The 56,922-nt window shown below is 70.7% G+C and carries 49 protein-coding genes and 1 pseudogene (2 of these 50 only partly in view); 24 read left to right on the top strand and 26 right to left on the bottom strand.

The window, feature by feature from the left end; all coding sequences use genetic code 11:
- On the top strand, nt 1–1,044 hold the 3' portion of the coding sequence (locus RSP45_RS15505; RefSeq protein ID WP_415392622.1) for a glutamate--cysteine ligase. 318 nt of this gene lie to the left of the window's left edge; only the last 1,044 of its 1,362 coding nucleotides appear in the window; its start codon lies off the left edge, out of view; the stop codon is at nt 1,042–1,044.
- A 66-nt stretch (nt 1,045–1,110) separates the two neighbouring features.
- On the opposite strand, the gene RSP45_RS15500 is transcribed toward RSP45_RS15505, so the two are convergent.
- The 6 genes from RSP45_RS15500 to RSP45_RS15475 form a co-directional block, all read right to left on the bottom strand.
- The gene (locus tag RSP45_RS15500; protein ID WP_084732010.1) at nt 1,111–1,527 is read right to left on the bottom strand and encodes a DUF2852 domain-containing protein; all 417 of its coding nucleotides are present in this window, start codon (nt 1,525–1,527) and stop codon (nt 1,111–1,113) included.
- 86 nt (nt 1,528–1,613) lie between these two features.
- The gene (locus tag RSP45_RS15495; RefSeq protein ID WP_415392621.1) at nt 1,614–2,225 is read right to left on the bottom strand and encodes a TetR/AcrR family transcriptional regulator; all 612 of its coding nucleotides are present in this window, start codon (nt 2,223–2,225) and stop codon (nt 1,614–1,616) included.
- A 15-nt stretch (nt 2,226–2,240) separates the two neighbouring features.
- Nucleotides 2,241–2,516, bottom strand: a complete 276-nt coding sequence (locus RSP45_RS15490) for an HPr family phosphocarrier protein (RefSeq protein ID WP_415392620.1) — start codon at nt 2,514–2,516, stop codon at nt 2,241–2,243.
- Nucleotides 2,513–2,932, bottom strand: coding sequence for a PTS sugar transporter subunit IIA (locus tag RSP45_RS15485; RefSeq protein ID WP_073064203.1), 420 nt, complete (start codon nt 2,930–2,932; stop codon nt 2,513–2,515). Before RSP45_RS15485 ends, RSP45_RS15490 begins: the two co-directional genes overlap by 4 nt.
- 13 nt (nt 2,933–2,945) lie before the next feature.
- Entirely contained in the window at nt 2,946–3,983 is a 1,038-nt protein-coding gene (rapZ, locus tag RSP45_RS15480) for an RNase adapter RapZ (protein WP_415392619.1), read from the bottom strand.
- Nucleotides 3,984–4,014: 31 nt separating this feature from the next.
- A complete protein-coding gene (locus RSP45_RS15475) occupies nt 4,015–4,428 on the bottom strand; it encodes an HPr kinase/phosphorylase (protein WP_415392618.1) in 414 nt (137 codons plus the stop codon).
- Between the two features lie 156 nt (nt 4,429–4,584).
- Here RSP45_RS15475 and RSP45_RS15470 point away from each other — a divergent pair, with 156 nt between their 5' ends.
- Complete coding sequence (locus RSP45_RS15470; protein WP_415392617.1) at nt 4,585–6,180, top strand: phosphoenolpyruvate carboxykinase; 1,596 nt, start codon at nt 4,585–4,587, stop codon at nt 6,178–6,180.
- A 303-nt stretch (nt 6,181–6,483) separates the two neighbouring features.
- Here the strand turns inward: RSP45_RS15470 and rnr are convergent, their stop codons facing one another.
- Complete coding sequence (gene rnr / locus RSP45_RS15465; protein WP_415392616.1) at nt 6,484–8,742, bottom strand: ribonuclease R; 2,259 nt, start codon at nt 8,740–8,742, stop codon at nt 6,484–6,486.
- Nucleotides 8,743–8,823: 81 nt separating this feature from the next.
- Nucleotides 8,824–9,369, bottom strand: a complete 546-nt coding sequence (locus RSP45_RS15460) for a gamma-glutamylcyclotransferase (protein ID WP_415392615.1) — start codon at nt 9,367–9,369, stop codon at nt 8,824–8,826.
- A gap of 63 nt (nt 9,370–9,432) precedes the next feature.
- Between RSP45_RS15460 and RSP45_RS15455 the strand changes: the two genes are divergently transcribed.
- Nucleotides 9,433–10,434, top strand: a complete 1,002-nt coding sequence (locus RSP45_RS15455) for a DUF2125 domain-containing protein (RefSeq protein ID WP_415392614.1) — start codon at nt 9,433–9,435, stop codon at nt 10,432–10,434.
- A 130-nt stretch (nt 10,435–10,564) separates the two neighbouring features.
- On the opposite strand, the gene RSP45_RS15450 is transcribed toward RSP45_RS15455, so the two are convergent.
- Entirely contained in the window at nt 10,565–11,497 is a 933-nt protein-coding gene (locus RSP45_RS15450) for a prephenate/arogenate dehydrogenase family protein (protein WP_415392613.1), read from the bottom strand.
- Nucleotides 11,494–12,639, bottom strand: a complete 1,146-nt coding sequence (hisC, locus tag RSP45_RS15445) for a histidinol-phosphate transaminase (protein WP_415392612.1) — start codon at nt 12,637–12,639, stop codon at nt 11,494–11,496. The genes RSP45_RS15450 and hisC overlap by 4 nt, the downstream gene beginning before the upstream one ends.
- A 181-nt stretch (nt 12,640–12,820) precedes the next feature.
- Here hisC and queA point away from each other — a divergent pair, with 181 nt between their 5' ends.
- From queA to lpdA, 4 genes are read left to right on the top strand one after another with little or no spacing between them, the layout of a single operon-like run.
- Nucleotides 12,821–13,882, top strand: coding sequence for a tRNA preQ1(34) S-adenosylmethionine ribosyltransferase-isomerase QueA (gene queA, locus RSP45_RS15440; protein WP_415392611.1), 1,062 nt, complete (start codon nt 12,821–12,823; stop codon nt 13,880–13,882).
- Entirely contained in the window at nt 13,876–15,132 is a 1,257-nt protein-coding gene (locus RSP45_RS15435; protein WP_415392610.1) for an MFS transporter, read from the top strand. Before queA ends, RSP45_RS15435 begins: the two co-directional genes overlap by 7 nt.
- Nucleotides 15,129–15,728 (top strand): DUF924 family protein, encoded by a 600-nt coding sequence (locus tag RSP45_RS15430; RefSeq protein ID WP_415392609.1) that lies wholly within the window; start codon nt 15,129–15,131, stop codon nt 15,726–15,728. The genes RSP45_RS15435 and RSP45_RS15430 overlap by 4 nt, the downstream gene beginning before the upstream one ends.
- A 42-nt stretch (nt 15,729–15,770) precedes the next feature.
- Nucleotides 15,771–17,162: a dihydrolipoyl dehydrogenase gene (gene lpdA, locus RSP45_RS15425; RefSeq protein ID WP_415392608.1), complete on the top strand. Its 1,392-nt coding sequence runs from the start codon at nt 15,771–15,773 to the stop codon at nt 17,160–17,162.
- Between the two features lie 77 nt (nt 17,163–17,239).
- Here the strand turns inward: lpdA and phoU are convergent, their stop codons facing one another.
- From phoU to RSP45_RS15385, 8 genes are all read right to left on the bottom strand, one after another.
- Nucleotides 17,240–17,959, bottom strand: coding sequence for a phosphate signaling complex protein PhoU (gene phoU / locus RSP45_RS15420; RefSeq protein ID WP_415392607.1), 720 nt, complete (start codon nt 17,957–17,959; stop codon nt 17,240–17,242).
- Nucleotides 17,960–17,976: 17 nt separating this feature from the next.
- The gene (gene pstB, locus RSP45_RS15415; protein ID WP_073064166.1) at nt 17,977–18,780 is read right to left on the bottom strand and encodes a phosphate ABC transporter ATP-binding protein PstB; all 804 of its coding nucleotides are present in this window, start codon (nt 18,778–18,780) and stop codon (nt 17,977–17,979) included.
- Between the two features lie 23 nt (nt 18,781–18,803).
- Nucleotides 18,804–20,147, bottom strand: a complete 1,344-nt coding sequence (pstA, locus tag RSP45_RS15410) for a phosphate ABC transporter permease PstA (protein WP_415392606.1) — start codon at nt 20,145–20,147, stop codon at nt 18,804–18,806.
- Entirely contained in the window at nt 20,144–21,352 is a 1,209-nt protein-coding gene (gene pstC, locus RSP45_RS15405; protein WP_415392605.1) for a phosphate ABC transporter permease subunit PstC, read from the bottom strand. Before pstC ends, pstA begins: the two co-directional genes overlap by 4 nt.
- A gap of 63 nt (nt 21,353–21,415) precedes the next feature.
- Nucleotides 21,416–22,447 carry a substrate-binding domain-containing protein gene (locus RSP45_RS15400; protein ID WP_415392604.1) on the bottom strand — a complete coding sequence of 344 codons (1,032 nt, stop codon included), beginning with the start codon at nt 22,445–22,447 and terminating at the stop codon, nt 21,416–21,418.
- A gap of 341 nt (nt 22,448–22,788) precedes the next feature.
- Complete coding sequence (locus RSP45_RS15395; protein WP_073064131.1) at nt 22,789–22,953, bottom strand: YdcH family protein; 165 nt, start codon at nt 22,951–22,953, stop codon at nt 22,789–22,791.
- Nucleotides 22,954–22,965: 12 nt separating this feature from the next.
- Nucleotides 22,966–23,784, bottom strand: coding sequence for a tRNA1(Val) (adenine(37)-N6)-methyltransferase (locus RSP45_RS15390; RefSeq protein ID WP_415392603.1), 819 nt, complete (start codon nt 23,782–23,784; stop codon nt 22,966–22,968).
- Nucleotides 23,781–23,987 carry a DUF2007 domain-containing protein gene (locus tag RSP45_RS15385; protein WP_073064125.1) on the bottom strand — a complete coding sequence of 69 codons (207 nt, stop codon included), beginning with the start codon at nt 23,985–23,987 and terminating at the stop codon, nt 23,781–23,783. Before RSP45_RS15385 ends, RSP45_RS15390 begins: the two co-directional genes overlap by 4 nt.
- 121 nt (nt 23,988–24,108) lie before the next feature.
- Here RSP45_RS15385 and RSP45_RS15380 point away from each other — a divergent pair, with 121 nt between their 5' ends.
- Nucleotides 24,109–25,110 carry a polyprenyl synthetase family protein gene (locus RSP45_RS15380; RefSeq protein WP_415392602.1) on the top strand — a complete coding sequence of 334 codons (1,002 nt, stop codon included), beginning with the start codon at nt 24,109–24,111 and terminating at the stop codon, nt 25,108–25,110.
- A 214-nt stretch (nt 25,111–25,324) separates the two neighbouring features.
- Nucleotides 25,325–27,385 (top strand): annotated as a pseudogene (locus RSP45_RS15375) (transglycosylase domain-containing protein); the annotation flags it as partial.
- 777 nt (nt 27,386–28,162) lie between these two features.
- Here RSP45_RS15375 and RSP45_RS15370 read toward each other — a convergent pair.
- Nucleotides 28,163–28,771 (bottom strand): MlaC/ttg2D family ABC transporter substrate-binding protein, encoded by a 609-nt coding sequence (locus tag RSP45_RS15370; protein ID WP_415392601.1) that lies wholly within the window; start codon nt 28,769–28,771, stop codon nt 28,163–28,165.
- Nucleotides 28,749–29,468 (bottom strand): VacJ family lipoprotein, encoded by a 720-nt coding sequence (locus tag RSP45_RS15365; RefSeq protein WP_415392600.1) that lies wholly within the window; start codon nt 29,466–29,468, stop codon nt 28,749–28,751. The genes RSP45_RS15370 and RSP45_RS15365 overlap by 23 nt, the downstream gene beginning before the upstream one ends.
- A gap of 138 nt (nt 29,469–29,606) precedes the next feature.
- Between RSP45_RS15365 and RSP45_RS15360 the strand changes: the two genes are divergently transcribed.
- The 9 genes from RSP45_RS15360 to RSP45_RS15320 all read left to right on the top strand — a co-directional run bounded on the left by RSP45_RS15360 (nt 29,607) and on the right by RSP45_RS15320 (nt 44,240).
- The gene (locus RSP45_RS15360) at nt 29,607–31,313 is read left to right on the top strand and encodes a type I secretion system permease/ATPase (protein ID WP_415392599.1); all 1,707 of its coding nucleotides are present in this window, start codon (nt 29,607–29,609) and stop codon (nt 31,311–31,313) included.
- Nucleotides 31,310–32,698 (top strand): HlyD family type I secretion periplasmic adaptor subunit, encoded by a 1,389-nt coding sequence (locus RSP45_RS15355; RefSeq protein ID WP_415392598.1) that lies wholly within the window; start codon nt 31,310–31,312, stop codon nt 32,696–32,698. Before RSP45_RS15360 ends, RSP45_RS15355 begins: the two co-directional genes overlap by 4 nt.
- A gap of 1,221 nt (nt 32,699–33,919) precedes the next feature.
- The gene (trkA, locus tag RSP45_RS15350) at nt 33,920–35,293 is read left to right on the top strand and encodes a Trk system potassium transporter TrkA (protein ID WP_073064114.1); all 1,374 of its coding nucleotides are present in this window, start codon (nt 33,920–33,922) and stop codon (nt 35,291–35,293) included.
- Nucleotides 35,293–36,921, top strand: a complete 1,629-nt coding sequence (locus RSP45_RS15345) for a TrkH family potassium uptake protein (RefSeq protein WP_415392597.1) — start codon at nt 35,293–35,295, stop codon at nt 36,919–36,921. The genes trkA and RSP45_RS15345 overlap by 1 nt, the downstream gene beginning before the upstream one ends.
- Before the next feature lie 84 nt (nt 36,922–37,005).
- Nucleotides 37,006–38,022: a tRNA dihydrouridine synthase DusB gene (gene dusB / locus RSP45_RS15340; RefSeq protein ID WP_415392596.1), complete on the top strand. Its 1,017-nt coding sequence runs from the start codon at nt 37,006–37,008 to the stop codon at nt 38,020–38,022.
- Nucleotides 38,019–39,125: a two-component system sensor histidine kinase NtrB gene (locus RSP45_RS15335; RefSeq protein ID WP_415392595.1), complete on the top strand. Its 1,107-nt coding sequence runs from the start codon at nt 38,019–38,021 to the stop codon at nt 39,123–39,125. Before dusB ends, RSP45_RS15335 begins: the two co-directional genes overlap by 4 nt.
- Nucleotides 39,125–40,495 carry a response regulator gene (locus RSP45_RS15330; RefSeq protein ID WP_415392594.1) on the top strand — a complete coding sequence of 457 codons (1,371 nt, stop codon included), beginning with the start codon at nt 39,125–39,127 and terminating at the stop codon, nt 40,493–40,495. The genes RSP45_RS15335 and RSP45_RS15330 overlap by 1 nt, the downstream gene beginning before the upstream one ends.
- Nucleotides 40,496–40,587: 92 nt before the next feature.
- On the top strand, nt 40,588–42,855 hold the full coding sequence (locus RSP45_RS15325) for an ATP-binding protein (protein ID WP_415392593.1): 2,268 nt from the start codon (nt 40,588–40,590) through the stop codon (nt 42,853–42,855).
- The gene (locus RSP45_RS15320) at nt 42,852–44,240 is read left to right on the top strand and encodes a sigma-54-dependent transcriptional regulator (protein WP_415392592.1); all 1,389 of its coding nucleotides are present in this window, start codon (nt 42,852–42,854) and stop codon (nt 44,238–44,240) included. The genes RSP45_RS15325 and RSP45_RS15320 overlap by 4 nt, the downstream gene beginning before the upstream one ends.
- Before the next feature lie 417 nt (nt 44,241–44,657).
- Here the strand turns inward: RSP45_RS15320 and hflX are convergent, their stop codons facing one another.
- The gene (hflX, locus tag RSP45_RS15315) at nt 44,658–46,064 is read right to left on the bottom strand and encodes a GTPase HflX (protein ID WP_415392591.1); all 1,407 of its coding nucleotides are present in this window, start codon (nt 46,062–46,064) and stop codon (nt 44,658–44,660) included.
- A 2-nt stretch (nt 46,065–46,066) separates the two neighbouring features.
- Complete coding sequence (gene hfq / locus RSP45_RS15310; protein ID WP_020949330.1) at nt 46,067–46,300, bottom strand: RNA chaperone Hfq; 234 nt, start codon at nt 46,298–46,300, stop codon at nt 46,067–46,069.
- 248 nt (nt 46,301–46,548) lie between these two features.
- Between hfq and RSP45_RS15305 the strand changes: the two genes are divergently transcribed.
- From RSP45_RS15305 to RSP45_RS15290, 4 genes are all read left to right on the top strand, one after another.
- Entirely contained in the window at nt 46,549–47,931 is a 1,383-nt protein-coding gene (locus RSP45_RS15305) for an L-serine ammonia-lyase (RefSeq protein ID WP_415394088.1), read from the top strand.
- A 148-nt stretch (nt 47,932–48,079) separates the two neighbouring features.
- Complete coding sequence (locus tag RSP45_RS15300; RefSeq protein WP_415392590.1) at nt 48,080–48,637, top strand: hypothetical protein; 558 nt, start codon at nt 48,080–48,082, stop codon at nt 48,635–48,637.
- A 109-nt stretch (nt 48,638–48,746) separates the two neighbouring features.
- Nucleotides 48,747–50,957, top strand: a complete 2,211-nt coding sequence (locus RSP45_RS15295; protein WP_415392589.1) for a YjbH domain-containing protein — start codon at nt 48,747–48,749, stop codon at nt 50,955–50,957.
- Entirely contained in the window at nt 50,954–51,613 is a 660-nt protein-coding gene (locus RSP45_RS15290; protein ID WP_415392588.1) for a YjbF family lipoprotein, read from the top strand. The genes RSP45_RS15295 and RSP45_RS15290 overlap by 4 nt, the downstream gene beginning before the upstream one ends.
- A 90-nt stretch (nt 51,614–51,703) precedes the next feature.
- On the opposite strand, the gene RSP45_RS15285 is transcribed toward RSP45_RS15290, so the two are convergent.
- The 4 genes from RSP45_RS15285 to RSP45_RS15270 form a co-directional block, all read right to left on the bottom strand.
- Complete coding sequence (locus RSP45_RS15285; RefSeq protein ID WP_415392587.1) at nt 51,704–51,946, bottom strand: hypothetical protein; 243 nt, start codon at nt 51,944–51,946, stop codon at nt 51,704–51,706.
- A 131-nt stretch (nt 51,947–52,077) separates the two neighbouring features.
- Nucleotides 52,078–52,302, bottom strand: coding sequence for a hypothetical protein (locus tag RSP45_RS15280; protein ID WP_415392586.1), 225 nt, complete (start codon nt 52,300–52,302; stop codon nt 52,078–52,080).
- Between the two features lie 327 nt (nt 52,303–52,629).
- The gene (locus tag RSP45_RS15275; protein WP_073064084.1) at nt 52,630–52,827 is read right to left on the bottom strand and encodes a hypothetical protein; all 198 of its coding nucleotides are present in this window, start codon (nt 52,825–52,827) and stop codon (nt 52,630–52,632) included.
- A gap of 391 nt (nt 52,828–53,218) precedes the next feature.
- Nucleotides 53,219–55,030, bottom strand: a complete 1,812-nt coding sequence (locus RSP45_RS15270; protein WP_415392585.1) for a pseudouridine synthase — start codon at nt 55,028–55,030, stop codon at nt 53,219–53,221.
- Between the two features lie 124 nt (nt 55,031–55,154).
- Here RSP45_RS15270 and RSP45_RS15265 point away from each other — a divergent pair, with 124 nt between their 5' ends.
- Nucleotides 55,155–55,598: a nucleoside deaminase gene (locus RSP45_RS15265; RefSeq protein ID WP_415392584.1), complete on the top strand. Its 444-nt coding sequence runs from the start codon at nt 55,155–55,157 to the stop codon at nt 55,596–55,598.
- Nucleotides 55,599–55,663: 65 nt separating this feature from the next.
- Nucleotides 55,664–56,922 carry the start of a pyruvate carboxylase gene (gene pyc, locus RSP45_RS15260; RefSeq protein WP_415392583.1) on the top strand. 2,182 nt of this gene lie beyond the right edge of the window, so the window shows 1,259 of its 3,441 coding nt (coding positions 1–1,259); its start codon is at nt 55,664–55,666; its stop codon lies beyond the right edge, outside the window.

Genomic DNA, 56,922 nt, shown 5'->3' with positions numbered 1-56,922 from the left:
GACATCCACCAAACCGACGCCGAGACCCGCCAGCACCTGGCCGAGGTCAAGGCGGTGGCCGAGCCGCTGGGCATCGGCTTCATGGGGCTGGGGGCGGCGCCGATCTGGCGGCAGGACCAGATGCCGATGATGCCCAAGGGTCGCTATGCGCTGATGACCCCCTATATGCAGCGGGTCGGCACGCTGGGCACCCAGATGATGTATCGGACCTGCACGGTGCAGGTGAACCTCGACTTCGCGTCCGAATCCGACATGGTGCAGAAGCTGCGGGTGGCGCTGGCGCTGCAGCCGGTGGCGACGGCGCTGTTTGCCAGCTCTCCGTTCCTGGACGGGCAGGTGAACGGGATCAAATCTTGGCGTGCCCATATCTGGCAGAACCTGGACGCGGCGCGCACCGGACTGTTGCCTTTCGTGTTCGAGGACGGGTTCGGATACGAACGCTGGGTGGACTATGTGCTTGATGTGCCGATGTATTTCGTCTACCGCGACGGGCAGTACATCGACGCGCTGGGGCAGAGTTTCCGCGATTTCCTGAACGGGCGGCTGCCGGCGCTGCCGGGGGAAATCCCCACGCTGTCGGACTGGGCCGACCACATGACCACCGTCTTCCCCGAGGCGCGGGTCAAGAAATACATCGAGATGCGCGGCGCCGACGCCGGCCCGCTGAGCCATCTGAACGCGCTGCCAGCGCTGTGGGTGGGGCTGACCTATGATCAGGGCGCGCTGGACGCCGCCAGCGAGCTGATCCGCGGCTGGAGCGCCGAGCAGCGCGAGGGGCTGCGTCGCGCCGCCGCCCGTGACGGGCTGGCGGGCGCATACGACGGGCTGCGGCTGCGCGATCTGGCGGCCGAGGTGCTGGGCCTGGCCGAGGCCGGGCTGGCGGCGCGCGGCCAGCTGGCGGGGGGCGCGGACGAGACCGGCTTCCTTGCCGTGCTGCGCGAGCGGGTGGAGCGCGGCGCGACGCTGGCCGACGACCTGCTGGCGAAATACCACGGCGAATGGCAGGGCGACCTGACCCGCATTTACGCCGATACCGCCTACTGAAACGGGCTTACTGAAACGGGGCCCGCATCGAACGGACCCCGCGAAAGATCAGGGCGGGGCTGGCCCTCAGCCCTGGCGGCGTTCTTCCATGAACTGGTCGAACTCGGCCTTGTCGCGGGCTTCGCGCAGCTTTTGCAGGAAGTCGAGGAAGGCGCTGTGTTCGTCCTCCAGCCGCTTCAGCGTCTCGTCGCGATAGGCGTCGAAGGCGGCGTTGCCGGTGGTTTCGACGCGGTTGAAGCGGCCGGGGCCGGCGTGGCGGCGGGTGCAGTTTCCGAACATGCGTTTGCTCCAGATCATGTAGCCGAGGATGGCGAGGCCGACCGGCCAGGCAGCGACGAAGCCCAGGATCATGGCGATGATCCACGCGGGCTTGCCGCGGGCGTCAAGCCAGTCGCGGGCCTGCATCAGCACCCGCTTGACCGACTGCACGAAGCCGTCGGCCGGCGCGACCGGGGTTGCGATGGGGGGATAGGCATGGGGCATGGGGTGCTCCGGGGCATGTTAATGTTAATCACATTAACAATGTGGAACGCAGCCGGCCCGCGTCAATCCCCCGCCCGCAGTTTTTTTCATTCGGGGATCACGCCCAGCCCGCGCAGATAGATCAGCACCCCGCTTTCCAGCATCTCGGCGGCGCCGATGGGGCTGCGGGTGCCGGGACGGCCGCGGCCGAACAGCTCGACCACCCCATGCGACAGCGCCCAGACGTGGTTCGCCACCATCGTCGCGGGCGGGCGGCGGCCGGGGGGCAGGCGCGCAAACAGCGCCTCGGCGGCGCGGACCAGCGCCAGCTCGGCGCGCTCGGCGGCGGCGGCCAGATCGGCGTTGCCGGCGATCGACAGCCCCGATTCGAACATCGCCATGTAGAACCCGGGCCTTGCGGCGGCAAAGCCCAGATAGGCCTCGCCCATGCGCAGGAACGCCGACAGCGCCGAGGGCCGGCCGCCGTCGAACGCCGCCTCGAGCCTGGCGGCGAAATCGAGGAACCCCTGCCGCGCCACCTCTTCCAGCAGCTGGTCGCGGCCCGAGAAATGCCGATAGGGCGCGGCGGCGCTGACGCCGGCCTGACGCGCGGCCTCGGCGAGCGTAAAGGCCATCGGCCCCTTCTGCTCGATCAGCGCCACGGTCGCGTCGACCAGCGCCTGCCGCAGGTTGCCGTGGTGATAGCTGTCGCGGGCCATGGGCGCGGCGCCGCCCTAGCCGCCTTCGCCGAAATAGCCGTCGACCAGCTCGGTCAGCGCCTGCATCAGCGCCTCGGCATCCGGCCCCGAGGTGGTGACCTGGATGGCGCTGCCGCGGGGGGCGACCAGCATCAGCAGCCCCATGATCGAATCGCCCGACACCCGCTCGCCATCCTTTTCGACGATGGCGCGGGCGTCGAACTGCTCGACCGTTTCGACGAAGCGGGCCGAGGCGCGGGCGTGCAGTCCCTTTTCGTTGATGATCCGCAGCTCGCGGCGCAGTTCCGTCACGAAACCGCCCTTTGCGCCTGCGGGGCTGCCGGGCCGGGGGCGTAGCAGTCGATGTATTTGCGCCCGGCCTCGCAGGCCAGCATCGCCGCCTGTCCCACGTCCAGATGCCGCGACTTGGCCAGCTTGACCAGCAGCGGCAGGTTGGCGCCGTACAGGATGCGGCGCTGTTCCGGCAGGCAGGCCGGCATCGACAGGTTCGAGGGCGAGCCGCCGAACAGGTCGGTGACGATCACCACCCCCGCGCCGGTGTCGACCGCATTCGCGGCGGCGCAGATCTCGTCCTGCTTGGCGGCGCGGTCGTGATCTTCCTCGATGGTCACGGCCACGATGCCGGCCTGAGGGCCGACGACATGCTCAACCGCCGCGAGGTATTCACGGGCCAGCCCGCCATGTGCAACGATGACAATTCCGATCAATTGTGTTCCACCATCACGACGGATCGGCCTTGCCCGATCCCCCCAGATACGCCCCCGACAGAGTTGCCGCGCCGGCACCGGCTGCCGGAAGGGGCGCCCGGGAACGTCGCTCTATCTCTCGATGTCGTTTAGACACCTGCCAACATTTTTTAGCAAGGTCGTCAGCCATCAACTCGACCAAAGTGACCGAGCGGTGTTGCCCGCCCGTGCAGCCGAAGCCGATGGTCAGATGGGCCTTGCCCTCGTCCACCTGCGCCGGAAGAACATAAAGGATAAGATCTCGCAGCTTGTCAAAAAAGGGCTGGAACCGCGGGTCTGCCGTCACGTAATGCTGAACTGCCGGATCGCGCCCGTCCAGCGGACGCAGCGCGGGTTCCCAATGCGGGTTGGCCAGGAAGCGGCAGTCGAACATGAAATCCAGCCCCCGCGGCACCCCGCGCTTGTAGCTGAAGGATTCCAGCGACACCGACAGCCCCGGCCCGCCGCGGGCATCGAAGGACTGCGCCAGCTCGGCCCGCAGGTCGTGGGGGGACAGCTCGGTGGTGTCGATCAGCACGTCGGCGCGGTCGCGCACCGCGGCCAGCAGGTCGCGTTCGGCGGTGATCGCCTCGACCGGGGGGATGTCGCCGGCCAGCGGGTGGCGGCGGCGGGTTTCGGAATAGCGGCGCACCAGCACCTCGGTGGCGCAGTCGAGATACAGCACCTCGGGCAGGAAGGCCGGGTTGCGGGTCAGCGAATCGATCAGCTCGATCAGGTTGGCCGCCGAGAAATCGCGGTTGCGCACATCCAGCCCCAGCGCCAGCGGCACCGGCCGGGGCGGCCCGTCCAGCAGCCGCGGCACCAGCGACAGCGGCAGGTTGTCGATCGCCTCGAACCCCATGTCCTCGAGCGCGTGGATCGCGGTCGAGCGCCCGGCGCCGGAGGGCCCGGTGACCAGCACCAGCCGCTGGGCATCGACGATGCCGCCTGGGGGGGCCTGCGGCACGGTGCCTTCGGCCGCCGCGCCCTGCGCGGTCTCGCCGCTGCTCCCCCTGCCCTCCTCGCCGTTCATCTCGGTTCCCGTCCGGTTGCGCCGCGGCGCGTCAGTCGCTGCGCCCGCCCAGCAGCAGCTGGCGCAGCGCCGGGGCAAGGTGCGGCCCCATCGGCCCCAGCACAAGGGGCAGCGCGATCCCCAGCAGGGTGATGCTGCGCCGGGGCGGCAGGCGCATGGTCTCGGCCCGGCCCAAATCGACCACCTGCGCCACCGGCACCGGGTCCGCGGGCGGTGCCGAGAGGATCCCCACCCCCCGCGCCTCGATCCGCCCCGCCAGCGGCGGCGGGCAGGCGGCGATCAGCCGGCCGTCGCGGGCGTCCAGCAGCACCCGGTCGTCGGCGACCAGCAGCGCCCCCTGCGCCATCAGCGCCAGCGCGAGCGAGGATTTCCCCGCCCCTGACGGCCCCAGGATCAGCAGCCCCCGCCCCTCGACCGCCACCGCGCTGGCGTGGATCGTGGTCACCGCCGCCGCCCCGGCCGCGGGCGGATTGCAACATCTGCAAAGATGGTATCGCTAACTTCCGATGGTTGCGCTAACTGTGGCCTTTGCCGGTCTATCATCGTCAAATCCCCATGTTATTAGATGCGCCCAGCGACAGCGCCCTTATGGAGTACCGGCATGGCACAGACCCGCGTCAACCCGAACTGCAAACTCGAAGACCAGGGAATCGTCGGGCTGGGCCAGGTTCACTATAACCTGCTCGAACCCGCACTGGTCGAGGCCGCGATCCGGCGCGAGGAAGGCAAGCTGGGTCTGGGCGGCGCGTTCCTGGTGTCGACCGGCGCCAAGACCGGCCGCTCGCCCAAGGACAAGTTCGTGGTCCGCACCGCTTCGGTCGAGGATTCGATCTGGTGGGACAACAACCCGCCCATGGACCCCGAGGCGTTCGAGCGGCTGCACGCCGACATGCTGGACCACATGAAGGGCCGGGAATATTTCGTGCAGGACCTGTTCGGCGGCGCCGATCCCGAACAGCGGCTGGACGTGCGGGTGGTCAGCGAACTGGCCTGGCACAGCCTGTTCATCCGCCACCTGCTGCGCCGCCCCGAGGCCGAGGAGCTGGCCGGCTTCACCCCCGACTGGACCATCATCAACTGCCCCAGCTTCAAGGCCGACCCGGCACGCCACGGCTGCCGCACCGAGACGGTGATCGCGCTGAACTTCGACCGCAAGCTGATCCTGATCGCCAACACCGAGTACGCGGGCGAGAACAAGAAGGGCGTGTTCACCCTGCTGAACTACATCCTGCCCGGGCGCGGGGTGATGCCGATGCACTGCTCGGCCAACCATGCGCCGGGCGACACCAACGACGTGGCGATCTTTTTCGGCCTGTCGGGCACCGGCAAGACCACGCTGTCGGCCGAGCCCTCGCGCACGCTGATCGGCGATGACGAGCACGGCTGGTCGGACAAGGGCGTCTTCAACTTCGAGGGCGGCTGCTACGCCAAGACCATCAACCTGTCGCCCGTGGCGGAACCGGAAATCTACGCCACCACCTCGCGATTCGCGACCGTGGTGGAAAACATGGTGTTCGACCCCGACACGCTGGAACTGGATTTCGCCGACAGCTCGATCACCGAGAACATGCGCTGCGCCTATCCGCTGGAGGCGATCTCGAACGCCTCGGAAACCGGCATCGCCGGGCAGCCGAGGAACGTCATCATGCTGACCTCGGACGCGTACGGGGTGATGCCGCCGATCGCGCGGCTGACGCCCCAGCAGGCGATGTATCACTTCCTGTCCGGCTTCACCTCGAAGACCCCGGGGACCGAGGACGGCATCGTCGAGCCGGTGCCGACCTTCTCGACCTGCTTCGGCGCCCCGTTCATGCCGCGCCGCCCCGAGGACTACGGCCGCCTGCTGGCCGAGCGGATTCGCAAGTCCGGCGCCACCTGCTGGCTGGTCAACACCGGCTGGACCGGCGGCCCGTTCGGCACCGGCAGCCGGATGCCGATCAAAGCCACCCGCGCCCTGCTGGCCGCGGCGCTGGACGGCTCGCTGAACGGGGTCGAGTTCCGCTGCGACCCGAACTTTGGCTTCGAGGTGCCGGTCAGCGTGCCTGGCGTCGACGACAAGCTGCTGGACCCGCGCGCGACCTGGGCGGACGGAGCCGCCTATGACGCGCAGGCGGAAAAGCTGAAGGGGATGTTCCGCGACAACTTCACCAAATACGAAGACAAGGTAGACCAGGACGTGCGCGACGCAGCGATCTGACCCGACGCCCGGATGCGAGGAAAGGCCGTCCCTGCGGGGGCGGCTTTTTCTTTGGGCCGGACCGGGGCGCCGCCTCCCTCGGGCTTCGCCCCTTTCTCGCTGAAACAGTCCACTGGACTGTTTTCCAGGCGCTCGAAAGCCCGGGGGATTTGGACCAGAAAGAAGCGGGCTTTTCGGCGGCGGATACGAAACCCGCGGGAATGGAATAATTGCCAGCCGGCCACACGCCTGATGGCGCGTTATCTGCCGGACGCCTTCATCCTTCCGATGATTCTGGCGATGGCGGCGATGGCGGCGCCGCGCCTATTTGCGGCGCAGGCGCGAGCGTTTGCGTTCCGCCGCGTCCGCGCGCAGCTTGCCGCGGATGAAACCGCGGCGGGCGGCCTTGCCGCGGGGGCCGCGGGGGGCGGGCAGCGGCGCGCCCTCGACCTCGACCAGTTCCAGCGTCAGCCCGCCGGTGGTGGGCACCGCCTCGGCCAGCCGCACGGTGACGCGCTGGCCGATGCCGATGCGCAGCCCGCTGTCGGCGCCGATCAGCGTCTGGTTATCGGGGTCGTAGTGGAAATACTCGCGCCCGATCTCGCGGATCGGCAGCAGCCCGTCGGCGCCGGTCTCGTCCAGCCGCACGAAGGCGCCGAAGCGCTGCACCCCGTTGATGCGGCCGGAAAACTCGGTCCCCACCCGCTCGGACAGATAGGCGGCCAGATAGCGGTCGTTGGTGTCGCGCTCGGCCGCCATGCTGCGGCGCTCGGTGTCGCTGATGTGCTGGGCGGTCTGTTCCAGCGTCTCGATATCCTGCGCCGACAGCCCGTCCTTTCCCCAGCCATGCGCCGAGATCAGCGCCCGGTGCACGATCAGGTCCGAATAGCGCCGGATCGGCGAGGTGAAATGCGCGTAGTTTTTCAACGCCAGCCCGAAATGCCCAAGGTTTTCCGCGTTGTAATACGCCTGCGTCATGGATCGCAGGGTGCTGATGTTGATCAGCTCGTCGAAATCCGTGCCCTGCGCCTGCGCCAGCAGGCGGTTGAGCTGGCTGGTCTGCAGCACCTGCCCCTTGGCCAGGCTGAACCCCGAGGCCTGCGCCACCTCGCGCAGCGCATCCAGCTTTTCGGGGCTGGGTTCCTCGTGGACGCGGAACAGCAGCGGCCGGCGCAGGCGGGTCAGTTCCTCGGCGGCGGCGACATTGGCCAGCACCATGAACTCTTCGATCAGCCGGTGCGCGTCGTAGCGTTCGCGGAAGGCCACCGATTTCACCCGCCCGTCCGGGGTCAGCTCGATCTTGCGCTCGGGCAGTTCCAGGTCCAGCGGCTGCCGGCGCGCGCGGGCGGCCTTGAGCAGCTCATACCCCGCGAACAGCGGCCCGATCACCTCGTCCATCAGGGCCGCGGTCTGCTCGTCGGGCTGGCCATCGGCGGCGGCCTGCGCCTGTTCGTAGGACAGCGAGGCGAGGCTGCGCATCATCCCCCGGCAAAAGCGGTGCCCGATCTTGTTGCCCTGCGCGTCCAGCCGCATCCTGACCGCGATCACCGGCCGGTCCACACCCTGGTGCAGGGAACAGAGATCCCCCGACAGGATGTCGGGCAGCATCGGCACCACCCGGTCGGGGAAATAGGTCGAGTTGCCGCGGTTGCGCGCCTCGCGGTCCAGGGCCGATTGCGGGCGCACGTAATGCGCCACATCGGCGATGGCCACCCACAGCACCACCCCGCCCGGGTTGCCCGGGTCGTCGTCCAGCATCGCCGCCACCGCGTCGTCGTGGTCGCGGGCGTCCTCGGGGTCGATGGTGACCAGGGGCAGGTCGCGCAGATCCTCGCGCTCGCCCATGGGGGCGGGTTTCTGGGCGTCGGCCTCGGCCATCACCGCGTCGGGGAAATCGTCGGGGATGCCGTGCTGGTGGATGGCGATCAGGCTGACAGCGCGGGGGGCCGACGGATCGCCCAGCCGCTCGATGATGCGGGCCTGCGGCAGGCCCAGGCGGATGCGGGTGCCGATCTGCTCGGCCTCGACCAGCTCGCCGTCCTGCGCATCCAGCGTGGCGTCGCCGCGCACCCGCCAGGTCTTGTCCGCGCCCTTGTCGATGGGCAGGATGCGGCCGCCCTCGGTTTCCTTGCGGAAGATGCCGACGATGCGATGCGGGGCGGTGCCGATGCGGCGCATCAGCCGCGCCTCGTACTGGTGGTCCTCGCCCTCGGTCTCAGCCAGCCGGACCAGCACCCGCTCGCCCGCGCCCACCGCCGGGTCGGTGCGCCGCGGCAGGAACAGGATGCGCGGCATCGGCGCCGCGCCCTGCCATTCCAGCGGCCGCGCGAACAGGTCGCCGCTGTCGTCGGGGGGCAGGATCTCGACCACGCTGACCGGGGGCAGCCGCTCGTAGTCGCGATAGCTGCGGCGGCGGCGTTCCAGCAGCCCCTCGGCCTCCAGCTCGCGCAGCAGGCGCTTCAGCTCGATCCGGGCGCTGCCCTTGATGTTGAAGGCCTTGGCGATGTCGCGCTTGGCGGTCGCGTCGGGGTTGTCTGCGATCCAGTCGAGGATCTGCTGGCGGGAGGGGAGCATCTGGACCATGGCGACACGCTTATCACGCCGCCCGCACCGGCGGCAGAGGGGAAAGCACGGCCCCGCGCCACAAGTTCCGCCCGGCCCGGTTCAGGCGGCCGAGGTCTTCAGCGCCCGTACCCGTTCCGCCAGCCCGGCCATGTCGTTGTCGGGGATGCCCAGCTCGGCCAGATGGGCGACGGTGTTGAACAGGTAATCGGCATTCGGCCCGCGCCCGCCATGGGCGGCGGCGATGATCGCGGCCTGTTCGTCGGCCGACAGCCCCGCCGCATATTGCCGATGCTCGGGGCGCATCACATAGGTGACCGCGGCGACGCGGCGCCCGTCGGCCAGCGTCAGGTTGATGCTGGCTTCGCGATAGGCCTCGGTCACCAGCTCGCGGGTGCGGATGGCGGCGATGACTTCGGGCCACAGCGCATCCTCGATTCGCAGCGCCAGCCCGGTGCAGGAGGCGCCCGCGCAGCGTTCCAGCCCCAGCACCAGCCCCGGCTGCGCCAGCGTCCCGCGGTGGCAGACCGACAGCAGGCAGAAGCTGCGCCGCCAGCCGTCGCTGCGCGCGATCACCCGCTCGGCCACCGGGAAATCCGGCGCCCACATCAGCGAGCCATAGCCGAAGACCCAGAAACCCTTGTCCATCCGCTTGCCCTTTCCACCGGGCAAAGGTTAGGGCGGACGCGCGGTTTTGCAAGTGAGGTCCCGATGCGGTTCCTGTCGATCCTGCTGCTGGTGGGGGCGGCGCTGGCCGCGACATGGCTGGGCGGCGAGACATGGCTGGCCGCAAGGGCGCAGCGCCTGATCGCGCAGGATCCCCGGCTGGAGGCAGCGGCGGTGGCGCCGCTACGGCGGCTGGACCGGATCGGGCTGCATCTCTCCGAGCTCTCCGTCCAGACGCAGGGCGGCGCGGCGCTGCTGCCCTCGGTCGAGCTCTGGGCGGCGCCGAGTGCGCCCACCCATTTCCATGCCGAGCTGCCGGCGCAGATGCAGCTGCCGCTGCTGGGAAAGGCCCGGCAGGTCGCGGCGCAGGATGCGGGGCTGGGGCTGCGGGTGTCCCCGGGCAGCGGGATGGCGGTGGGGCTGATGGCGGCAAGCAGCGGCCCCGTCACCGTCGACGGCGCGCCGCTGCTGGCGCAGCTGGAGGCGCAGGCGCGGCTGGCGCCGATGGGGGCGCAGGCCCCGCAAGCCGCCCGCGCCGCCTATGCGGTCGAGGCCGAATGGTCCGGGCTGACCCCGGGTGCGCTGCTGGACCTGCCCCCGGCGCTGGCCGCGCAGGCGCTGTCGGGCAAGGGCAGCGCGCAGGTTTTTCTGACCGGCCCGCTGCGCCCCCGCGGGCCAGAGCCGCAGCTGGCCGGCATCGCCTCGCCCGGCTTCACCCTGACGCTGGGGCCGCAGACGCTGCGCATCGCCGGGCAGTTGGCGGCGGACGCGGACAACCGGGCCGAGGGCGCGCTGTTCCTTTACACCGCCGACGCCCGCGCCTGGATGCAGCTGGCGGGCGATCTGGGACTGATCCCGCCCCGGCTGGTCATGCTGGCCGGCACCGCCATGGAACAGGCCGCCGCAACTGAGATCGACCTGCCCGCGACCACCCAAGCCCCGGACGAGCCGGCCCCGGGCGAGCTGCGCATCCCGCTGATCTTCCGCGAGGGCCGCATGTTCCTCGGCCCGCTGCCGCTGGGCGAAGCGCCGCGCCTCAGCCGCTGACCCTCACGGGCGCCGCAATTCCAAAGGGCTTCCATCTTGCCCTAAATATCCCCGGGGTCCGGGGCAGAACCCCGGTCCACGGGCCGTTTTCAGCGCGAAAGGCCGCGGCCCGGGGCAGAGCCCCGATCCGTCAGTCCTTCCCCGCGCGGCCAAAGTCGGGGGCGGCAGTGTCCTGCCCGGCCTCGATGATGCCGCGGCGGATGGCGCGGGTGCGGGTGAAGTAATCATGCAGATGCTGGCCGTCGCCCATGCGGATGGCGCGTTGCAGCACGAACAGCTCTTCGGCGAAGCGGCCAAGGATATCCAGCGTCGCCTCGCGGTTGTGCAGGAACACGTCACGCCACATGGTCGGGTCCGAGGCGGCGATGCGGGTGAAATCGCGGAAGCCGGCGGCGGAGTACTTGATCACCTCGTCGTCGGTGACCCGGCGCAGGTGGTCGGCGACCCCGACCATCGTATAGGCGATCAGGTGCGGCGCGTGACTGGTCACCGCCAGCACCAGGTCGTGATGCGCGGGCTCCATCGTCTCGACATTGGCGCCCAGCGCGCGGACCAGTTCCGTCAGCCGCGCGACCGCCGCGGGGTCGCTGTCCGGCAGCGGCGTCAGCAGCCACCAGCGGTTGCGAAACAGCGAAGGAAAGCCCGAGCGCGGGCCGGAATGTTCGGTCCCCGCCAGCGGGTGGCCGGGAATGAAGTGCACGCCCGCAGGGACATGGGGCGCCACCGCCTCGATCACCGACTGCTTGACCGAGCCGACGTCGGTCAGGATCGCGCCCGGGGCCAGATGCGGGGCGATCTCGGCTGCGATCTCGCCCATGGCGCCGACCGGCACCGCCAGCACCACCAGATCGGCGCCGGCAACGGCATCGGCGGCGCTGTCGGTCACCTCGTCCACCAGCCCGATCTCGCGCGCGGTGGCGCGGGTCTCGTCCGAGCGGGCATAGCCCACGATTCGCCCCGCCAGCCCCGATTCGCGCATCGCCAGTGCCATCGAGCCGGCAATCAGCCCCAGCCCGATCAGCGCCACGCGCCGGAACATCGGCGCGGCTGCCGGCGCGCTCATGTCGCCACCGCGGCGCGGCCGGCCATGAACTGGCCGATGACATGGGCCACGCGGCGGCAGGAGGCCTCGTCCCCGATGGTGATGCGCAGGCATTGCGGCAGGCCGTAGCCGCCGACCCGGCGCACGATGATGCCTTCGCCGCGCAGCATGGCGTCGCAGGCCTCGGCCGTCGCCGCATCCTCGAACCGGGCGAGGATGAAATTGGCAAACGACGGGTCCGAAGGCACGCCGCGTTCCGCCAGCGCCGCCGCCAGCCAGTCGCGCAGCCGGGCGTTCTCGCTGCGGGAATGTTCCAGATGCGCATGGTCGCGCACCGCGGCCTCGGCCCCTTCCAGCGCCAGGCTGGACAGGTTGAATGGGCCGCGGATGCGGTTGAGCACGTCGATGATCTCGCGCGCGGCATAGGCCCAGCCGACCCGCAGCCCGCCCAGCCCGTAGATCTTGGAAAATGTCCGGGTCATCACCACGTTGGGCAGCCGTTCCGCCAGCCCCGCGCCGCCGTCGAAATCGGGGCTGACATATTCGGCATAGGCCCCGTCGATCACCAGCAGCGCCTGCGGCACGGCATTGGCCAGCCGCGCAAGCTCTTCCTCGCTCACCATGGTGCCGGTGGGGTTGTTGGGGTTGGCGACAAAGATCAGCCGCGTGTCCGGGGTCGCCGCCGCGATCAGCGCGTCGATGTCGGTGGTCCGCTCGCGCTCGGGCGCGGCGACCGGGGTCGCGCCTGCGGCCAGCGCGCTGATGCGATACATCAGGAACCCGTGTTCGGTGAACAGCACCTCGCACCCCGGCCCGGCATAGGCCTGGCACAGGAAATGGATGATCTCGTCCGAGCCGACGCCGCAGATGATCCGGTCGGGGTCCAGCCCGTGCACCTCGGCGATCGCCCCGCGCAGCCTTGCGTGGTCGGTCGAGGGGTAGCGGTGCATCGAATGCGCTGCCCGCGCCACCGCCTCGCGCGTCTTGTCGCTGGCGCCGAACGGGTTCTCGTTCGAGCTGAGCTTCAGCACGTCGCTGCGCCCCGACAGCGTGGCGGCCCCGGCCTCGTAAAGCGCGATCTCCATGATGCCGGGCTGCGGCTGGATCACGGGGCGGGGCTGGTCGGAACCGGGCTGGCTGGGGCTGGGCGGCTGCTGGCTCATGTCGTGCTCTCGAATGGGTCAGGTCGTCTTAGGCAAGCGGCCGGGCGATGGAAAGGGGCAGGCGCGGCGGCGGCTGCCCATGCCGGGCGGCGGCAGGGACAGCGGCGCCGTGCCGCCCGCTCGCGCCGGTTTGCGCGGACAGGCAGTTGACCCGGCGCGACGCCGGGCCGACAACGCCATCATGCGCCTGTCCGATTTCGATTTCGACCTGCCCGAGCGACTGATCGCCACCCGCCCCGCCCGCCCGCGCAGCGCCGCGCGCCTGCTGGTGGCGCAGGGCGATACGATCACCGATGCCCATATCCGCGACCTGCCGGCGTTCCTGCGCCCGGGGGACCTGTTGGTGCTGAACGACACCCGCGTGATCCCGGCGCGGCTGACCGGCACCCGCACCCGCGCGTCAGAGCAGGGCCCGGCCACCGCCCGGATCGAGGTCACGCTGCTGGAACCCGCCCCCGGCGGCAGGTGGCGGGCGCTGGCCAAGCCGCTGCGCAAGCTGCGCGAGGGCGAGGTGATCCGCTTTGGCGACGCGCTGTCCGCGCGGGTGGATCGCATCGACGAGGGCGCGCTGCTGCTGGATTTCGACGCGGCGGGCGCGGCGTTCGACGCGGCGCTGGCGCAGGTCGGCGCCATGCCCCTGCCCCCCTATATCGCCGCGCTGCGCCCGCCGGACGAACAGGACCGCACCGATTACCAGACCGTCTGGGCCGAGCGGCCCGGCGCCGTCGCCGCCCCCACCGCCAGCCTGCATTTCGACGACGAACTGCTGGAAACGCTGGCGGCGATGGGGGTGCAGACCACCCGCGTCACCCTGCATGTGGGGGCGGGCACGTTCCTGCCGGTCAAGACCGACGACATCAGCCAGCACCGGATGCACGCCGAGCGCGGCATCGTATCGGCCGCCGCCGCCGCCGCCATCAACGCCGCGCGGGCCGAGGGTCGCCGCGTGATCCCGGTCGGCACCACCGCGCTGCGGCTGATCGAATCGGCGGCCGCGCCGGACGGGCGGGTGAGCCCCTATGACGGGATGACCGACATCTTCATCCGCCCCGGCTACCGCTTCCGCGTCACCGACGGGCTGATGACCAATTTCCACCTGCCGAAATCGACGCTGATGATGCTGGTGTCGGCGCTGATGGGGGTGGATCGTGTCCGCGCGATCTACGCGCACGCCGTTGACGAAGACTACAGGTTCTTCAGCTACGGAGACGCATCCCTGCTGCTGCCCGAGGCGCCATGCTGACCGTTCTGCGCACCACCTGGCCGCTGCTGCTGGGCATCCTGCTGTTCATGGTCGGCAACGGCATGCAGGGCACGCTGCTGGGCGTGCGCGGCGGCATCGAGGGGATCCCGACCTCGCTGATGTCGGTGGTCATGGCCGGGTATTTCGGCGGCTTCGTGCTGGGCAGCCTGGCGGTGCCGCCGATGATCCAGCGGGTCGGGCATGTGCGGGTGTTCGCGGCGCTGGGGTCGCTGATCTCGGCGGTGCTGATCCTTTACGCCGCCGCGCCGCACTGGATCGCCTGGGCGGTTCTGCGGCTGCTGATCGGCTTCTGCTTCTGCGGGGTCTACATCACCGCCGAAAGCTGGGTGAACGCCAGCGCCACCAATGAAACCCGCGGTCAGGCCATGTCGGCCTATTTCATCATGCAGATGCTGGGGCTGGTCACCGGCCAGGCGCTGCTGAACGTCGGCGACCCGGCGGGGTGGATGCTGTTCGTCATCCCCTCGGTGCTGGTGTCGCTGGCCTTCACCCCGATCCTGCTGGCGCAGGTGCAGGCTCCGCGGTTCGAGCAGATCAAGCCGATGAGCCTGCCCCGGCTTTACCGCGCGTCGCCCCTGGGGTGCGTCGGCATCTTCCTGGTGGGCGGGGTGTTTTCGGCGCTGCTGGGCATGGGCGCGGTCTGGGGGGCGGTGATCGGGCTGGACGTCAAGCAGATCTCGGCCTTTGTCGCGGCGATCTCGCTCGGCGGGCTGCTGGCGCAATATCCGATCGGCTGGCTGTCGGACCGGCTGGACCGCCGCAAGCTGATCATCGCGCTGTCGGGGTTCGGCGCGGTGGTGGCGGCGGTGGTCGCGGTGGCCGAGCTGGGTATCTGGGGCTATCTGCTGGCCGCGGCGCTGGTCGGCGGGGTCGCCAACCCGGTCTATGCGCTGCTGATCGCCTATACCAACGACTTCCTGGACGCCTCGGACATGGCGGCAGCCTCGGCCGGGCTGCTGCTGGTCAACGGCGCGGGCTCGGTGTTCGGGCCGATCCTGACCGGCTGGCTGATGACCCTGATCGGCCCCGAGGGGTTCTGGATCTATATGGGGGTGCTGCTGGCGATGCTGACCGCCTATGGCGGCTGGCGGATGACGCAGCGCGCCACGCCCAGCCTGGACCAGAACTTTGCCGTGCTGATGCCCGCCGCCACCCCGGTTGCGGTCGAGGCCGCGCTGGCCGAGGCTGGGGACAGCCATTCCACCCACCCGCAGGATGACGAGACATGACCCACAGCGACGCCCAGGCCGACCCGACACCGGAAGACATCATCCGTTTCTGGATCGACGAGACCGGGCCCAAGGGCTGGTACCAGCAAAGCGACGATCTGGACCGGCTGGTGCGCGAACGCTTCATGGCCGCCTGGATCGACGCGCCGCGGCTGGCCGAGGCATGGGCCGGCAGCGCCACCGGCGCGCTGGCGGCGCTGATCCTGACCGACCAGTTCCCGCGCAACATGTTCAGAAATGACGCCCGCGCCTTTTCCACCGACCCGCTGGCGCTGCGCATCGCCCGCGCCGCGCTGGACGCCGGCCACGACCTGGCCACCCCGGAACCGGCGCGGCAGTTCTTTTACCTGCCGTTCGAGCACAGCGAAGAGCCGGCCGACCAGGAGCTGGCGGTCGAGCTGTTCGCCCAGCGGATGCCGGGCGAGAACCTGCTGCACGCGCAGATCCACCGCGACACCATCGCGAAATTCGGCCGCTTTCCGTGGCGCAATGCCGCACTTGCGCGGATTTCCACGGAATCCGAGCGCATAGTGATGGATGCGGGCGGCTATGGGGCGCTGGTCTCGGGCAGTCTGTCGCTTGCCGATCTGCCCTGAGCCTGCAAATGTGAACCGGCCGGCAGCGACGAGGGGAAAGCGATGGCGCAGAGTTTCGACGTGGTGGTGATCGGCGCCGGTCCCGGCGGCTATGTCTGCGCGATCCGCGCCGCGCAGCTGGGGCTGAAGACCGCGGTGATCGAACGCGAGAACCTGGGCGGCATCTGCCTCAACTGGGGTTGCATCCCGACCAAGGCGCTGCTGCGCTCGGCCGAGGTGTTCCACCTGATGGGGCGGGCCAAGGATTACGGGCTGAAGGCCGGCGACCTGGGCTTTGACCTGGGCGCGGTGGTGCAGCGGTCGCGCGGCGTGGCCAAGCAGCTGGCCGGCGGCGTCGGCCACCTGCTGAAAAAGAACAAGGTCGCGGTGGTGATGGGCGAGGCGACGCTGACCGCGCCCGGCAAGCTTTCGGTCAAGACCGACAAGGGGGTTGAGGAGGTCACGGCCAAGAATATCGTGCTGGCCACCGGCGCCCGCGCCCGCGAGCTGCCGGGGCTGGAGGCCGACGGCGAGCTGGTCTGGACCTACCGCCATGCGCTGGTGCCCAGGCGGATGCCGGAAAACCTGCTGGTCATCGGCTCGGGCGCGATCGGGATCGAGTTCGCCAGCTTCTTCAACACGCTGGGCGCCAGGACCACGGTGGTCGAGGTGATGGACCGCGTGCTGCCGGTCGAGGACGCCGAGATTTCCGCCTTTGCCAGGAAGCAGTTCGTCAAGCAGGGCATGACGATCATGGAAAAGGCCACGGTCAAGCAGCTGGACCGCAAGGGCAAGACCGTGACCGCCCATATCGAGACCGGCGGCAAGACCGTGACCCAGGACTTCGACACGGTAATCTCGGCGGTGGGCATCGTCGGCAACGTCGAGGGGCTGGGGCTCGAGGCGCTGGGGGTCAAGCTGGACCGCAGCCACGTGGTAACCGACGAATACTGCCGCACCGGCGTCGACGGGCTTTACGCCATCGGCGACGTGGCCGGCGCGCCCTGGCTTGCCCACAAGGCCAGCCACGAGGGCGTTATGGTGGCCGAACTGATCGCCGGGAAAAAGGTCCACCCGGTCAAGGCCGCGAACATCCCCGGCTGCACCTATTGCCAGCCGCAGGTGGCCTCGGTCGGGCTGACCGAGGCCAAGGCGAAAGAGGCCGGGCACGAGGTGAAAATCGGCCGCTTCCCCTTTGTCGGCAACGGCAAGGCCATCGCGCTGGGCGAGCCCGAGGGCATGGTGAAGACGGTGTTCGACGCCAAGACCGGCGAGCTCCTGGGCGCCCATATGGTCGGCGCCGAGGTCACCGAGCTGATCCAGGGCTATGTGATCGGCAAGACCGCTGAGCTGACCGAGGAAGACTTCATGCACACGGTCTTTGCCCACCCGACCCTGTCGGAAATGATGCATGAATCGGTGCTGGATGCCTATGGGCGGGCGATCCATTTCTGAGCGGCGGCCTCCGGGGGCCTTGCCCCCGGACCCCCAGGATATTTGAACACCAAAGACAGGCTGCGGGCCGGTTTATCCTAACTCGCCCCGCCGAGGTTGACAGCGGCCACGCTGTCGCTTTTCGGGCGCGGGTCTTCGGGCAGGGTGCCGTGGACCAGATACAGCACCTGCTCGGCGATGGATGTCGCGTGGTCGCCCATGCGCTCGACGTTCTTGGCGATGAAATGCAGGTGCATGCAGGCGGTGATGTTGCGCGGGTCCTCCATCATGTGGGTCAGGAACTCGCGAAACAGCGCATTGTACATCTGGTCGACCTCGATGTCGCGGGCGCGGACATCGGCCGCCAGCGTCGCATCGCGGCGCACATAGCTGTCCAGCGCGTCGCGCAGCAGGGTGCTGACGGCTTCCGTCATCCGCCGCAGCGCCAGGCCGGCGCCGGGAATCGTGGGCATCTGCGCCAGCAGATGGGTGCGCTTGGCCATGTTCTTGGCGTAATCCCCCACCCGCTCCAGCGCCGAGGCGACCTTGATCACCGTCAGCACCAGCCGCAGGTCGGTCGCACGCGGCGCGCGCAGCGCGATCAGCCTTGCGGCGGATTCGTTGATCTGCACCTCGAGATGGTCGATCTCGCGGTCGCGGCGGCGGACTTCCTCGGCCAGGGCCTCGTCGCTGGTTTCCAGCGCCCGGGCGGCATCGGCGATCGCGGTCTCGACCAGCCCGCCCATGCGCATCACCTCGGCCTGGATGCTTTCCAGGTCGCGGTCAAAGGCGGACATGATGTGCTTGTCGCGTTGCATGGCAAACGTCCTTTCCGTCAGCCGATCCGGCCGGTGATGTAGCTTTCCGTCCGCGGGTCCTTCGGACTGGTGAAGATGTCGTCGGTGCTGGCGTATTCGACCAGATGCCCCAGATGGAAGAACGCGGTCTTCTGGCTGACCCTTGCGGCCTGCTGCATCGAGTGGGTGACGATCACCACCGAATAGCGGTCGCGCAGCTCGTCGATCAGTTCCTCGATCTGGGCGGTGGCGATGGGGTCGAGCGCCGAGCAGGGTTCATCCATCAGCAGCACCTCGGGCGAGGTGGCGATGGCGCGGGCGATGCACAGCCGCTGCTGCTGGCCGCCGGACAGGCTGGTGCCGGTTTCCCCCAGCCGGTCCTTGACGTCATCCCACAGCGCCGCCCGGCGCAGGGATTTTTCCACCACCGCATCCAGATCGGCGCGGGTCGGGGCCAGCCCGTGGATGCGCGGGCCATAGGCCACGTTGTCATAGATCGACTTGGGGAACGGGTTCGGCTTCTGGAACACCATGCCGACGCGGGCGCGCAGCTGCACCGGATCGACGCGGGGGTCATAGATATCCTCGCCGTCCAGCAGCATCTGCCCGCCGACCCGCGCGGCGGCGATGGTGTCGTTCATCCGGTTCAGGCAGCGCAGAAAGGTGGACTTGCCGCAGCCCGACGGGCCGATGAACGCCGTCACAGTCTTGTCGAGGATGTCGACGCCCACGTCCTTGAGCGCGTGTTTTTCCCCATACCACACCTGCACGTCGCGGCATTCGAATTTGACGTCCCGGGTCTCGGTCTGCACGCTGCGCTCCGCCTGTGTCATCTGGTTCATGGATATGGTCTTTCCGGCCGCGGTTACCAGCGGCGCTCGAACTTGCGGCGCAGCCAGATGGCGATCAGGTTCATCGCCAGCAGGAAGGCCAGCAGCACGATGATCGCCCCCGAGGCGCGTTCGAAGAAGGCCGGGTCGGCGCGCTGGGTCCAGTTGTAGATCTGCACCGGCAGCGCCGAGGCCGGATCGAACAGCCCCTGCGGCGGGGCCGAAGGATAGGTAGTTACGAACGCAACCATCCCGATCAGCATCAAGGGCGCGGTTTCCCCCAGCGCCTGCGCCAGCCCCAGGATGGTGCCGGTCAGGATCCCCGGCATCGCCAGCGGCAGCACGTGATGGAACACCGTCTGCATCCGCGACGCCCCCACCCCCAGCGCTGCATCGCGGATCGAGGGCGGTACCGCCTTCAGCGCCGCACGGGTCGAGATGATGATGGTCGGCAGCGTCATCAGCGTCAGCACCAGCCCGCCGACAATAGGGGCCGAGCGCGGCAGCCCGACGAAATTGATGAAGGCGGCCAGCCCGAGGATCCCGAACACGATCGAGGGCACGGCAGCGAGGTTCGAGATATTCACCTCGATCACGTCGGTCAGCCGGTTCTTGGGTGCGAACTCCTCAAGCCAGATCGAGGCCGCCACTCCGATCGGCAGCGCCAGCACCAGCACGATCAGCATCATGTAGAACGAGCCGAGGATCGCGACGCCCAGTCCCGCGGCCTCGGGGCGGCTGTCGGAGCCGTCGGGCGCAGTGATGAAGCGCCAGTTGAAACCGGCGCGCACCACCCCGCGGTCGCGCAGCGCCATCGCCAGGTCATATTGCGCGACCGAGGTCCTGGCGTCCCGCGCCGCCATCTCGCGAGTGATGCGGCCCTTGAGCATCGCATCCACCCGCGACGAGGTCATCATCCGCCACTCGATTTCCTGCCCGACCAGCGAAGGGTCGGCCAGCACCGCCCGGCGCAGATCGGCGCGGGCCTGCGCCGACAGGAAGCCGGCGATGTCGCGCTGGGTCAGGCCCTCGACCTGAATGCCGCTGCGCGCGATCTCGCGGGTCAGGGCCTGGTCCAGCAGCCGGCCGTAGCTCATGGTCAGGATCTTCGCCATCTCGGCCGGGTCGCGGTTGCCCTGGGGGTCGACGACATCGGCCGCGATCACCACCGGGATCGTGGCGCGGGCCTGCACAAAGGCCGAGGCGCCGTCGCGGAACACGGTGAACATCAGCACCGCCAGCGCCGCCATGGCGGTCAGGATCGCCGCGGCGCCATAGGTGCGGAACCGCCGCTCGGCCGCATTGCGGCGGCGGGTGCCGGCGTCGGTCTGCAGCAGCGAGCGGCGGGGGCGCGGGGCGGTCTGGGCCGGATCGCTCATTCGTATTGCTCCCGGTATTTGCGCACGATGTAGAGGGCGAGCACGTTCAGCCCCAGCGTCATCACGAACAGCGTCAGCCCCAGCGCAAAGGCGACCAGCGTCTCGGGCGAGTTGAAGTCGTTGTCGCCGGTCAGCTGGCCCACGATCTTGACGGTGATGGTGGTCATCGCCTCGAACGGATTGCCGCTGATCCGGGCCATGGCGCCGGCGCCCAGCACCACGATCATGGTTTCACCGATGGCGCGGGATGCCGCCAGCAGCACCGCGCCGACGATGCCGGGCAGCGCCGCCGGGATCACCACATGGCGGATGGTTTCCGAAGGGGTCGAGCCCAGCCCCAGCGCCCCGTCGCGCAGCGACTGCGGCACCGCGTTGATGATATCGTCCGAAAGCGAGCTGACGAACGGGATCAGCATGATCCCCATCACCAGCCCGGCAGTGGCGACCGAGGCGCCGCTGTCCCCCAGCCCCAGCGGCTGCGCCAGCCAGGCGCGGATCAGCGGGCCGACCGTGACCAGCGCGAACAGCCCGTAGACGATGGTCGGGATCCCGGCCAGCACCTCGATCGCCGGCTTGGCGACCGCGCGCACCCGGCGCGAGGCGTATTCCGACATGTAGATCGCCGCGAACAGCCCGATCGGCACCGCCACCAGCAGCGCGATGAAGCTGATATACAGCGTCCCCCACAGCAGCGGCAGCATCCCCAGCTTGGATCCGCCGCCGAAGCGCGGGGTCCATTCGGTGCCGAACAGGAACTCGTGCCAGGGGTAAAGCCGGAAGAAGCTGGCCGATTCGAAGACCAGCGACAGCACGATGCCCAGCGTGGTGGCGATGGCGATCAGCGAACACAGGATCAGCAGCAGCCCGATCACCCGCTCGACCGCGTTGCGGGCACGGAAGCCGGGCGAGATGCGGGCAAGCCCCACCCCCAGCCCGGCCAGGGCCAGCAGTGCCGCCGCCGGGGCCAGCAGCGCCCCCGCGCCGTGAGTCGCGCCGGGGATCAGCGGCCGCGCCAGCCCGCCCAGCACCAGCAGCCCCAGCGGCGGCAGCGCCGCCAGCAGCGCCACCAGCCAGCCGTGATAGGCGGGGCGCGAATGCAGCTGCCGCGTATCCCCCGCGACCAGCGCCACCGCACGGCGCCGGCCCAGCAGATAGCCGAGCCCCGCAAGCCCCAGGATGATGATGAGTGTCGTAAGAGGTGACATGGATCCTCGAAAGCAGCGCCGGGCGCAGGACCGGACGGCGCCGGCCTGCGGGCGGTTGCGTGGTCAGTCTGCGCCCATGACGTGTTCCGCGGCCACCGCCGCCTGCACCGCGGCCAGCTCCGGGTCGGGCACCAGCCCGTAATCCGCCAGCGGTCCGCCGGGTCCGGCGATGGCATCGACGACGAAGAACTCGGCGAACTCCTTCAGCCCCGGCACCAGCCCGAAGTGGTCCGCCTTGACATAGAAGAACAGCGGCCGCGACACCGGATATTCCCCCGAAGCGACGCTGGCGACCGTGGGCACCACCCCGTCGATCGGCGCCACCTTCAGCCGGGTGGTGTTGTTTTCATAGAAGGACAACCCGAACACCCCCATGCCGTTGGGGTTGCTGTCGACGCGGGCCAGCGTCTCGGTATAGTCGCCGTCGATGTCGACCGCGCGCCCGTCGCTGCGCAGCGCGGTGCAGGCGGCACGGGCCGCCTTGTCGCCGTCCAGCGCCGCCAGTGCCGCCCGCGTGCCCGAGGCGTCGCAGCCCGCCGCCATTACCTTTTCCTCGAACACCTCGCGGGTGCCGTGCTTGGTGCCGGGAACGAACACTGCGATTTCCTGCGCGGGCAGCGCGGGGTTCACATCCGCCCAGCGGCGGGCGGGGTTGGCGGTGCGGCGCCCGTCCACCACCACCTCGGCGGCCAGCGCGGCGTGGATGTCCTGCGTGCTCAGCGCGAAATCGGGGCCGCCTATCCCCGAGGCGAAGACGATGCCGTCATAGCCGAACCGCACCTCGATCACCCGGGCGACGCCGTTGGCGTGGCAGTCGGCCAACTCGGCCGGGGTCATCGGGCGCGAGGAATTGGCGATGTCGATGGTGCGCGGGCCGACCCCGGCGCAGAACTGCTTGATCCCGGCGCCGCTGCCGCCGCCCTCGACCACCGGGGCGGCGAAATCGGTATTGTCGGCAAAGGCTTCGGCGGCGATGGTGGCATAGGGCAGCACGGTCGACGAGCCTGCCACCTGAATCTGGTTGCGGGCCGCGGCCGGCAGGGCCGAGGCCGCCAGCAGCGCCAGAGCCGCGGCGGACATTCTCATCATGCTCATCGGCAGCTCCTGCTGTTTGCCATGAGTTCGGTATCCGGGCCGTGCCGTCTCATAGCGTCCCCGGAACGGCAAGGAAAGAATCGGCCGCCATGGGAATCGGCCCGCCGGGGGAATTGCCGCGGCGGCATCCGGTTCCCGCCGGCCCGGCCCGCAGCGGAGGAATCGCCCGGCAGCGGGAATTGCCGCCGCGGCCCCGGTTCCCGCCACACCGGCCCGACCCGCAGCGGGGAATCGGACCGAAGGGAATCAAGAAGGGGACCGGCACGCGGCCGATCCCCCTCCGATACCCCCCGGCCCGGACGCCGGGCCCCCGATCAGTACGCGGGGGCGCGGCCCGGCGCTCAGTTCGACAGCCGCTCGATCTCTTCCTTGAGCCGCAGCTTTTCCTTTTTCATCGCCGCGATCGACAGGTCGTCCGAGCCCGGAGCGCGTTGCGCGCGCTCGACTTCCTCCGAAAGATGCTGGTGTTTTCTGCGCAGTTCCGCGACATGCGACTGAACCGACATTCGATCCTCCTGCTATGGGTCGATGGAATCAGTGCAGCATGTTTCGGCGCCGCTGTCACCCGAAACCTCGCGTTCCCTTTCGGCCCCGGCGACGATGGCGGCGCCGTCGCGCAGCACCGCCCGGGCGGCGGCGCTCAGGTCCTCGCAGTCGCGTTCATGGGCGGGGCGGGCGTGCAGGACAAAGGGCGCGTGCAGCCGCAGCCCGCCGCGGGCGCCCTTGCGCGCGGTGACGATCACCCGGCCCGCGTCATGGCCCTGCCGCGCGGCCAGCGGCAGCAGCGATACCGCCCCCGCCCGCCCGGCCAGCGCCACCAGAATGCGGTCCAGCGCCTCGGCCCGGTGGATCAGCGTCAGCCCGCCCCCCGGCCGCAGCCGCCGCAACCCGGCGTCGATCCAGGATTCCAGCGCGGTGTCCTCGTGCCGGGCGGCGGCGCGGGCCGCATCGGGCGCGCGGGTGCCGCTGGCAAAGAACGGCGGGTTCGCGATGACGTGATCGAAGCTTTCCGCCCGCAGCGCCGCCGGCATCTGCGCCAGATCGCCGGTCACGATCCGCGCCGCGATGCCGGTCGCGGCGACGTTATGCCGCGCCAGCGCCGCCAGTTCCTCCTGCCGCTCAAGCCCGGTCAGCGCCACGCCCGGCACCCGCGCGCCCAGGCAGAACAGCGCCACCCCTGCCCCGCAGCCCAGTTCCAGCACCCGCTCGCCCGGCCGCGCGGGACAGGCGGCGGCCAGCATCACCGCATCGGTGCCGGCGCGATAGCCGCGGGCGGGCTGGCGCAGCACCAGCCGCCCGCCCAGGAACCCGTCGTCCCGGGTGGTCGCGCCGTTCATCCGATACCGTGGTCGCGCAGGATGGAGGCCGCCATGAAGTGATCGCGGTCCGCCACCATCAGCCGCCGCGGCAGCACCCCGATCGAGCCCTCCAGCACGCTCATGTGCTGGTCGAACTGGAACGCGACGATTCCCTCGGCCTCCAGCAGGCCGCTGGCGCGAGTGATGGTCAGCGGATCGGTGGTGCGCAGGACTTCCTTCATCCCCGCAAGCTAGGGCGCAGTTGCGCAACTGTCCACGCCGTGGCAATGGGCAATCGCGCAAGACGCATGGCAGCACAGGCGTGGAACGGGTGCGGAAACGGGACGCGAAAGGGGTATCTTCATGGGTGTGAACGAAACCGTGGCCAAGCCGCTGGACCGGCTGTCGACCCTGCTCGCCCCCGAGATGGAGGCCGTGAACGCCCTGATCCGCAGCCGGATGGAAAGCCGCCACGCCCCCCGCATCCCCGAGGTGACCGCGCATCTGGTCGAGGCCGGCGGCAAGCGCCTGCGCCCCATGCTGACGCTGGCCGCGGCAAGGATGCTGGGCTACCGCGGCACGCATCACCACCTGCTGGCCGCCACGGTCGAGTTCATCCACACCGCCACCCTGCTGCACGACGACGTGGTGGACGAAAGCCGCCAGCGCCGCGGCCGCCCCACCGCCAACCTGCTGTGGGACAACAAGTCCAGCGTGCTGGTCGGCGACTATCTGTTCGCCCGCAGCTTCCAGCTGATGACCGAGACCGGCAACCTGCGGGTGATGGAGATCCTCTCCAACGCCTCGGCGGTGATCGCCGAGGGCGAGGTGCTGCAGCTGACCGCCGCGCAGGACCTCGGCACCGACGAGGCGGTCTATCTGCAGGTGGTCCGCGGCAAGACCGCGGCGCTGTTTTCCGCCGCGACCGAGGTGGGCGCGGTGATCGCCGGCGCCCCGCCCGCGCAGGTGCAGGCGCTTTACGACTATGGCGACGCGCTGGGGATCGCCTTCCAGATCGTTGACGACATCCTCGACTATAGCGGTGCGGCCGAGACCATCGGCAAGAACGTCGGCGACGATTTCCGCGAGCGCAAGCTGACCCTGCCGGTGATCAAGGCGGTGGCGCAGGCCGATGCCGGGGAACGCGAGTTCTGGCAGCGCACCATCGAAAAGGGCGACCAGCAGGACGGCGACCTCGACCAGGCGCTGGCGATCCTCGCCCGCCACGGCGCGATCGAGGCTGCGCGCGCCGATGCACTGTCCTGGGCTGCCGGCGCCCGGCAGTCGCTGGACGCGCTGCCCGAGGGCGAGATCCGCCAGCTGCTGGCCGAACTGGCCGATTTCGTCGTCGCCCGCGTCGCCTGAACCGCCCCTCGGCCCGGGAAAACCCCCGCCAGGACTTCTTTCTGGCCCAAATACCCCTGCGACCGCGCCACCTCGCGCGGCGCCTGCCCATCGGCAGCAGCTTGCCCACCGGGTCACGTCTCGGTCACCGGCGCGCGGTAATCGTTTCTAAATCATTTGTCGTGCTATATGTGGTTCCCGGAAAAAGGCCCAGAAACGGTCCCAGGATGCAGGCATGAAGACACCCGAACGGTCCCGGCGCATCGCCGCCGACAAGCGCTATGCCGCCCCCTCGTCCCCGCAGGGCCCTGCTGCGGCCGGCGGCGGGCTGCCGCCGCAACAGGCGGCGCGCCGCGCCAAGCCGGCGCCGAAGAAGCCCCGGCGCGGGAACTTCGTCACCCGCGGGGTGGCGGGGGCGGTGTCGCTGGTCTGGCGGGTGATCTGGGGCGCATTCTGGCGCACCGGGCTGGCGCTGGCGCTGATCCTGGGGCTGACCGTCGCCTATTACTATTCCACCCTGCCCGACCCGCAGGCGCTGTTCGACGCGCGCGCCCGCGGCTCGGTCACCATGCTCGACCGCGAGGGGCGGGTCTTCGCCTGGCGGGGCGAGACCTACAACACCGTCAGCGCCGACCAGATCTCGCCCCATCTGCGCAACGCCGTGGTCGCGACCGAGGACAAGCGCTTCTACAGCCATCTCGGCATCGACCCGCGCGGCATCGCCGGCGCCATCCGCATCAACCTGTCGCAGGGGCGCAGCGCGCTGTCGGGGCACGGCGGCTCGACCATCACCCAGCAGGTCTCCAAGCTCCTGTGCCTGGGTGAGGGGTTCGATCCGATCAAATGGAAGGACGAGGCCGAATACGAAGCATCCTGCCGGGTCGGCTCGTTGTGGCGCAAGGTCAAGGAAGTCCCCTACAGCCTTGCCCTGGAAGCGAAATATTCCAAGTCCGACATTCTCAACATCTACATGAACCGCAGCTATCTGGGCGCCGGCGCCCGTGGGTTCGAGGCTGCGGCACAGCGCTATTTCGGCAAGTCCGCGGCCGAGGTGACCCCGGCCGAGGCCGCGATGCTGGCCGGGCTGCTCAAGGCGCCCAGCTATTTCTCGCCCACCTCGAACCTGCAGCGCTCGCAGGACCGGGCCGGGGTCATCCTCGGGCTGATGCATGATCAGGGCTATCTGACCGACACAGAGTTCGCCCAGGCCAAGGCCAATCCGGCGGTGCTGTCCAAGGCCGCCGCCGCCCGCGCCGGCGGGTATTTCGCCGACTGGGTGATGGAATCGGGGCCGGGCTTCCTGACCTCGGAAACCACCGAGGACGTGACCATCACCACCACCTTCGACCAGACCATCCAGCGCCAGGCCGAACGGGCGCTGAAGCGGGTGTTCGAGGAAAAGGTCAAGGACGGATCGCAGGCGCAGGCGGCCGTGGTGGTGATGTCGGCCGACGGCGCGGTGCGCGCGATGATCGGCGGGCGCGACACCACCGCCGCGGGCACCTTCAACCGCGCGACCCAGGCCAAGCGGCAGACGGGTTCCGCCTTCAAGCCCTTTGTCTATGCGGCGGCGCTGGACCAGGGGTTCTCGCCCAACGACACCATCCTGGACGCGCCGATCACCATCCACATCAAGGGCTCCAAGCCCTGGACGCCCAAGAACTACACCCGCAACCACCTGGGCCAGATCACCCTGACCACGGCGCTGGCCAAGTCGATCAACACCTCGACCATCCGCCTGCAAGAGGCGGTGGGGCGTGAAAACGTCCGCCGGGTGGCCCGCGATTTCGGCTTTGCCCATGACCTGACCGCAGGGCCTTCGATGGGGCTGGGGGTGTCGGAAACCACGCTGCTGGAAATGACCGGCGCCTATGCCGGCATCCGCAACGGCGGCACCGCCGTGCGCCCCTATGGGCTGGTCGAGCTGCGCATCAAGGGCGACGACAAGCCCCTGATCGGGCAGGCCGGCGGCATGGGGCAGCGGGTGATCTCGACCAAGGCGGCGTCCGAGCTGATCTGGATGATGAAGCAGGTGGTGGAAAGCGGCACCGGCACCCGCGCAAGGCTGCCCGGGCGCGAGGTCGCTGGCAAGACCGGCACCACCTCGTCCTATCGCGACGCCTGGTTCATCGGCTTTACCGAGCAGTATGTGACCGGCGTCTGGATGGGCTACGACGACAACACGCCGCTGTCCGGGGTGACCGGCGGCGGGCTGCCGGCCGAGATCTGGCAGGCGGTGATGGAGGAGATCCACGAGGGGCTGCCGGCCAATCCGCTGGATGTGGTCGCACCCGACGGCGGCGGCAGCATGATCGTGGCCAGCGACATCGTGTCGGCCGATTCGGACGACCCGCTGGCGGCGGCGCTGGCCGCGGCGGTGGCGGCGGCGCAGCCGGTGGGCGGCGATTACGGCGGCGCGGTACCCGCCGATGCCCCGCCTCCGGTCGCGGTGACCATGCCCGACGGCTCGGACGATCCGCTGTCGGCCGCGCTGGCCGAGGCGATGGGCCCCGGCGCGGCGCCGCCGTCCGACCAGATGCAGCTGCTCGACCCCCAGGCCGCCAACCCGGCCCCCACCCCCACCCCGGCCGCGCCGGTCCCGGCGCCGGTGCCGGTGCAGGCGACGCCGCTGACGCCGTCGCCGGTCGGCGCCGCCCCGCCGCCCGCCCGCGCGCCGCGCAGCCCCGGCTCCACGGTCAGCTCTTCGCCCACGCCCCGCAGCGAGGCCGCGGCGGCGGGGGCCGCCCTGGCCGAGGCGCTGGTCGGCGGCCCGCAGGCCAGCGGCGCCCCACAGGCCGCCGCCGTCGGCGCCGCCCTTGCCGAGGCCCTTGCCGGAGAGGCGTCGGCGAACCTGACCACCGAGCGCGCGGTCAACGACGCCCTGACCGAAGCCCTGCGCGGGATCACCGGCACCAACTGACGCCCCCGGGCACGGAGGCCCCTGCGCCGGGTCGCCACAGCTGCCGACCCCAAATGAAAAAGCCCCGCCACGGCGGGGCTTTTTCATGTAATCACGGCAGCGGGTCCCGCATCTGGACCTCCGGCCATGCCCGGCCGAAGCAGCGCGACCGCTTCACCCCGCCCGTTGCAGATCCGCGATCAGCCCGCGCACGTCGCCGCGGCGGCGGGCCAGCATCGCCCCGATCTCTTCGCGCTCCGAGGCCAGCATGTTCACCCCCTCGATGATCAGGTTGAAGAACCGCGCCTGCCCGCTGCGGTCCGAGACATGCCACTCGACCTTGGTCGGGGTCTGGCCGCGCAGATAGGCGGTGGAATCCACCGTCCAGAAGGACTTGAGCTGCCGCGCCGCGCCGATCTCGATCCGCGCGCCCAGGAACTCCTGGAAACGTTTTCCGTATTTGCGCGAGACATAGCCCGACATTGCCTGCCGGAAGGCGGCGAACTCCTGCGCGCCCAGCTGGCGCGCCGCCGGTCCCAGCGCCGCCCGCGCCATCGCGTCGATGTCGGCGCGGCGGGTGAAGATCCGCTCGAAGGCCGGGTACAGCTGCGCCGCCGGCCGGCCCGAGTTGACGGTGGCCAGCACCTCCTGGACCGTGGCGCTGACCAGCGCCACCGCCTGGTTGCCGTTCAGCGCATGGGCCGGCATCGCGGCCCAGACCGCGCCGCCCCCGATCAGCCCCAGGATCCCGCGGCGGGTGCTATTCGTCGGAATACGGGTCAATGACCTCTCCTTCCTCGTTCAGCTCATATTGGCGGTGCTGCGTGTACAGCAGCCGCGTCTGCGCGTAACTGTCGGCACTTTCGTGCAGAACCGAGTCCAGGGTCGAGCCGAATTGCGCCCGCTCACCCGCTTTTGACAGCACCCGCGCCGCCAGCCCGGCGCGCCGCACGTCCCGGTGCACCACGCCATCCAGCGGGTCGATCAGCAGCACGTCCACGATGTCGCCGACCAGATCGCGCTGGGTCGAGGGGCCCAGCACCGGCAGTTCCAGATAGGCGCCGGCCGGAACCCCCCAGACATGCAGGGTCTCGCCGAAATCGGTATCGACCTCGGGCAGGTCGAAATCCTCGGTCGCCAGGTCGAACAGCCCGCCGATGCCCAGCGTCGAATTGACCATGAAGCGGAACATGTTGCGGGCCGCGGGCTCGGGGCGGCCCTGCAGCAGGCTGTTGACCACCTTGCCCGGCAGCGCCAGGTTCGCGCCGAAATTGCCGATCATCTCCACGGCGCCGGGACCCTCGGCGGGCTGGCCGCTGGCCAGCGCCTGCGACACCGGCCGCAGCACCGCCGCATCCAGCGACTTGTTGAAGCCGTGGACCCGGCGGTTCATCGGCTCGAACGGGTCCGCGATCTCGCCCGGAGGCGCCGAGGCGCAGCCGGCAAGGGCCAGACTCAGCAAAAGCGGGGCAGCGCGCATCAACTTCTCCTCAATCTTTTCGTGCGAGAACACGAATCAGCGGTGCCGGCGGCCGTCTGCGGCCAGCCCGGCGCTGCTTTCCCGGGGATAGACAGGGGCGGCTGCCACGGCAACCGCGCTGAACAAGGGGGCGTGCGCGTGGGCGGGGAATGGCACGACGGTTTTGCCGAGCTGCGCGCGGCGCGTGCGGGCAGCCCCGGGCTGCTGGCGGCGGTCGCGGTGTTTTCCGTGGCGGTCAACCTGCTGGCGCTGACCGGGCCGCTGTTCATGCTGCAGGTCTATGACCGGGTGCTGGCCAGCCGCTCGGGTCCGACCCTGGCGGCGCTGTTTCTGCTGGTGAGCTTTCTGTTCCTGATGCTGGGGGTGATCGACCTGGCGCGCAGCCGGGTGATGGCGCGGATCGCACTGCGGTTGCAGGACCGGCTTGAACCACGGGTCTTTCAGGCGGCACTGGCGCAAGGGGGCGCGCCCGCGGCCGGGCTGCGCGACCTTGATTCGCTGCGGCAGCTGCTGGCCTCGCCCTTGGCGCTGGCACTGTTCGACCTGCCCTGGGCGCCGCTGTTCCTGGCCGGGCTCTATCTGTTCCACCCGCTGCTGGGCGGGGTCGCGACGCTGGGCGGGCTGGTGCTGGTGGCGGCCAGCTGGCTCAACCGCTGGCAGAGCCGCGCGCCGCTGCGCGCCGCCGCCGCGGCCGAGCATGACGCCGACCGCCTCGCCACGCTTTACCGCGACGAGGGCGAGCTGATTGGCGCGCTGGGAATGCGCGGGGCCAGTCTCGCGCGCTGGCGCCACGCCCGCGAACGCATGGCCGATGCCGCGCTGGTGGCGCTGGATCGCGGCGCCGGGTTCACGGTGTTTTCCCGCAGCTTCCGGTTGTTCCTGCAATCGGCGCTGCTCGCGGCCGGCGCTTGGCTGGTGCTGCAACATCAGCTGACCCCGGGCGCGATGATCGCCAGCTCGGTGCTGATGGGGCGGGCGCTCGCCCCGGTCGACCAGCTGGTCGCCGGCTGGTCGGCGGTGCAGCGGGCGCTGGACGGCTGGGACCGGCTGGGGCAGCTGCTGTCCCGGCACCCGCCGCCGGTTCCCCGCACCCCCCTGCCCCGCCCGGCCGTGCGGCTGGAGGTGACGAATCTCGCCCTCATCCCCCCGGGGCAGGATCTGCGCGCGCTGCGCGGCATCGGGTTCTCGCTGGCGCCGGGGCAGGCGCTGGGGGTGATCGGCCCCTCGGGCGCGGGCAAGTCGACGCTGGCGCGCGCCCTGACCGGCACCTGGCCGGCGGCGGGCGCGATCCGGCTGGATGGCGCGGCGCTGGATCAGTACGACCCCGACACGCTGGGCGGGCTGATCGGCTATCTGCCGCAGCGGGTGACGCTGTTCGACGGCACCGTGGCGGAAAACATCGCGCGACTGTCGCCGCAGCCCGACCCTGCAGCGGTGGTGCGCGCGGCCGTCGCGGCCGGGGCGCACCGGATGATCCTGGGGTTGCCGCAGGGCTATGACACCCCGCTGACCCAGGCGGGGGCGCCGCTTTCGGGCGGGCAGGTCCAGCGCATCGGTCTCGCCCGCGCGCTTTACGGACAGCCGGTGCTGCTGATCCTGGACGAGCCGGATTCGCATCTCGACGCCGAGGGGGCGGCGGCGCTGAACCTGGCCATCCGCGCGGTGAAGTCGCGGGCGGGCGCGGTGGTGATCATCGCCCACCGCCCCGCCGCCATCGCCGATTGCGAGCTGCTGCTGCGGATGGATGCGGGTCGGCAGACCGCCTTCGGCCCGCGCGACGAGGTTCTGGGCAGGGCCCCGCGCAGCGCCACAGCCCGCCGCGCCTCTGGCGGGGGTGCGGCATGATCCCTCCTCCCGCTGCCATGCCGCCGGAAACCGCCCTGGGCCGCGCCCCGGTGGCGGTGATTGGCCCCAGCGCCCGGACGCCTGCGGCTGCTGTGCCCCACCGCCGCTCGGCCCGCGGCGCGCTGTGGTTGGGGCTGGTCGGGCTGGTGCTGCTGCTCGGCGGCTTCGGCAGCTGGGCGGTCGCCGCCCGGATCGCCGGCGCGATCATCGCCCCGGGCCAGGTCGAGGTCGAGCGGCACAACCACACCCTCCAGCATCCTGTCGGCGGCGTGGTCGAGACCGTCGCCATCCGCGACGGCCAGCTCGTCGCGGCGGGGGATCTGCTGCTTCGCCTCGACGGCACCCTGCCCCGCAGCGAACTTGTCATCGTCGAGGCGCAGTATTTCGAGCTGCTGGCCCGGCGCGGCCGGCTCGAGGCCGAGCGCGCCGATCGCCCCGACATCGGCTTTCCCGCCGAGCTGACGCTGGCCGCGGCCACACGCCCGGAAATCGCGGCGCTGATGCAAGGGCAGGCACGGCTGTTTTCCAGCCGCCGCGAGACGCTGGCGCAGGCCCGTGGGCAATGGGACCAGCAGTCGCAACAGGTCCGCAACCAGATTTCCGGGATCGAGGCGCAGGCCCAGGCGCTGCGCGACCAGCAGGCGCTGATCGGGCAGGAGCTTTCCGCCCAGCGCAGCCTGCTCGAACGCGGGCTGACCCCGGCCGCGCGGGTGCTGGCGCTGGAACGCGAACAGGCGCGGCTGGCCGGGCTGATCGGAGAGATGCAGTCCCAGCATGCCCAAGCCGGCACCCGGCTGACCGAAATCGGCATCGCCAGGCTGAAGGCGGCCGCTGAGCGCCGCGAAGCCGCCGAGGCCGAGCTGCGCCAGTTGGCCCCGCGCGAGCTGGAGCTGGCCGAGCGCCGCCAGGCGCTGGCCGCCCAGATCGCCCGGCTGGAGATCCGCGCCCCGGTGGCGGGCGTGGTGCACCAGCTGCGCGCGCCCGCGCCCGGCGCGGTGCTGCGGCCGGCCGAGCCGGTGCTGTCGCTGGTTCCGCTGGACCGGCCGCCGGTGATCGCCGCCCGGATCCCCCCGGCCCGGATCGGCCATATCGCGCCGGGCCAGCCGGCGGTGCTGCGCCTGCCCGGCGCCCCCGCCCGCCAGCCGCCGATCGAGGGAAGGGTCGAGCGCATCTCGGCCGACGTGGTGACGGACCCGGCGACCGGGCAGCAGTTCTACCGCGCCGAGGTGACGATACCGCCCCCCGGGCCCGACCAGCCGAACGAGGGCGCACTGATTCCCGGAATGCCGGTCGAGGTCCATTTCCAGACCGGCTCGCGCAGCCCGCTTTCCTATCTGCTGCAGCCGCTGACCGACCAGCTCGGTCGCGCCCTGCGCGAACCGTAATACGGTGTCTCGGCCCGCACGCCGTCCCTCGGCCACTGGGCGGGTGCGGGGCGGCTTCCTCTGGTCATTGGTTCAAACCGAACGGGGGTTGCGCAACTCGGGGGCGCGTGCAGGCGGCGGCGGGGCCTCCGGGTCCTAGATGGCGTCGATCGCCCGCGCAACTCGCGAGTGCGTGCGGCCGGCGGCTTGGCTGCGCGGTGTATGGGAAGATCTGCCCACTTAGCTCACGGACGCGCACGAGCGGCGCCGTGCCTGACGCCCCAATCATGTAGTCGTCGGCGCTCGAATCGTCGGCGCGGGCGAGAGGCGGCGCGCATCTTCCTGCATAGCGCCGCACTGCTGGTCGCTCGGTTCGCGGGCGGTGGTGGCTGCTCCGCGTCAGAGTGTCCATCTTCTCGGCGCTGTCCGCTCGGCTCGCGTGCGAGCGCGAGGGGGCGGCAAACACCAGCGGCGGCGCGGGTGATGGGAACCCCGCCCGGCTCGCGCGCGCGAGTTGGGGGCGGGCCTCTGCGCACTGGATCTTCACGGGCGGGACCGCTCGGCTCACGCGCGCGCGAGTGGGGGCGGTAGCCATGTAGAAATCACCGTCAAGGCGAGTCGCTCCACTCGCGCGCGCGCGAGTGGAGGTTGAATATCTGGGACTGGGCCGCGGCTGAGATGCTCGGCTCGCGCGCGCGCGCGAGTGGGGGCCCACCCTGTCACCGCGCGCGCCGGTCATGCTGGTCGCTCGGCTCGCGCGCGCGCGAGTGGGGGCGATGGGCTGGGCGGCGGCTCGGGTGGTGCGCGCCGCTCGGCTCGCGCGCGCGCGCGAGTGGGGGCTGCTTGTAATTTCTAGGGAATGGAAATCGGCGAAGCTCAGCTCGCGTGCGCGCGCGACAGGCGGTTGCAGATGCGCACAATCACTTGCACCTGCCCGACGCCGTTCAACTCGCTGGCGGGCGCGAGAGAGATGGAGACATGCGCTGGATGTCAACGCTGCGCACCGCTCAGCTCGCACGCACAGGAGAGACGCGGCAGCGCCCCTGCACCAGCCCCATCCATCCCTCCGCCCCCAAGCAGCGGGTCGGCGGCCCACGCGAACGGCACCGCCTCGGATCTCGGCCCTCGGCGCGGGACCGCGCCGCGGCCTCCCCTTCCTGCCCCGCCATTTGCGCCCCCCATTGCCGCGCCGCGCCGGGGGGCCTATGGCTTGCACTTCGGGTTCCACCGCGGGGCGGGTTCATGCGGATCATCATCTGCGGCGCGGGACAGGTCGGCTGGCAGATCGCCCGGCAGCTTTCGCGCGAACGACATGACATCGTGCTGATCGACCGCGACGAGCGGCTGATCCAGCAGGCCAACGACGCGCTGGACGTGCAGGGAATCACCGGCCACGCCAGCCACCCCGACGTGCTGGAAAGCGCGGGGGCCGAGGATTGCGACCTGCTGATCGCCGCCACCGCCAGCGACGAGGTGAACATCGTCGCCTGCGAGGTCGCCCATGCGCTGTTCTCGGTCCCGCGCCGCTTTGCCCGGCTGCGCGGCCATGCCTATCTGCTGCCGCAATACGCCGATCTCTACCAGGCGCAGAACCTGCCGATCGACGTGGTGATCAGCCCGGAACAAGAGGTCGCGCTGGCGGCGCTGTCGCGGCTGGACGTGCCGACCACGCTGGACACCGAAACCTTCATGGAGGGGCGGGTCCGGCTGCTGGCCATGGCGCTGACCGAGAACTGCCCGATCCTGAACACGCCGCTGCGCCATCTGGACCAGACCTTCTTCGGGCTGCGGGCGGTGGTGGTGGGGCTGCGCCGCGCCGGCCGCTTCTTCGCGCCCGAGCCGAACGACCAGCTGCATGCGGGCGATCACGCCTATGTGGTGGCGGCGGTCGAGGACGTGGCGCGGACGCTGGACATCTTCGGCCTGCCCTCGCGCCCGGTGGAACGGGTGGTGCTGATCGGCGGCGGCAATATCGGGCTGGCGGTGGCGCGGGCGCTGGATGCGCGGCCCGGCATCTCGCTGAAGCTGATCGAGCGCGACCGCGACCGGGCCGAGGCCGCGGCCGAGGCGCTGCGACGCACGGTGGTGCTGCACGGCGACGGCATGGCCGCCGACCTGATGGCCGAGGCGGGCGTGCCGCGCGCCGATGCGGTGCTGACGCTGACCGCCGACGACCGCACCAACCTGCTGGCCGCGGTGCGCGCCAAGCAGGCCGGGGCGCGGATGGTGGATGCGCTGATCAACGACACCACGCTGATGCCGCTGGCCGCGAACCTGGGGATCGACGGGCTGATCAGCCCGCGCGCGGTCACGGTGTCCTCGATCCTGCGCCATATCCGCCGCGGCCGGGTCCGCGACGTCTACGCCCTGGGCGATTCCGAGGCCGAGCTGATCGAGGCGCAGGTCCTGCCCGGCTCGGCGCTGGCCGGGCAGCGGGTGCGCGAGATCCAGTTGCCCCGGGGCGCGCTGGTCGCCGCGGTCGAGAAACAGGGCGTGATCCTCAAGCCCCGCCCCGACACCCGCATCGACCAGGGCGACCTGGTGCTGATCTTCGCCCTGTCCGGCGACATCGAAGAGGTCGAGCGCCTGTTGCAGGTCTCGGCCGACTGGTTCTGATGGACCGGCTGCTGGGACGCCTGCCGGTGCTGGTGATCGCGGGGCTGGTGCTGGCGCTGGCCATGCTGATCCCCGCCGCCCATGCCGAGGCGGTGGGCGAGCGCCGGCTGGCGCTGATCTTTGCCGCCTCGGGCGCGGGGCTGCTGGTGCTGTGGCTGATGCTGGGCATCGCCACCGCCGCCGCCCCCGAGGCGCCGCTGTCGCGCGGGGTGCTGGTGACGCTGCTGGGGGTGTTCGCGGCCCTGCCGCTGCCGGCGGCGCTGCCCTTTGCGGCCGCCATGCCGGACACGGGGCTCTTCAACGCCTGGTGGGAAATGCTGTCCTGCCTGACCACCACCGGCGCCTCGCTTTACGCGGCCGAGCTGGTGGCCCCGACCCTGCATCTGTGGCGCGGCATCCTGGGCTGGCTGGGCGGGCTGTTCATCCTGACCGCCGCCATCGCGCTGATGGCGCCGATGCGGGTCGGCGGTTTCGAGATCATGGACCGCTCGACCGGCAGCGACGAGCGTTTCGACCGCATCGGCGGCACCGCGAGCGCTGAAATGCGCCCCGGTCGTGATGAGCATATGAAGGATCCGGCGCGGCGGCTGATCCGCTGGGGGATGGCGATCGCGCCGGTCTATGCCGGGCTGACGGTGGCGCTGTGGGCCGGGCTGGTCGTCACCGGCCAGGGCGCGCTGGGGGCGCTGCTGCGGGCGATGGGCACGCTGTCGACCAGCGGCATCGGGATGGATGCGCGCCCGGTGGGCAGCACCGGCGGCATCGCGGCCGAGGCGCTGGTGGCGCTGTTCCTGCTGGCCGCGCTCAGCCGCCGCGCCTGGCCGGGGGGTGACGAATTGCGCACCACCGCCCGGCTGCGCCACGACCCCGAGCTGCGGGTGGCGGCCGGGCTGGTGGCGCTGGTCACGCTGACGCTGGTGCTGCGGCCGTTCCTGGGCGCCTTCCTGGCCGAGTTCCAGCCGGTGCTGGCGCCCGAACCCGCGGCCCCCGACGTCGGCGGCGGGCTGGCGCGGGCGGCGGGGGCGGCCTGGGGCAGCCTGTTCACCGCGCTGTCGTTCCTGACCACCACCGGCTGGACCTCGATCCAGTGGGAAGGCGCGCGCGCCTGGGCCGGGCTGACCGCGCCGGGGCTGATGCTGGCGGGGCTGGCGATCATGGGCGGCGGCGTCGCCACCACCGCCGGCGGCGTCAAGCTGCTGCGGGTCTTTGCCCTGGCGCTGCACGCGCGGCGCGAGCTGGACAAGATCGTGCACCCCGCCTCGGTCGCCGGCGGCGGGCCGGTAATCCGGCGGCTGCGCGGGCCGGGGGCCTATCTCGCCTTCATCTTCTTCATGGTGTTTGCCATGTCGATCATGGCCACGATCGCGCTGGTGTCGCTGCGCGCGGTCACGCTGGAAACCGCCACCATCCTCAGCGTCGCGGCGCTGACCAACACCGGCCCGCTGGCCGAGGCGATCCCCCTGATCCCGGTCTACGAGGGCAGCGTCGGCATTGCCGGATCACCCTGGCAGGGCTGGGCCGGGCTGGCGCCAGCCACCAAGGCGGTGCTGGCGGCGGCGATGGTGGCCGGGCGGCTCGAGATGCTGGCGATCCTGGCGCTGCTGACCCCGGGGGCGTGGCGGCGCTGATCCCAGCAGCGGGGCAGCAGGATTTGCGGATGGCCGGGAAATCGGGCATTGTGCGGCGATTCCCGCACAGGGTCCCCGCTGCGCATGACCGAAGAACCGCTTTGCCTAGGCGACGCCCGGCTGGGCCCGCCGGTGTTCCTGGCCCCGATGGCCGGGATCACCGACCTGCCGTTCCGCCGCGCCGTCGCCCGCCACGGCGCCGGGCTGGTGGTCAGCGAAATGGTCGCCTCGACCGAGATGGTGACGCCGCGCCCCTCGACCCGCGCCTCGGTGCGGGCGAAGGCGATGATCGAGGAAAACCTGGTGCCGGTCAGCGTCCAGATCGCCGGGCGCGAGCCGGGGCCGATGGCGGAAACCGCGCGGATCGTGGCCGGGATGGGCGCGGGGATCATCGATATCAACATGGGCTGCCCGGCGCGCAAGGTCACCGGCGGGCTGTCGGGCGCCGCGCTGATGCGCGAACCCGACCGGGCGCTGTCGCTGATCGAGGCGGTGGTGGAGGCGGTGGCACCGCTGCCGGTCACGCTGAAGATGCGGCTGGGCTGGGACGCGGACTGCCTGAACGCGGCCGATCTGGCCCGCCGCGCCCGCGATGCGGGCGTGCGGATGATCGCCGTCCACGGGCGGACGCGGGCGAAGTTCTACACCGGCAGCGCCGATTGGGCCGCGATAAGCGCCGTGCGCGCGGCGGTGCCGGACCTGCCGCTGGTCGCCAACGGCGACGTGGTGGATGCGGCCTCGGCCCGCACTGCCCGGGCGCTGTCGGGGGCCGATGCGGTGATGGTGGGACGCGGTGCGCAAGGCGCGCCCTGGCGGCTGGCCGAGATCGCGGCGGCGAACCACGGCGCGCCCGCGCCGGTGATCCCGCGCGGCGCCGCGCTGGCCGAGGCGGTCGCCGACCACCACGCCGACATCCTGTCCCATTACGGCCGCGACCTTGGCCTGCGGGTCGCGCGCAAGCATCTGGGCTGGTATCTGGCCGCCTCGGACCTGGAGGACGCGGCGCAGGCCCGCGCCGCGCTGATGGCGGCAGCCTCGCCCGAGGCCGCACGCGCCGCGATCCGCGCCGTCTTTTGCGGGGCCGAGGCCCGCGCCGCATGAGCGCGCCCCTTGCCGCCGCGCCTGTCCCCGATCCCGCGCTGGCGCTGGAATCGCTGCCGCTGCCGGTCGCCTGTTTCGACGCCGAGGGCCGCTGGGCCAGCCTCAACGAGGCGGCCGAGGAATGGCTGAACCTGTCCTCGACCGGGGTGCGGGGGCTGGCGCCCGAGGACCGCGCCCTGATCGCGCGACTGCGCACCGATCCCGGCTTGGGGGCGCTGGTCGCACAGGCAGCGGCCGCGGACGAGCCGGTGCTGCACGCCGCCGTGCAGTTCCAGACCAGCGACCGCGCCGACCGCTGGACCACGCGGCAGGCGGCGGTGCATCTGTGCGCGCTGCCGGGCGGCGGCGTGGTCGCGGCGATCCTGCCCGCGGCGACGGGCGACGCCGCCATGCCGCGGCGCGCCGCCCGCAGCGCCATCGGCATGGCCGAGATGCTGGCGCATGAGATCCGCAACCCGCTGGCGGGCATCCGCGGCGCCGCGCAGCTGCTGGCCACCGACCTGTCCCCCGACGACCGCGAGCTTGCCGATCTGATCGTCGCCGAAAGCCGCCGCATCGTGGCGCTGCTGGACGAGGTCGAGCGTTTCGGGGACACCTCGCCCCCGCGGCTGCAGGCGGTGAACATCCACGATATCCTGGAACGTGCCCGGCGCAGCATCCTGCTGGCCGACGGGGACGCGGGGCTGCGGATCGTGACCGACTATGACCCATCGCTGCCCCCGGCGCTGGCCGATCCCGACCGCATCATGCAGGTGGCGCTGAACCTGTTGCAGAACGCCGTGCAGGCGATCTCCGGCGCCCCCGGCGCGGTTCCCGGCACGATCCGCCTGCGCACCGCCTGGGACGGCGCGCTGCGCAACCCGGACGGCACCCCCCTGCCCATCCAGCTTGAAATCGAGGACGACGGCCCCGGCATCCCGCCCCGCATCGCCGACCAGGTGTTCGAGCCCTTCGTCTCGGGGCGCGAGAACGGCACCGGGCTGGGGCTGGCGCTGGCCGGCAAGATCGTCACCGACCACGGCGGGCTGATCCGCGCCGAAAGCCGCCCCGGGCGGACGGTGCTGCGGGTGTCGCTGCCGCAGGCGGGCAAGGGGGGCGGCTGATGGACGGGACCGTGCTGATCGCCGACGACGACCGCGGCATCCGCATCGTGCTGACGCAGGCGCTGACCCGCGCCGGCTGCCGCGTCCACGCCACCGGCAGCCTGGCGCAGTTGATGCGCTGGGTCGAGGAGGGCGCGGGCGATCTGGTCATCACCGACGTGATGATGCCCGACGGCAACGGGCTGGACCTGATCCCCGCCATCGCCCGCGCCCGCCCCGACCTGCCGGTGATCGTGATCTCGGCGCAGAACTCGATCGTGACCGCGATCCGCGCGACCGAGGCCGCGGTCTTCGACTACCTGCCCAAGCCCTTCGACCTGCCCGAGCTGATGGCGCGGGTGCGGGCGGGGCTGGAACGCCGCCGGCAGCGCACACCCGCCGCTCCGACGCCGCCCCCGGTCGCCGCCCCTGCCGCGCCCGACGGCGCCGCGCTGATCGGCGCCACCCCCGCCATGCAGGCGCTGTTCCGCGAGGTGGCGCGGGTGGTGGCCACCGACCTGCCCATCGTCATCGCGGCCGAGCCCGGGGCCGGGCGCAGCACCCTGGCCCGCGCCCTGCACATGCTGGGCGAACGCCGCGGCGGGCCTCTGGTCACGCTGGTGCCCGGCGACCCGCCCGAGACGCTGGCAGCCCGGCTGGCCGAGGCGCAGGGCGGCACGCTGATCGTCGAGGACCCGGCCGCGCATGACCCGGCCACGCAGCTGCGGCTGGCGGTGCTGCTGGACGCGCCGCCCGCCGGGGGGGCTTCGCCGCGGCTGGTCGCCACCACCGGCCCCGATCCGCTGGCCGACATCGCCGCCGGGCGGCTGAGCCCGGAACTCTACTACCGGCTGGCCGGGGCGGTGCTGGCGCTGCCGCCGCTGCGCGAGCGGCTGGACGACCTGCCCGCGCTGGCGCGGCTGATGCTGGAACGTGCCGGCGGGCAGGCGCGCGAGCTTTCCCCCGCGGCGCTGGAGCTGCTGCGGGCCCATCTCTTCCCCGGCAACCTGCGCGAGCTGGACAACCTGCTGCGCCGCCTGTCCCTGACCGCCCGGGCCCCGCGCATCGAGGCGACCGAGGTCGCCGCCGCCCTGGCCGCCACCCGCACCGCACCCCGCGCCCCCCGCCCCGACCCCAGCCAGCCGCTGGCCGAGACCGTGGAGCAGCATCTGCAGCGCTATTTCGACCTGCATGGCAACGACCTGCCGCCGCCCGGGCTTTACGACCGGATCATGCGCGAATCCGAACGGCCGCTGATCCAGATCGCACTGGATGCCTGCAACGGCAACCAGCTGCGCTGCGCCGAATTGCTGGGGCTGAATCGCAATACCCTGCGCAAGAAGATCGCAGAGCTCGATATCCAGGTGACACGGCGCCGTCGTGTGATGTAAAAGCGTCACAGAGGGCACAGGACTCCGTAACTCCCGTGCAACAGCAACGCCGCGGCAACAGCGGCGCGGAAACAAAGGCGAGGCGGCAGGTGGTGGCATACGCCCTTGCGGGACGATCATGGGAAAGGCTGGCGCGGCTGCGCCGGCAGCGGCGCGTGCAGAACGCGGCGACGCTGTCTCTCGCTGTGCTGGGGCCGGTGCTGGCGGTGGCGACCTATGGGGTGATGGGGCCGCTGTCGGGACAGGCCGACAGCACCGGGCTGCGGCTGATCCTGCTGGCCGATCTGGTCTATATCCTGCTGCTGACCGGAATGGTCGGCTGGCGGATGGCGGCGATCCTGGCCGCGCGCAAGGCCGCGACCGCCGGCTCGCGGCTGCACATGCGGCTGGTCGGCGTCTTTACCGCGCTGGCGCTGGTGCCGACGGTGCTGGTGGCGCTGTTCGCCGGGCTGACGGTGAATATCGGGCTTGAAGGCTGGTTTTCCAGCCGGGTGCAACAGGTGGTCGCGACCTCGCTGTCGGCGGCCGAGGCCTATCAGGACGAACACCGCCGCGACCTGACCTCGGACGCCAATCTGCTGGCGCGGGTGCTGAACGACGCTGGCCGCGCCGCCCCCTTTCTGGACGACGGCACCCTGCGCGGGCTGCTGACCGAGGCGCAGGGCCTGATCCAGCGCGGCCTGCGCGAGGCCTATGTCATCGACGCCACCGGCGACATCCGCGCCCGCGGCGACCGCAGCTATCGCTTCTGGTACGAGCAGCCGACCGAGGACCAGTTCCGCATCGTCGACCGCGACGGCATCCTGCTGGTCGAGGACTGGCAGAACAACGAGTTCCGCGCCCTGGTGCGGCTGGACCGGCTGGTGAACCGCTATCTCTACGTTACCCGCGACGTGGACGGCAGCCTGCTGGGGCTGCTGGACGACACCCGCGCCACGGTCGGCGAATACCAGCGGCTGGAACAGACCCGCAGCCGGGTGCTGTTCGAGTTCTCGCTGCTGTATCTGGCCTTTGCGCTGCTGCTGGTCGCAGGCGCGATCTGGCTGGGGCTTTGGTTCGCCGAACGGCTGAGCCGGCCCATCGGGCGGCTGGCGGCGGCGTCCGAGCTGGTGGGCGAGGGCGACCTGGACGTGCGCGTCCCCGTCCCCGACACCGGGGATGAAATCCAGACCCTCGGCCTCAGCTTCAACCGCATGACCGAGGCGCTCAAGCGCCAGCGGGTCGAGCTGGTGGAAAGCTACCGCGCCGCCGACGACCAGCGACGGCTGTTCGACAGCGTGCTGAGCTCGGTCACCGCCGGGGTGATCGGGCTGGGAAGGGACCAGCGCATCGATTTCGTCAACCGCTCGGCCCTGCGGCTCTTGGCGCTGACCCCCGACGCCGCCGACGACCGGCCGCTGCTGGAGGTGGTGCCCGAGTTCGAGCCGCTGTTCCAGCGCCTGCAGGGCTCGGTCGCCGACAGCGTGCAGGACGAGGTGCGGCTGCACCGCGGCGGCCATATCGAAAGCCTGCTGGTGCGCATGGCCGAGCGCCTGGCCGAGGACGGCAGCGTCGCGGGCTATGTGATCGCCTTTGACGACGTGACCGAGTTGGTCACCGCGCAGCGCATGGCCGCCTGGGGCGACGTGGCAAGGCGCGTGGCGCATGAGATCAAGAACCCGCTGACCCCGATCCAGCTGTCGGCCGAACGCATCCGGCGCAAGTTCGGCAAGCTGGCCTCCTCGGACGAGGACCGCGAGGCGCTGGCGCAATACACCGACGTGATCATCCGCCAGACCAGCGACCTGCGCCGCATCGTGGACGAGTTCAGCCGCTTTGCCCGGATGCCGGAACCCGACCGCCGCGAGACCGACATCGCCGCGCTGCTGCGCGAGGCGGTGGTGCTGCAGCAGGATGCCGTCTCGGGCGGGATCGCCGCCGAAATCCCCGCCCAGCCGGTGATCGTCGATTGCGACGCGGGCATGATGGGGCAGGTCTTCACCAACCTGCTGAAGAACGCCGCCGAGGCGCTGGCCGACCGCCCGCCCGGCGACTGGACGCCTCGGGTCGAGGTGACGCTGGACGCCCGCCCCGATGCCGTCGCCATCCGCATCTGCGACAACGGCGTCGGCCTGCCCGAGGACCGCGGCCGGCTGTTCGAGCCCTATGTGACGCTGAAACAGGGCGGCACGGGGCTGGGGCTGCCGATCGTCAAGAAGATCGTCGAGGAACACGGCGGCACGCTGATGCTGGCCGACGCGCCCCCCGATGCCAGCGGCCACCGCGGCGCGATGGCCGAGATCCGATTGCCCCGCGAACGCCAGCCGGTGCGGCTGCCGCCATCGCGCAAACACAAACCAGAAGAGGCGACAGGCAAATGAGCGACATTCTGATCGTCGACGACGAACGCGACATCCGCGAACTCATCGCCGATATTCTCGGCGACGAGGGGTTCGCGACCCGGACCGCCGCCAATGCCGACGAGGCGCTGGCCGCGATCAATGCCGAGGAACCGGCGCTGATGATCCTGGACATCTGGCTCAAGGACAGCCGGATGGACGGGATCGACATCCTCAAGCAGGTCAAGCGCAACAACCCCTCGGTGCCGGTGGTCATCATCTCGGGGCACGGCAACATCGAGATCGCGGTCGCGGCGATCAAGCAGGGCGCCTATGATTTCATTGAGAAGCCCTTCAACATCGACCAGCTGATGGTTGTGATCACAAGGGCGATGGAGACCTCGCGCCTGCGCCGCGAGAACCGGCAGCTGAAGAAAAAGGAAACCGCCGCCGCCGAGATGCTGGGCCAGTCCGCGCCGTTCCGGCGGCTGCGCGACAACCTGGACAAGGTGGCGCGCTCGAACGGGCGGGTGATGCTGACCGGCGAGCCGGGTACCGGCAAGGAGCTGGCGGCGCGCTACATCCACGCGCAGTCGCCGCGCGCCGAAGGGCCCTTCGTCGCCGTCCCCTGCGCCACCATCGAGCCCGAGCGGATGGAAGAGGTGCTGTTCGGCCGCGAATCGGCCGAGCGCGGGGTCGAGCCGGGGCTGCTGGAACAGGCCCATGGCGGGGTGATCTATTTCGACGAGGTGGCGGACATGCCGCTGGGCACCCAGCCCAAGATCCTGCGGGTGCTGACCGAACAGCAGTTCCAGCGCGCCGGCGGCACCGACAAGGTGCGCGTGGACCTGCGGGTGATCTCCTCGACCACCCGCGACCTGGGCAGCGAAATCGCCGCCGGCCGCTTCCGGCAGGAGCTTTACGACCGGCTGAACGTGGTCCCGGTGGCTGTCCCCGGCCTGGCCGAGCGCCGCGACGACATCGCCGCGCTGGCCGAATATTTCGTCGAGCAGTTCCACGCCGGCCAGGGGCTGCCGCTGCGCGCGATCCCCGAGGAAACCGTGGCGGCGCTGCAGGCGATGCGCTGGCCGGGCAACATCCGCCAGCTGCGCAACGTGATCGAGCGGGTGCTGATCCTGGGCGAGGGCAGCGGCCCGATCCAGCCCGCGGAACTGGAACCCCAGGGCGCCACCCCCGAAAACGGCGAGGCCCTGGCGCTTGGCCCCCAGATCACCGCGCTGGCCCTGCGCGAGGCGCGCGAGCTGTTCGAGCGCGAATACCTGCTGGCCCAGATCAATCGTTTCGGCGGCAACATCAGCCGCACCGCGCAATTCGTCGGCATGGAACGCTCGGCGCTGCACCGCAAGCTCAAGTCGCTGGGCGTCGTCGGCGGGATGCGGGTCGAGGAAGAGATGATGGCCAAGTAAGTCCGACAGGGCCTCGGCGCCGCGCCCGCGGCACCGCTCCGACGCCTCCGGCGGGGATATTTGGGGACAGAAGACGGGGCTGTCCGCCGAGCTTCCGGCTGGAAATATCCCCGGGCTTTCGAGCGCCTGGAATAGAAGCGCGGATCAGAAAGCAATCCATAAGAACTGCCGCAAGGAGCTGCTCGTGCCGGGCAACAGCTGCGCGGACGTCGCCCGAGAACTGAACGACCGTTTCCGCTGGAACGACCGTTTCCGCTGGATGGTCCTTTCAGCGAGAAAGGGGCGAAGCCCGTAAGGGGCAGAGTCCCGGTCCGGCGCTGCGGCACAAGCTGCCGGTGAGAATGGCAGCCGGACGGCTCCCGCAGCGGGTTTTCTGCGAGTAAAGGATCCCGTTGGCGCCCGCCGCGCTCTGCCGTCCTAGTCGTTGGCCAGCGGGTCCCAGCCGCCGAGGCGGCGGGGTTCCTCTTCGTCGTCCAGGTCAAGATCGTCGGGGCGCGGCTGGTCGCCGTCCAGCGCCTCGAAGGCCTCGCGCTGGCGGCGGGTCCAGCGGACGGTCAGGCGTGTGCCGCTGGCGCCCGGTTCCTCGCGTTCCACCACCCCCGCGGCGTGCAGCCAGGCGCGGCGGCGGCCGTCGGCGTGGTCCAGCGTCACCACCCCGGGTTCGCGGTGTTCGTTCAGCACCTCGGCCAGCCGGTGGTCGATGGCGGCGATCAGGTCGGGCAGCCCCTCGCCGGTCAGGGCGCTGACCGCCTGCACGTCGGCGCGGCGCGCGTCGGTGCGGCGCAGGGCGGCGCGGGTTTCGGGCGACAGCGCGTCGATCTTGTTCCAGACCTCGATCAGCGCCACGTCCTCATCCACCCCCAGCCCGTCGAGGATGTCGCCGACATCCGCCGCTTGTTCCTCGGTTTCCGGGTGCGAGATGTCGCGCACATGCAGGATCAGGTCGGCCTCGAGCACCTCTTCCAGCGTGGCGCGGAAGGCCGCCACCAGCTCGTGCGGCAGGTCCGAAATGAAGCCCACGGTGTCGGACAGGATGATCCGCCGCCCCCGCGCCTCGCCGTCCGGCGACGGCAGGTGAATCGCCCGCATCGTCGGGTCGAGCGTCGCGAACAGCATGTCCTTGGCCAGCACCTCGGCCCCGGTCAGGCGGTTGAACAGCGTCGATTTCCCGGCGTTGGTATAGCCGACCAGCGCCACGATCGGATAGGGCACCCGCGCCCGCGCGGCGCGGTGCAGGCTGCGCGTGCGCACCACCTTTTCCAGCTGCCGGCGCAGCCGCACCACCTGGTCGTCGATGGCGCGGCGGTCGGCCTCGAGCTGGGTCTCGCCCGGGCCGCCGACGAAGCCGAAGCCGCCGCGCTGGCGTTCAAGGTGGGTCCAGGCCCGTACCAGCCGCGTGCGCTGGTAGGACAGCGCCGCCAGTTCCACCTGCAGCACGCCCTCGCGCGTGCGAGCGCGGTCGGCGAAGATTTCCAGGATCAGCCCGGTGCGGTCCAGGATCTTGACGTCCCAGTGCTTTTCCAGGTTGCGCTGCTGGACCGGGGTCAGCGGGCCGTCGATCAGCACCAGATCGGCCTCGGCCGCGGCGATCTCGGCCCCCATCTCGTCAAGCTTGCCCGAGGAAAACAGCATCCCCGGCGCCGGCTTGCGCAGCCGCGCGACCGCAGCGCCCACCACCTCGATCGCCGGCAGGGCGCGGGCCAGCGCCACGGCCTCTTCCAGCGCCAGATCGGGCGAGCGGCGCTGGTCGCGGCGATCGCCAAGGTCGGGGTGGATGACAAAGGCGCGGGCGGGGGCGGTGCCGGTCTGGTGCGCCTCGGGCAAGATCAGTCCTCGCCTTCGTAGAGGCTGATCGGCTGCCCCGGCATGATGGTCGAGATCGCGTGCTTGTAAACCAGCTGCGACTGGCCGTCGCGGCGCAGGAGCACGCAGAAATTGTCGAACCAGGTGATGACGCCCTGCAGCTTGACGCCGTTGATCAGAAAGATGGTGACCGGGACCTTGGCCTTGCGGACATGGTTCAGAAACGCATCCTGAAGGTTCTGTTTGTCGCCGGCCATGCGGGACACCTTTTCTTTTTATGTGCGGTTTGTCGGGCGGTCCTGGTTCACGTTTAGGTCAGCGCAGCCGGGGTGACAACCGCCCGCGCCCGGTTGTCGCAAGGGTGTTTCCCTTTCGCCACGCTGCTGCGGAACCCGGCCCGCAAGGCCGTCCGCGCCCCCGCCGGGGGCTTGCGGAAACGCTGGCGCAGGCCCGGGCGCGCGGCTAGCCTGCCCGGCGAGGGCGAGGCGGAATGGAGGAGTCCCGGATGTTCCTGTCGGTGTTCGATCTGTTCAAGGTCGGGGTGGGGCCGTCGTCGTCCCATACCATGGGGCCGATGGTGGCGGGGGCGCGGTTTCTGGACCTGCTGCGGGCGGCGCCGTTCCAGGCGCGGGGGCTGCGCGCCAGCCTGCACGGCAGCCTGGCCTTTACCGGCAAGGGCCATGCCACCGACCGGGCCACGATCCTGGGGCTGGCCGGGTTCACCCCCGACACCATGGACCGCACCGCCGCCGACGCGGCGCTGGCGGCCAATCGCGACACCCTGCTGCTGCATCCCGAGGGGCTGGGGGCGCTGCACTTCGACCCGGCGGCGGATCTGGTCTTCGACTACGACCGCCCCCTGCCCGGCCACGCCAACGGCATGATCCTGATGGCCACGGACTCGCAGGGCGACGTGATCCTGCGCGAGACCTATTACTCCATCGGCGGCGGCTTCGTGCTGACCGAGGCCGAGCTGGCCGAGGCCGCGGCCGAGCGGCGCAGCGATGCCTCGAGCAGCGTCCCCTATCCCTTCGCCACCGCAGCCGAAATGCTGGCGATGGCCGCGCAATCGGGGCTGTCGATCGCGCAGATGAAGCTGGCCAACGAGCGCGTGTTCCGCAGCGAGACCGAGATCCGCGCGGGGCTGTCGCGGATCTGGCAGGTGATGCGCGACTGCATGGACCGCGGGTTGGCGGTGCAGGGCACGCTGCCGGGCGGGCTGAACATCCGCCGCCGCGCCCATGCGATCCACCAGGCGCTGCTGGCCGAGCGCGGGCAGAACCTGACCGCGCCCCATGTCATCAACGACTGGATGTCCACCTATGCCATGGCCGTGAACGAGGAGAACGCCGCCGGCGGGCAGGTGGTCACCGCCCCCACCAATGGCGCCGCGGGGGTGGTGCCGGCGGTGATCCGCTACTGGCTGGACCATGTGCCCGGCGCCTCTGAACGTGATCTGGGCATGTTCCTGCTGACCGCGGCGGCGGTGGGCGGGCTGGTCAAGCACAACGCCTCGATCTCGGGCGCCGAGGCCGGCTGTCAGGCCGAGGTGGGTTCAGCCAGCGCCATGGCCGCCGCCGGGCTGGCGGCAGTGCTGGGCGGCACCCCCGCGCAGGTGGAAAACGCCGCCGAAATCGCGCTGGAGCATCACCTGGGCATGACCTGCGACCCGGTGCGCGGGCTGGTGCAGGTGCCCTGTATCGAAAGGAACGGGCTGGGCGCGATCAAGGCGGTCAGCGCCGCCAGCCTGTCGCTGCGCGGCGACGGCGCGCATTTCGTGCCGCTGGACGCCGCGATCGAGACCATGCGCCAGACCGGCCGCGACATGAGCGAGAAATACAAGGAGACCTCGCTGGGCGGGCTGGCGGTCAATGTCCCGAACTGTTGATGGCGAAAACCCCGCCCACCTGCGGCTTGCTGCTGCGCAAATGCTTGTCACTGGCGGGGCTGCTGGCTAAGGCTGGGGGAAAAACCGGCTGTGGGACAGTATCGAGATGACCTTGCGCCCTAACCTGCGCCCCCTTGCGCGCCCCTTCATGCGCGCAGCCCTGCTGGCGGCACCGCTGGCGCTGGCCGCTTGCGGCGACGACATGCGGATGCCCTGGGACAAGTCCGAGCCGGTGGCAGAGACCCCGGCCGAGCCCGCGCCGCCGCATATCCCGGAACCGACCGGCGGCTCTCCGACCCAGCAGCCGCTGGAAATCCCCGGCCCGACCGCCAAGGTCGCCACCGCCGAGGCCCGCACCCTGGCCGTCACCGATCTGGTGGCCGGGGGCGAGGGCTGGGCGGCCTCGGTCAGCGGCAGCACGGCGCGGTTCCAGCCCGAGGGCGCGGCCGCCCGCCAGGTCGAGGTGCGGCGCATCCCGTGGTCGGGCGGCGTCGAATATATCGGCACGCTGGGCGGCCAGCCCTTTGTCCTGCGCATCCAGAGCGCCGATTGCGGCAAGCAGAAGCTGAGCGCGCTGGTCCGCGCCGGCGGCCAGACCTATAACGGCTGCGCCGCACCGGCAGCCCCAGCCGCGGCTGCCCCCGCCTCGGGCGCGCCGTCCGCCAAGGCCGCCGCCACCCCGGCCGCGCCCAAGCCCGCCGCCTGACAAGGACCCGGGCGGCGCGCCGCGCGCGGCCCGGGGACCCTGCCGACCGACCGACCGCCCCCCGGACGCATCGCCCCCCTGCAAGACCGCCGCAAAAGGACAGCCCCGCATGACCAAGCGACGCCCGACCCCCACGACCCGCCGGCTGCTCGCCTCGGCGCTGCCGGTGGTGGCGGCGCTGGTGCCGGCCGGGGCCGGGCTTGCCGATCCGGGCATCGTGCTGAACCGCTATGCCCTGCCCGGCGCCATCGACACCCCCTCGGCCGAGATGATGCCAGACGGCACGCTGGGCGCGGTGCTGGGCTATTCCGGCGTCGGCGGCAACGGCGTGGGCGTCAGCTTCCAGGTGCTGCCCCGGGTCAGCGCGGTGCTGCGCTATGGCAAGTTCGACAACGAGGCGATGGCGCACGGCTATACCCGCGAGCGCTCGTTCGACCTGCGGCTGCAGCTGCTGACCGAGGACCCGGACGGCTGGCGCCCTTCGGTCGCGGTCGGGCTGCAGGACATGATCGGCACCGGCTATTATTCCTCGGAATATATCGTTGCCACCCGGAACCTGGCCCCGCGGCTGCGGGTATCGGCGGGGCTGGGCTGGGGGCGGCTGGCCAGTTCCGGCGGCATCGGCTCGCTCAGCGACGACCGGCCGGTGCCGGATGCGAGCGACCGCGGCCGGCTGACCAACGCCAGCTGGTTCCGGGGCGAGATGGCGCCCTTTGCCAATATCGCCTGGCAGGCGACCGACAAGCTGACGCTGCTGGCGGAATATTCCGGCGACGATTACGCTTGCGAGACCGGCGATGACAGCTGCCCCGTGCCGCTGTGGCGCAGCGACGACGAGGCGCTGAAGAACAACCTCAACCTCGGGCTGAACTATCGGGCCGGGCAGCATTACAACATCGGCGCCTATGTGCTGGGCGGGCGGCATTTCGGCATCCAGGCCAGCCTGGCGCTGAACCCGCGGCAGGCGCCCTACCCCTCGGGGCTGGAAAAGGCCCCGGCGCCGGTCCGTCCACGCGTTGCCCCCGCCGCCGACCCCGAGGGCTGGTCGGGCCGCTGGTCCGCCGACCCCACCGCCCAGCCCGCCATCCAGAAGGCCCTGGGCGACGCGCTGGCGAAAGAGGGCCAGACGCTCGAATCCATGGCGCTGACCGCGACAAGGGCCGAGGTCCGCATCCGTAACACCCGCCACATCCAGCAGGCCGAGGCCATCGGGCGCACCGTCCGGCTGATGACCCGGGCGCTGCCGCCGTCGGTCGAAACGCTGGTGGTGACCTCGGTCGAGGGCGGGATGCCGGTCTCGTCGCTGACCTTCCGCCGCTCGGACGTGGAACGGCTGGAGAATACCGAGGCCGGGCGCATCGCCGCCGTCGCCACCCTGACCGACCCCGCCGCGCGCAACGATCTGCTGGTGCAAAGCCCCGGCATCGCCCCCCGTTTCCAGTGGTCGCTGGGGCCGTCCTTCACCGTCGGCCTGTTCGACCCCGACGAGCCGCTGCGCTACGAGGTCGGCGCCGCGCTGAACGGCAGCTACGAGCTGACGCCGGGGCTGACCGTCAAAGGCACGCTGCGCCAGCGCCTGTTCGGCAACGCCGACCAGAAGGCACCCGGCACCTGGACCATCGATGATTATCGCAACGCGACCTGGGACCAGATCGTAGACGAAAACGGCGGCATCCCCCGGGTGCGCTCGGACAGCCGCATGTATTCCGGCAACGACCGCCTGCAGGTGCCGCAGCTGGTGCTGAACTGGAACGCCCACCCCGCCCCCGCGATCTACACCCGCGTCACCGTCGGGCTGCTGGAAACCATGTATGGCGGCATTTCCACCGAGGTGCTGTGGAAGCCGGTGGAGTCGCGGCTGGCGCTGGGGGCCGAGGTCAACCGGGTCCGCAAGCGCGACTATCGCGACGCCTTCGAGTTTCTGGATTACGAGGTCACCACCGCCCATGCCTCGGCCTATTACGAGCTGGGCGACGGCTTCATGGGCCAACTCGACGTGGGGAAATACCTGGCCGGCGACACCGGCGCCACGCTGAGCCTGCGGCGCGATTTTGCCAGCGGCTGGTCGGTCAGCGCCTATGTGACGAAAACCGACCTCAGCGACGACGATTCCGGCGAGGGGTCGTTCGACAAGGGCGTCTCGGTGCAGATCCCGATGAACTGGGCGCTGGGGACCCCGTCGAAGCGCAGCGTGGGCGGCAGCATCAGCTCGAACACCCGCGACAGCGGGCAGCGGGTGCGCACCGAGCGGCTTTACCACGTCATTCGCGACAGTCATTCGACCAAGGTTTACGACGGCTGGGGGAGGTTCTGGCGATGAGCAGGCATATCCGACAGGCGGCCGCGGCGCTGGCGCTGCTGGCCGTGGCGGGGTGCTCGGGCGGCTCGGGCGGCACGCCCGCCGACAGCGACGGCCCCTCGATGCTGGGCGTCGGCAGCGCCGTGCTGCGCGACACCGTCAGCGCGCGCAAGGCCCCGGCCGCGGCGACGGCCCGCGACCCGCAGGCCATGGCCGCCGAGGCGCTGGCTGCCAACCCGGGGCCGCTGATCCTGGTCGGGCTCGAGGACCAGGGCACCACCCAGGTGCTGGCGATGGTGGGCGAGAACCGCGGGATGCGGACCTATATGACCAAGACCGAGCAGGCGCTGATCCTGCGCGGCGTCATGCTGACCGGCACCCGCGGGCTGGGGCACGACCTGTCGGTGGCCGAAGCCGATGGCGCGGCCGCACTGATCGCCGCCGGGCGCTCGGGCCAGGCGCGGCGGGTGATGCGCTATTACAGCGGCGACGGGCTGGAACGGCCGCTGGAATTCGCCTGCCGCGTCGGCCCGGGCCCGAACGCCGGCGTGATGGTCGAGGACTGCGCCGGCCACGGCATCAGCTTTCAGAACAGCTACCTGCCCGCGGCCGGGGTGTCGCGGCAATGGATCGGCCCGGGCCTGGGCTATGCAACCATCCAGGTGCTGCGCAACTGACGCGCTGCGAAGGAAAAAACCCGCCGTCGGCGGGTTTTTCATGGGTGGGAGAGAGCCGGTCCGTGGACTGGTTCTGGTTCAGCGCGGGGATCAGCCTCCCCCCCCTCCCCCACCTTCGGAAGTCGCCGGACTGTCATCGTCGTCGTCCGAGGCGATGACGGCGATCACGCCCAGCAGCAGCAGCGCCGGAATGATCAGCCCGGCGTTGGTCGAGGCGGGCCTGGTATCGACGACCACCGGCTCGACCTCGACAACCGGGGCGACATAGCCGCCGGCGAATGCCGAGGACACCGACAGGCCAAGGGCAGCGGCAAAGGCAGTGAATTTTGTCATGATCATGCTCTTATGACTGGTTGCGCACCGTCGGTCGCCCGGCAGCGTATTCCGAATCTCTCACAGGTCACGAAAACTTGAAAGAAATAAATAGGACCAGTCCGAAGACTGGTCCTGGGTCAGCGCAGGAATCAGGTGAGATCCGCCGGCGCAGGATCGTCATCGTCGTCCGAGGCGATGACGGCGATCACGCCCAGCAGCAGCAGCGCCGGAATGATCAGCCCGGCGTTGGTCGAGGCCGGCTTGGTGTCGACGACGACAGGTTCGACCTCGACGACGGGGGCGACATAGCCGCCGGCCAGCGCGGTGGACGCCGACAGGCCGAGGGCCACGGCGAAAGCAGTGAATTTCTTCATGATGATCCTCATGCGTTCGGAACCTGCCGTCTGCACGGCATTAACCAGGATCACTCGCACATGTCATTAAAATTGGAAAGCTGTAAAACAACTTACAACAAAAACATCGGAAAAGTTCGGCCGTTCGGGTCTTAACCATCACATGCACGCAGGATTTGCAGAGTTCCGGGTCACGCAAGCGGGCACGGCGTCACAACTGGCCCAGAAATCCCGCGCCAAAAACCCCCGGACCGGCGCCTTCCCGAGCCAAGCCGCAGACCGCAAAAGGAAAGGCCGGTCGCAAGGACCGGCCTTTCGTATTCCCATTGAAACCAATGGTTTGTCGGATCAGTCCGAAGCCACCGCGGCGATGACGCCCAGCAGCAGCAGCGCCGGGATGACGAGGCCGGCGTTGGTCGAGGCCGGACGGGTGTCGACGACGACGGGCTCGACGTCGACGACGGGGGCAACGTAGCCACCGGCGAAGGCGGACGAGGCGGTCAGGCCGAGGGCAACGGCGACGGCAGAAAGTTTGGTCATGATCATGCTCCGTATTTCTTTTTGAAGTCTGCCGGTTGCCCGACAGCATCGCAGCGACAGTCGCATAAAGCCGGACCCTAGAAAAGCGGCACGGACGGCCGCGGTAGCGGGTCCGCCGCCACTGTTGCATATTGGCCAACACCGGCATCGCAGCCCAGTTCCGCGGCAGCGGAAAGCAGCCGGCACCGTGGCAATTTTGCATCGCCCGACGGAAAACTCCGGCAAGATGCTGCGCATTTTTCCCGCGCCCGGCGCGGCTTGCCGCCGATCCTCGGACCCGGTTCAGCCGGGCCGCATCCGCACCAGCCGCGGGGGCGCCGAATCACCGGCGCGGCCACGGGCGAATCGCCCCGGCGCCGCGCCGAAGTTCCGCAAGGAAATCAGGCTGCGCGGTAACTTAACCCCGCGCGCCGCCTTTCGGGCCCGGCTTCGGCCCGCCCCGGCCCGGGCCTGCGCCCTTGGGGCCGCTGCCGCGCGGTCCGCCGCTGCGTGGGCCGGTATTCGCCGGACCGCTGCGCCCCGGACCCGAGGACTTGAACCCGGGCTTGAACCCGCCGCCCTTGCGGGGGCCACTGCCTTCGGCCCTGCCCGCTTCGGGCCGCGGCGCCCCGCGCGCGCCGAAGCTCTTCCCGCCCGGCCGGGCGTCGCCACGTTCTGGCCGCGCGGAAAACCCCTTGCCCGCGGCGCGCTCGGACCGATCCCCCTCGGCACGGCGGAGGGTAAACGGACGCCGTTCTTCGCCGTCACGGCCGGCATACGGGCGCCGTTCTTCGCCGTCACGCGCCACACGTGGCTTGCGATCAAACCCGCCCTCGCGCGCGGGGCGCGGCCCACGTTCATCCCGCTGCGGCCGCTCGCCGCGAGGGCTGTCATCGCGGCGGGCATAAGGACGCCGCTCGTCCCCCTCCCGCGCCACACGCGGCTTGCGGTCGAAACCGCCCTCGCGCGCGGGGCGCGGCCCGCGTTCGCCATCCCGCTGCGGCCGTTCACCGCGAGGGGCATCATCGCGGCGGGCATACGGACGCCGCTCCTCCCCTTCCCGCGCAAAGCGAGGCTTGCGGTCGAACCCGCCCTCGCGCGCCGGACGCGGCCCACGCTCATCCCGCTGCGGCCGTTCACCGCGAGGCGCATCATCGCGGCGGGCGAAGGGCCGCCGCTCATCCCCATCCCGCTGCGGGCGCTCGCTCCGGAACTCCGGCCGCTCACCGGCAGCCTTGCGCATCCGCGGCTTGCGCTCGGGGCGCTCGCCCTCGGCGGCATCGCGGCGGGGCGGGCGGTCGGGGCGCAGCCCCATGTCGCGCGCAGCGCCCGAGGCGCGGGGCCGGCGCGGGGTGTTGTCCTCGCCCTCGGTCTCGCCGGTGTAAAGCCCGCCCAGCTGGTCGCGCAGGATGCGGCGCTTGACCTCGCGCACCTCGTTCACCTCGAGCCCGGCCAGCTTGAACGGGCCGTAGCTGATGCGGATCAGCCGGTTCACCTGCAGCCCGACATGGGCCATGGCGCGGCGAATCTCGCGGTTGCGGCCCTCGCGGATGCCGACGGTCAGCCAGGCGTTGGCGCCCTGCTGGCTGTCCAGCTTGATCTCCATCGGGGCGAAATCCTCGCCGTCGATGGTGGCGCCGCGGCGCAGCGGGTCAAAGGTCAGCTCGGTCGGGTTGCCGTTGACGCGCACCCGATAGCGGCGCAGCCAGGCGGTGGCGGGCAGTTCCAGCCGCCGCTTCAGCTCGCCGTCGTTGGTCAGCAGCAGCAGCCCTTCCGAGTTGAGGTCCAGCCGCCCCACGCTCATCACCCGCGGCAGGTCGCGCGGCAGCGCGTCGAACACAGTCTGCCGGCCCTTTTCGTCGGATTCCGAGGTCACCAGCCCGACCGGCTTGTAATAGAGCCACAGCCTTGTTTCCTGCGGCGCCTCCATCGGCTTGCCGTCGATGCGCACCTGGTCCGTGGGCAGGATGTCCAGCGCCGGGCTGGCGATCTTGCGGCCGTTCACGGTGACGCGGCCCTCGAGGATCATGCGCTCGGCCTCGCGGCGGCTGGCAACGCCGGCGCGGGCCATCACCTTGGCGATGCGTTCGCCCTCGGGGGTCTCCGGCTCGGGCGCGCTTTCGGTGCTGTCGCCGGTCGGCTCGGCCTCCGGCGCGGTCTCGGTCGGCTCCATCGCCGGGGGCGGCTTGGGAATCTGGTCGTCGTTGTCGGGGGTGGGCTGGTCGGTCATGGCGATCTCCTGCGCATCGCTGCGGTGGTCAAGTGGCCCAGAGTATCCGCAGACGGGCGCCGCGGAAAGCCGTCCTTGCAAGAACGCTGCGGCCGGGGCATCGGTGGGCATGTTTCACAGCCAGATGGACACAGCACTTTCCGAGGCCAGCGCCGCCGCCGCCCGCGGCGAGGTGCCGGTGGGCGCGGTGCTGACCGACCCCGCGGGCCGCGTCGTCGCCCGCGCCGGCAACCGCACAAGGGAATTGTCCGACCCGACCGCACACGCGGAAATCCTGGCGATCCGCGCCGCCTGCGCCGCCGCGGGCTCGGAACGCCTGCCCGGTCATCGGCTGTGGGTCACGCTGGAGCCCTGCCCGATGTGCGCCGCCGCGATCTCGGCCGCGCGCATCGCGGTGCTGTATTACGGGGCGCCCGACCCGCGCATGGGTGGCGTTGCGCATGGGGCGCGGGTGTTCGACCATCCGCAATGCCACCACCGCCCCGAGGTCTACGAGGGCATCCGCGCCGGGGATTCGGCCGCGCTGCTGCGCGCATTCTTCGGCGCAAGGCGCTGGGGTGGTCGATAACCGCTTGCAGCCGCGCAGCCCTGCTGAAAGGTTGCGCGCGATACGGCTGATGGAGGCAACGGTCGATGTTCCAGAAAATCCTTGTCGCGAACCGCGGAGAGATTGCGATCCGGGTTTTGCGGGCGGCGAACGAGCTGGGCAAGCGCACGGTCGCGGTCTACGCCGAGGAGGACAAGCTGAGCCTGCACCGCTTCAAGGCGGATGAGGCCTATCGCATCGGCGAGGGGCTGGGGCCGGTCGCCGCCTATCTGTCGATCCCCGAAATCATCCGCGTGGCCCGCGAATCGGGCGCCGACGCGATCCATCCGGGCTATGGGCTGCTGTCGGAAAACCCCGATTTCGTGGATGCCTGCGTGGCGGCCGGGATCGCCTTCATCGGCCCCACGGCCGAGACCATGCGCGCGCTTGGCGACAAGGCCAGCGCCCGCCAGGTGGCAATCGAGGCCGGGGTGCCGGTGATCCCCGCGACCGGGGTGCTGGGCGAGGATTTCGACGCGATCCGGCGCGATGCCGCGCAGATCGGCTATCCGCTGATGCTCAAGGCCAGCTGGGGCGGCGGCGGCCGGGGGATGCGGCCCATCGCCTCGGCCGACGAGCTGGTGGAAAAGATCCGCGAAGGCCGGCGCGAGGCCGAGGCCGCCTTCGGCAACGGCGAGGGCTATCTGGAAAAGATGATCCAGCGCGCCCGCCACGTCGAGGTGCAGCTGCTGGGCGACGGCCACGGCGGGCTTTATCACCTGTATGAACGCGACTGCACCGTGCAGCGCCGCAACCAGAAGGTGGTCGAGCGCGCCCCTGCCCCCTATCTCAGCGACGAGCAGCGCGCCGAGGTCTGCGGGCTGGCGCTGAAGATCGGGCAAGCCGTCGGCTATCGCAACGCCGGCACCGTCGAGTTCCTGCAGGACATCGACTCGGGCGCCTTCTATTTCATCGAGGTGAACCCGCGCATCCAGGTCGAGCATACCGTGACCGAAGAGGTCACCGGCATCGACATCGTGCAGGCCCAGATCCGCATCGCCGAGGGCGCGACGCTGGCGCAGGCGACCGGCATGGCCTCGCAGGCGGCAATCACGCTCTCGGGCCACGCGATCCAGTGCCGGGTGACCACCGAGGACCCGCAGAACAACTTCATCCCCGACTACGGCCGCATCACCGCCTATCGCAGCGCCACCGGCAACGGCATCCGCCTGGACGGCGGCACCGCCTATGCCGGCGCGGTCATCACCCGCTATTACGATTCGCTGCTGGTCAAGGTCACCGCCTGGGCGCAGACCCCCGAGGCCGCGATCCGCCGCATGGACCGGGCGCTGCGCGAATTCCGGGT

The organism is Paracoccus sp. SJTW-4 (assembly GCF_047716885.1).
Taxonomy (GTDB): domain Bacteria; phylum Pseudomonadota; class Alphaproteobacteria; order Rhodobacterales; family Rhodobacteraceae; genus Paracoccus; species Paracoccus solventivorans.
Note: the sequence above shows the minus strand (reverse complement) of the source record. Positions and strands in the feature narration are given on the sequence as shown.

Coding starts and splice junctions, on each gene's coding strand:
- RSP45_RS15280 (WP_415392586.1), bottom strand. CDS start 52,302: ATGAAGAAATTCACTGCTTTCGCCGTGGCCCTCGGCCTGTCGGCGTCC.
- RSP45_RS15400 (WP_415392604.1), bottom strand. CDS start 22,447: ATGAGCATGATGAGAATGTCCGCCGCGGCTCTGGCGCTGCTGGCGGCC.
- RSP45_RS15390 (WP_415392603.1), bottom strand. CDS start 23,784: ATGAACGGCGCGACCACCCGGGACGACGGGTTCCTGGGCGGGCGGCTG.
- RSP45_RS15290 (WP_415392588.1), top strand. CDS start 50,954: ATGAGCAGGCATATCCGACAGGCGGCCGCGGCGCTGGCGCTGCTGGCC.
- RSP45_RS15285 (WP_415392587.1), bottom strand. CDS start 51,946: ATGACAAAATTCACTGCCTTTGCCGCTGCCCTTGGCCTGTCGGTGTCC.
- RSP45_RS15320 (WP_415392592.1), top strand. CDS start 42,852: ATGAGCGACATTCTGATCGTCGACGACGAACGCGACATCCGCGAACTC.
- RSP45_RS15460 (WP_415392615.1), bottom strand. CDS start 9,369: ATGGACAAGGGTTTCTGGGTCTTCGGCTATGGCTCGCTGATGTGGGCG.
- pstA (WP_415392606.1), bottom strand. CDS start 20,147: ATGAGCGATCCGGCCCAGACCGCCCCGCGCCCCCGCCGCTCGCTGCTG.
- RSP45_RS15495 (WP_415392621.1), bottom strand. CDS start 2,225: ATGGCCCGCGACAGCTATCACCACGGCAACCTGCGGCAGGCGCTGGTC.
- RSP45_RS15385 (WP_073064125.1), bottom strand. CDS start 23,987: ATGAAGGAAGTCCTGCGCACCACCGATCCGCTGACCATCACTCGCGCC.
- dusB (WP_415392596.1), top strand. CDS start 37,006: ATGACCGAAGAACCGCTTTGCCTAGGCGACGCCCGGCTGGGCCCGCCG.
- RSP45_RS15295 (WP_415392589.1), top strand. CDS start 48,747: ATGACCAAGCGACGCCCGACCCCCACGACCCGCCGGCTGCTCGCCTCG.
- RSP45_RS15380 (WP_415392602.1), top strand. CDS start 24,109: ATGGGTGTGAACGAAACCGTGGCCAAGCCGCTGGACCGGCTGTCGACC.
- RSP45_RS15335 (WP_415392595.1), top strand. CDS start 38,019: ATGAGCGCGCCCCTTGCCGCCGCGCCTGTCCCCGATCCCGCGCTGGCG.
- RSP45_RS15265 (WP_415392584.1), top strand. CDS start 55,155: ATGGACACAGCACTTTCCGAGGCCAGCGCCGCCGCCGCCCGCGGCGAG.
- RSP45_RS15300 (WP_415392590.1), top strand. CDS start 48,080: ATGCGCGCAGCCCTGCTGGCGGCACCGCTGGCGCTGGCCGCTTGCGGC.
- RSP45_RS15275 (WP_073064084.1), bottom strand. CDS start 52,827: ATGATCATGACCAAACTTTCTGCCGTCGCCGTTGCCCTCGGCCTGACC.
- hfq (WP_020949330.1), bottom strand. CDS start 46,300: ATGGCCGGCGACAAACAGAACCTTCAGGATGCGTTTCTGAACCATGTC.
- rapZ (WP_415392619.1), bottom strand. CDS start 3,983: ATGAACGGCGAGGAGGGCAGGGGGAGCAGCGGCGAGACCGCGCAGGGC.
- trkA (WP_073064114.1), top strand. CDS start 33,920: ATGCGGATCATCATCTGCGGCGCGGGACAGGTCGGCTGGCAGATCGCC.
- RSP45_RS15455 (WP_415392614.1), top strand. CDS start 9,433: ATGCGGTTCCTGTCGATCCTGCTGCTGGTGGGGGCGGCGCTGGCCGCG.
- RSP45_RS15430 (WP_415392609.1), top strand. CDS start 15,129: ATGACCCACAGCGACGCCCAGGCCGACCCGACACCGGAAGACATCATC.
- lpdA (WP_415392608.1), top strand. CDS start 15,771: ATGGCGCAGAGTTTCGACGTGGTGGTGATCGGCGCCGGTCCCGGCGGC.
- RSP45_RS15435 (WP_415392610.1), top strand. CDS start 13,876: ATGCTGACCGTTCTGCGCACCACCTGGCCGCTGCTGCTGGGCATCCTG.
- rnr (WP_415392616.1), bottom strand. CDS start 8,742: ATGGTCCAGATGCTCCCCTCCCGCCAGCAGATCCTCGACTGGATCGCA.
- RSP45_RS15395 (WP_073064131.1), bottom strand. CDS start 22,953: ATGTCGGTTCAGTCGCATGTCGCGGAACTGCGCAGAAAACACCAGCAT.
- queA (WP_415392611.1), top strand. CDS start 12,821: ATGCGCCTGTCCGATTTCGATTTCGACCTGCCCGAGCGACTGATCGCC.
- RSP45_RS15470 (WP_415392617.1), top strand. CDS start 4,585: ATGGCACAGACCCGCGTCAACCCGAACTGCAAACTCGAAGACCAGGGA.
- pstC (WP_415392605.1), bottom strand. CDS start 21,352: ATGTCACCTCTTACGACACTCATCATCATCCTGGGGCTTGCGGGGCTC.
- phoU (WP_415392607.1), bottom strand. CDS start 17,959: ATGCAACGCGACAAGCACATCATGTCCGCCTTTGACCGCGACCTGGAA.
- RSP45_RS15500 (WP_084732010.1), bottom strand. CDS start 1,527: ATGCCCCATGCCTATCCCCCCATCGCAACCCCGGTCGCGCCGGCCGAC.
- RSP45_RS15305 (WP_415394088.1), top strand. CDS start 46,549: ATGTTCCTGTCGGTGTTCGATCTGTTCAAGGTCGGGGTGGGGCCGTCG.
- RSP45_RS15365 (WP_415392600.1), bottom strand. CDS start 29,468: ATGCGCGCTGCCCCGCTTTTGCTGAGTCTGGCCCTTGCCGGCTGCGCC.
- RSP45_RS15450 (WP_415392613.1), bottom strand. CDS start 11,497: ATGAGCGCGCCGGCAGCCGCGCCGATGTTCCGGCGCGTGGCGCTGATC.
- RSP45_RS15345 (WP_415392597.1), top strand. CDS start 35,293: ATGGACCGGCTGCTGGGACGCCTGCCGGTGCTGGTGATCGCGGGGCTG.
- RSP45_RS15330 (WP_415392594.1), top strand. CDS start 39,125: ATGGACGGGACCGTGCTGATCGCCGACGACGACCGCGGCATCCGCATC.
- RSP45_RS15355 (WP_415392598.1), top strand. CDS start 31,310: ATGATCCCTCCTCCCGCTGCCATGCCGCCGGAAACCGCCCTGGGCCGC.
- pstB (WP_073064166.1), bottom strand. CDS start 18,780: ATGAACCAGATGACACAGGCGGAGCGCAGCGTGCAGACCGAGACCCGG.
- hisC (WP_415392612.1), bottom strand. CDS start 12,639: ATGAGCCAGCAGCCGCCCAGCCCCAGCCAGCCCGGTTCCGACCAGCCC.
- RSP45_RS15270 (WP_415392585.1), bottom strand. CDS start 55,030: ATGACCGACCAGCCCACCCCCGACAACGACGACCAGATTCCCAAGCCG.